This is a genomic window from Streptococcus hongkongensis, from assembly GCF_053206145.1.
In genome coordinates, this window is the sequence record NZ_JBRUGD010000008.1 from 57,417 (window position 1) to 113,664 (window position 56,248).

Here is a 56,248-nt window from a genome sequence, read left to right on the forward strand (position 1 = left end):
ACCTTAGTTTTACTGGGCTATCTTGAAGTGATTGATGAAGCAAATTATAGCTTACAGATGATAATGGACAAAGAGCAATTAATATTTACAGCAAAAAAACCTTAGACAATATAAAAGGTGTCTAAGGTTTTTACTTTGTTTTTGACATAAGGTAAAGAAAATAGGGTGCCCCGAGGATTGAAATGACAATACCAGTTGTGATACCAGTACCAACTAAAAAGACACGAACAATGGTATCAGCAAATAGTAGGAAAAGCATTCCAAGTAAAGCAGCAAGTGGCATTTTTTGACGATGATCAGAACCAATTAATTGACTTGCGATGTGTCCAGCAATCAGTCCGATAAAGGTGATATTACCAAGTAGTAACACACTAAGTGCAGCTAAGCTTGTTGATAAGCCAAGTGTTATGATCCTTTCTTTTTCAATGGATAAACCAAGAGAAAGAGCAGTTTCATCTGTCAGGCTAAGGATATTAAGGGAATGGCTTCTTGCGTAAGCTAGGCCTAATAATATGATCATGCCAGGTATGGCTAGACTCAGACTGGGCCAATTATCCCCAACAATTTGACCACTCAACCAATGGATAATAGAGTCTAATTTAAATGGGTTAACCTGACTGGTGATTGCTATCATCAAACTGGATAGCATCAATGATAAGCCGACACCAGTGATAATAAGTGAATGGCTTTTTAAGTGACCAGACTTGTTGAGCGAGAGTCCATATACTAAAGTAACAGTGATAATTGCTGCTAGAATGACTAATAATGGTAGGTAAGTAATAAGTAGTGGGCAGTCAGTAGCAAAAATAGTAACTAGTGTCACTGCAATACCAGCACCGGCATTTATGCCTAAGATACCTGAGTCAGCCAGTGGATTCTTACTGAGTGTTTGTAAGAGCATACCAGAAATAGCAAGACTTGCACCGCCAAAGAGAGCTGCTAATATTCTAGGTAATCGAATGGTCGTGATAATAAATGTCGTTTGCACGTCAGCTTTTCCAAAAAGGGCATCAAAAACGGCAAGTAGTGACAGTTGTGAATCACCAATAGATAAGCTAAATACCATTAACAAGGCTACGAGAAAAAGCAGACTGGTTACTAAAGGGATAAATCGTTTCTTTGTCATTAGTTTTCTGCCTTTCTAACCAACCATAAGAGTACAGGGAAGCCTAAGATACTAATGACGGCTGTAATTGGTGTTTCGTATGGCGGATGGAGCGTTCTACAAAATAAGTCAACCCAGACGATGAAAGCTGCACCAAGAATGCCAATAATTGGCAGAGCTTGCTGATAGTTGTTTGGAATAAACCTTTTTGTTAGATGAGGAATAATGAGACCAACAAAAGCAATATTTCCAGCCAATGAGACAGAAGCTGAAGAGAGTAGAAGGACAATAGCTAAGAAAATCAGTGTTAATGCCACAGTTGATTGGCCTAGCGATTTTGCTTTTTCCTCTGCTAAACTGAGGATGCTTAATTGATAGGCTAAACAATATAAGATGATGACAGAAAAAATGATAATTGGTGCTATAAATGATAACATTTTCCAGTTTACACCAACTAGACCACCGGCTTGCCATCCAATAATGGCAGTGGCTAAGTGAAAATAATTAATCAAAGCCTGGCCAATTGCTGACAAAAGCATAGCGACCATCGCACCGGATAAGATGAGTCGCATTTGTTGATATCCTTTTCCCTTTTGATAGGACAGTGTAAAAACGAGTAAACAAGCTAGCGTTGACCCAATCATTGAAATGATAATGATTAGTGAATAGTGTAAGTGTGGCCATATTGCATAGGCAAGAGATAGTGCTAAAGCAGCGCCGGCATTAATTCCTAATAGCCCTGGATCCGCAATTGGATTTCGTGTGACTGCTTGCATAATGCTACCTGACAATGCTAATGAAGCCCCAACTAGGATAGCGGCACAAATTCTAGGCAGGCGAACAGTAAATAGGATTGTATAGATGTTACTAGAGGGCCCTGCTTTTAAAGCAGTTAATAGTTCGTGAACGGTTAGTGGCTTTGCTCCATATAAGAGACTTAAATAAATGCCTAGAAAAAGAATTAAGCAACTTATGAAAAGAATAAGCCAAAAGTGATTTGGCCTATTCTTAAATTGACGTCTTTGTTGTCCATATAACATGACTGTATCAGTCCTTTTTAGTTTGTGACAAGATTGCTTTCTTTAAAGTTTTTAATTCATACTCTAAAGATAGTGGGTCGGTGAAGTAGAAGGTATTTGCATTAACTTTGATGACATGTTTATTCTTGACAGCTGGAATGTCCTTCCATAACTGGCTTTCATATAAAGCAGCGCCAGTTTTATCATCCTCTGCAGCAACGACAACATAATCACCTATGTAATCAGGCAAGACCTCTTGGGATACGGATAGATAGCCTTTAGGAAAAACTTCTTTTTCAACTTTAGCTGGAGCTGGGTAGTTAAAGGCCTGATGGATAATTTCACCGCCTCTGCCCCAATCCTTTCCAAATAAGTAAATATCCTTTTGATAGAGTCCCATTATTGTAAAGGTTGCTTTATCTCCCGTTACGGCTTTGACTTCTTTAGCAAACTGGGCTGTATCTTTATGCCATTTCTTTAGCCAAGCTTTTGTTTTGTCTTCTTGATTGAATACTTTTCCAAAATCATCAAAAACCTGTAGGTAGTCATGCTTGCGATATTGGACGGTTAGCGTTGGCGCAATTTTTGACAGTTGATCTAAATTCTCTTCAGTAGATCCAGCAACAATTAAATCAGGTTTTAAGGCCGTGATTGTTTCTAAATCATTTGCTGAGACAATTTTCGCATCCTTCAAAGCATCTTTGAGAAGAGGATTCTTTTGGTCATAAGTTGTCGCACCGACAAGATGTAAATCTAATTTGGCTAAATAACCGGTATAGGTTGAAGTTAAACTGACAACTCGTTTTGGATTTTCTGGAATTGTGCCTTTATAAGTAAAGCCACTTATTTTAGGCATCTTAGATGGCTTAGTGGTTTCTTTTTTTGTAGGATTGCTAGCGCAGGCAACCAAAATAAAAAGAGTTAAGGTCAAAGTAACAAATGATAGTAATTTTTTCATGTATTCTATTCTCCTAGAATAAATTTATAGTAAATCATAGCTCAAAAGTGTTGGGCAACGATGTTTCGAGTCTTCAACGATATCAGCGTTAATGTTAAAAATATCTTTAAGTATGCTTGGTGTCATAACCTCTTTAACAGATCCCTGATAGTGAATATTGCTATGCTTCATGGCAACTAACTGATGGGAAAAACGTGACGATAAATTAAGGTCATGCAAAACCATAATGATTGTTTTTCCTTCATCTTGATTCAATTTTTTCAAGAGTTCCAATATTTCTAGTTGATGATTCATATCTAAATAAGTAGTTGGTTCATCTAAGAATATGGTATCCGTATCTTGTGCTAGGGCCATCGCAATCCAAACGCGTTGTCGTTGACCACCAGATAGGGAATCAACAGGAGTAGCTGCAAGTTCAGCAGTGTTTGTAGCAGAAAGAGCCCATTCAATCACTTCCTTATCTTTGGCTTTTAAACGACCAAGTCTGTCTTGATGAGGATAGCGTCCATAGGAAACGAGGTCATAGACGCTAATCCCTTGGCTAGCTTCTTGGACTTGTGGCAATAAAGCAATCTTTTTGGCAATCTCTTTTGTTGGTAGATGGGCAATCTGTTGGCCATCAATAATGATTTGACCTTTTGAGATAGGTAGAATCCGTGTTAATGCTTTCAACAAAGTTGATTTACCACAGCCATTTGCACCAATTATGGTAGTGATTTTTTTATCTAAAAGTTCCAGAGATAAGTTAGATAGTATGATTGATTGATCATAGGCGACTTGAATAGATTCAGCTGAAATAATCGACATATTCACCTCCTTTTTTCTCATTTTGTTCCTAAAATCTTCCTCATTATAGCATAGAAAAAAGACGGTATAAACCCCTTTATGTCGCATTTTTGTAAAAAAATGACTAGTTTGGAATGGTTAAAAAGAGTAGTAAGAATCGTTCTAAAAAGGGACTGAAAATTGCGAATTGTTGTGAAAAAACGGATCGCTAAAATGGTCCAAATAGACAGTACAAAGTTAGGCTTTCGAGAAACCAAAAGTATTTTTCTAAGGAAAATTTGACTTTTTTCTATTTTGAGAGCAAAAAAGTGGCGTCTAAACTATTAGACGTCACTTGGAATGGTTAGGATATGTCTTTAAAGTGCTAAGTAACTTTGAGCTACTGTTAAGTCACCAGGATAGTCAGTTTTTTGTCCATTGACAATTTGATAGGCATCCGCGCCCTTGCCAGCAATAATTAAAGCATCACCTGCTTTTTGGCAATCATTAATAGCTGTTTCAATTGCTTCTTGGCGATCGGTAATGATGATAAGTGGGCGTGTGACATAACTTGCAATTTCTTGGCAAATTTTCTCAGGATCTTCATAGTTGGGGTCATCGGCTGTCAGGTAGACTTTTAAGTTAGGGTGATTCGTGATAACCTGACCAAAATCTGCTCGTCGACTCTCTCCCTTGTTACCAGTTGCTCCAATAATCAGGCTGATATTTCCTTCTTGGTGCTCTTCAACAACTGAAACCAATTTTTCCAAACTATCTCCATTATGAGCGTAATCAACGAAAATTTTGGCACCATTTGGATGTGAAACAACTTCCATACGACCTGGAACACTGGTTCTAGCAATTCCTGACTTGATATCAGACAGACTAGCTCCTAAACGAAGACAAGCTAGTCCAGCAGCAATAGCATTTTCTTGATTAAATCGACCAATCAGTTGGATATCATAGTCTCCAGCCAATTTGCCATTTGCTGTGAAAGAAAAGGCTTGACTGTCTAAAATGTGATTGTCAGACTGGCTACCATAAAAGTCGTGCTCTTGATTGACAATTTGTTCAGCAAGGATACCAAAATGGTTCATATCACTATTGATGACAACTGCTCGGCTATTCTCCATTAATAGCCTTTTATGATAGAAGTAATCCTCAAAAGTTGGATGCTCAATTGGGCCAATGTGGTCAGGACTGATATTGAGAAATACGCCAACATCAAAGGTTAGGGCGTAAACACGTTCCACTAAATAAGCCTGACTTGAAACTTCCATTATCAAGTGTGTCATTCCATTTTCAACAACGGTAGCCATCATCTGGAAAAGGTCCAAAGACTCAGGAGTCGTTAGCTGAGATTTGAAGAATGTTTTACCGTCTAGGGTCGTATTCATGGTTGATAGCATGGCTGGCTTGTGAGATTCTTTTAAAATATTATAAGCAAAATAAGCAGCGGTTGTTTTTCCTTTAGTTCCAGTAAAAGCCAATAGTTGTAACTTTTCTTGAGGGTTGCCATAAAAATGACGGGCAATAACAGCCATTGCTTTTTTGATATCTGTCACAATAATTGCTGGAATGCCAACTTGGTAGTCAATTTCTGAAACGTAGGCGGTTAATCCGGAATGACTAGCAGCTTCTAAATAGTCAGCCTTAAAAGCTGCCCCTTTAGCAAAAAATAAGGTCTTATTATCTACTGTTCGGCTATCATATGAGAGGTTTGAGAAGGTTAGTCCAGAATAATTATAGTAATAATTTTCTTTGATTAACACTTCTCTAAAGTTATTATCTTCCTTAAGAAGTTCAATAGTTTTTTCAATTGTTATCATATTACATATTTTATCTCTAAAGTTCTAGATTTACAAGTATCATGCAAAAGTTTATAATATAGCTACTACGTCTTAGAAAGTATAGATATGGAAACCAATAACAACGAAATGACCCAAAAGGAACTCATGCTAAGAGGAACGGCATGGTCCACAGCTAGTAATTTTATTAGTCGATTCTTAGGAGCAGTTTATGTCATCCCATGGTTTATCTGGATGGGCAAGTACGCGACACAGGCAAATGCCTTATTTAACATGGGCTATAATGTATATGCCTATTTTTTATTGATTTCAACAACTGGACTCAATGTAGCAATTGCAAAGCAAATAGCCAAATATAATTCACTTGGTCAAACCGAACATAGTTATCAATTAATTCGCTCAACCATGAAATTAATGCTTGGTTTAGGTGTATTTTTCTCAATAATCATGTACGTAACCTCACCTATTTTTGCGTCCATGTCAGGTAGCGACCAAGCCTTGATTCCTGTTATGCATAGTTTGTCATTAGCTGTGCTTGTTTTCCCGATTATGAGTATTATCAGAGGGATTTTCCAGGGGCATAATAATATTAAACCTTATGCTCTTAGTCAAATAGCAGAGCAGATTGTCCGTGTTATCTGGATGTTGATAGCGACATTTACAGTGATGAAGTTGGGATCTGGTAATTATACCGAGGCTGTAACTCACTCGACATTTGCTGCTTTTGTCGGCATGATTGCAAGTATGTTTGTTTTAATTTTCTATCTAAATAAAGACGGGCTACTAAGCAAAATTTTTGCAAAACCTGAAGTCGATATTAAAATTGATGCTAAGGGTCTTTTATGGGAAACGTTGAAAGAATCCATTCCTTTTATTGTGACTGGAAGTGCCATTCAAGCCTTTCAATTGATTGACCAGTGGACTTTTATCAATAGCATGTTGCTATTTACCAAATTTCCCAAAACACAATTATTGGAGTTGTTTGGCTACTTTAATGCTAACCCTGCCAAAATTACCATGATATTAATTGCAGTAGCAGCCTCAATTGGTGGTGTAGGAATTGCCCTATTGACAGAAAATTATGTCAAAAAAGACATGCATGCCGCAGCTAGGTTAATCATCAATAATATTACCATGCTTTTCATGTTCTTGCTACCTGCATTAACAGGGGCCATCATTTTAGCAAAACCTTTATATGTTGTTTTTTATGGGGTAACAGTACCTACTGCTATCACATTATTTAGGATTGTTTTACTACAAGTTGTTTTATTAGCTCTTTATTCATTATTGGCACCAATGCTGCAAGCTTTGTTTGAAAATAGAAGAGCCATGCTCTATTTCGCTTATGGTGTCATTGTTAAGCTTGTCTTACAGATTCCATCTATTTATTTATTCCATGCTTATGGCCCTCTACTTGCAACCACCTTTGGATTGCTCTTGCCAATTGTTTTGATGATTCGTCGTTTGCATCAAGTAACTAGATTTAATCGGAATTTACTTTTCCGCCAAATTTTATTACTCACCATACTAACTGTCGTCATGGGAATTGTTGTTGCACTTGGCAACTGGCTATTAGGATTCTTCTTATCAACTGATGGCCGTATTGTCAGTCTCCTTTATTTATTGATTATTGGCGGCCTTGGATTTGTAGTCTATGGTTACTTAACATTACTTACCCATCAATTGGATAAATTGATTGGCAATAGCAGAGCAAATAACTTGCGACGCAAATTTAATATCACTTAAGTCTGAGAGTGGTACAAAAATCAGTAATTCCGTAGCAATTTGATTTTGTCGTCCTACCTCCGCAAAGTTGAGTAGGGCTGTAACAGTTGATTTTCAAGGTATTAGAGCCCACTCAATAACTGCGTAACATACATAAATCTTTATAAAAAGAGAGTTTGAGAACACTTGTTCCAGACTCTTTTTAGTGGCTTCGTACTCTAATTGAATTGATCGTAAAACATGTAAATTATAGGTGTATGGATTGAAAAATAACTGCAAAAATTGAAGAATTCTGCTATAATGTTACAAGTGAAAAAAATAAGAAGGAAGTAAACAACAATGGGAAAATTTCAAGTTATTTCGCATCCACTAATTCAGCACAAATTATCTATTTTGCGTCGTGAAACGACGTCAACAAAAGATTTTCGTGAGTTAGTCAATGAAATCGCAATGTTAATGGGATATGAAGTATCTAGAGATCTTCCACTTGAAGATGTAGAGATTACTACACCTGTCTCAAAAACAGTTCAAAAGCAATTAGCTGGGAAAAAATTAGCTATTGTTCCAATTTTAAGAGCAGGTATTGGAATGGTTGATGGCTTTCTAAGTCTTGTTCCAGCTGCTAAGGTTGGACATATTGGTATGTATCGTGATGAAGAGACCTTTGAACCTGTTGAATACTTAGTAAAATTACCAGAAGATATTGACCAACGTCAAATCTTTGTTGTTGACCCAATGTTAGCAACAGGTGGTTCTGCAATCTTAGCAGTAGATTCATTGAAAAAACGTGGTGCAGCTAATATCAAATTTGTCTGCTTAGTGGCAGCGCCAGAAGGTGTTAAAAAATTACAAGATGCCCATCCAGATATTGATATCTTTACAGCAGCCTTGGATGAAAAGCTAAATGAGCACGGCTACATTGTTCCAGGTCTTGGTGACGCTGGTGACCGCTTGTTTGGTACTAAGTAAAGATCCGGGGGATCTTTACTTAGATGAGCCCTGAAACAAAGGCGCGAGTCCTCAGACTCCAGTGGCTGTTTACTTAGATAAGATCAGAAATGGAGACAGAAGAACACTGGTGTACTTTTATTTATTAAGCATTAAAGTCAGGTGCCTTGAGTGTCTTTTCTGAAATGAAGCTTGATTCAGAGAACTTTCTAGTTTATTGGCTAGAAAGTTTTTTAAAAGTAAGTTTATTATTTGACCTATATTGACCAATAGACTATAATAAGGTCATCATTATAGATTACCTATTTTAGAGTATCATCTCAAAAATAGTAAATTAGATTGGAGAATTTTATGATTCCTGTTGTTATTGAACAAACAAGCCGTGGTGAACGTTCTTATGATATCTATTCACGTCTTTTAAAAGATCGTATTATTATGCTAACGGGTCCAGTTGAGGATAATATGGCAAATTCTATTATTGCTCAGCTATTATTCTTGGATGCACAAGATAATACCAAAGATATTTACCTTTATGTAAATACTCCAGGTGGCTCTGTTTCTGCAGGGTTAGCAATTGTAGATACAATGAATTTTATTAAATCTGATGTCCAAACGATTGTTATGGGGATGGCAGCTTCGATGGGAACAATTATTGCCTCATCAGGTACAAAAGGTAAACGATTTATGTTGCCAAATGCTGAATACCTTATCCACCAACCGATGGGGGGAGCTGGAAGTGGTACGCAACAATCAGATATGGCTATCGTTGCGGAGCAATTGTTAAAAACTCGTAAACGTCTAGAAAAAATCTTAGCAGATAATTCTGGTAAAACAATTAAGCAAATTCATAAAGATGCTGAAAGAGATTACTGGATGGATGCTAAGGAAACCTTAGCATATGGTTTCATTGATGAAATCATGGAAAATAATAGCCTTAAATAAAACATGCCCTTGAAAAAGGATGGTATCCCGAAAGTTAGACAAAAACTCTAACGATTGGGATGCTTTTTATTTTATAGGAGAATTTGGATAAAAATAATGAGCTTTATCAACTGTTTACAGGACATTATGTTATAATCAAGATATGTTAGTCATAAATGAAGATCTTATTATAATTGAAGATGCCATTGATTCTTTGGTTAATGAGTTGGTAAGTTCTCCTGAATTTATTAATTATAAAGAAAAACTAAAGATAGTTGATAATGATCACGAGCTGCAAGAGTCTATTTCAGAGCTAAAGCAATTAACAGATAACTATACTCAAGAAGAATTTATTAGGTTTCGGCCGGAATTGAGAGAAATGAGGAAATCAATTTTGGCTAAGAAAAAGGAACTTGATACCAGTCCCAATATCATTGCGTTAAGATATGCTGAGATAGCATGCCAAGAAATCTTAGCTAAAATAAGCCAACAACTTGCTAGTGCTGTATCACCTACGATATTTATCGACACAGGTTTGCCATTGGCATCTAGAAAAAAACACCCAAAGCATGGGCGGTACCAAAATATCAAAGAAAAGGATTGAACATGTATTCAAAACAAGATAGAATCGGAATTATTATTTATTTATATTATAATCGTGATGCTAGAAAAGTGACAAAGTATGGTGATTTATATTATCATTCCAAACGCTCTAGATATTTGGTCTTATATATTAATACAGAGGATGTTGATAGTAAAATCAAAGAAATTGGAAAGTTAAAATTTATAAAAGATGTGAAATTATCTGGATTTGACGACATTAATCATGACTTTGTTGGTAATTTACATCGTCAAGACGAGATGGCATCTGGAATTATCTGACAATTAAATAAGCTAAAAAAAGCCTAAAAATACTATTTTATGGCTTTTTTATTTTATTTTAAAAAATGTATTCTAAATTATTGACAATTTTCAGATAATTCTGTATTCTTATTATCATACTAAAAATACTTTTCAACTTAAGGGGATTTTATATGAATAAAAAAATGTTATTATCAGGACTTGCACTTGTTTCAACTGTGTCTCTAGCAGCATGTTCTGCAGCACCTTCGAGTACGAATTCCACTTCAAAAGGAAATGAAATCGGCAAAACAGTAAAAGTTGGACTTAACTTGGAATTAACAGGTGGAGTTGCAGCTTATGGAAGTGCTGAGGAAAAAGGTGCCAAATTAGCTGTTGAAGAGATTAATAAAAAGGGTGGGGTTTCAGGGAAAAAACTTGAACTTGTTTCAAAGGATAACAAGTCTGACAACTCTGAAGCAGCAACTGTAACAACTAGTTTAGCAACTCAAAGCAAGGTTAATGTCATTGTAGGACCAGCAACATCTGGTGCAACAGCAGCAGCGTCACCGAATGCTACTAAAGCTGCAGTACCGTTAATCACACCTTCTGGTACTCAGGATGATTTGACAATTGCAAGTGATGGTAAAACTAATCCATACATTTTCAGAACAACTTTCGTAGATAGCTATCAAGGGGATGTCCTTGCAAAATATGCGACGACGACACTTAAAGCAAAAAAAGTTGTATTATTCTATGATAATTCAAGTGACTATGCAAAAGGTATTGCAAAACGCTTCAAAAAAATCTACAAAGATACAATTGTAACGGAAGCTACATTCCAATCGGGAGATACAGACTTCCAATCAGCCCTTACAAAAATTAAAGGGGAATCATTTGACGCAATCATCATGCCTGGATACTACCAAGAAACTGGTACAGTCATCAAACAAGCCCGTGAAATGGGAATTGATGCGCCGATTGTAGGACCTGATGGCTTTGCGGATAACAAATTAGTTGAACTTGCTGGTAGTGCTAACACAAATAAAGTTTACTATATCTCAGGTTTCTCAGCTTCAAGCTCAGACAAAGCTAAGAAATTCGCGGAAGCATACAAAGCAAAATATAGTACAGAGCCATCAATGTTTGCCGCTTTAAGCTATGATTCTGTATACATGGCAGCTGATGCAGCTAAAGGGGCTAAAACGTCAGTTGATTTAGCTAAAAACTTAGAAAAACTTAAAGATTTTAATGGTGCAACTGGAAGTATGACAATTAATAAAAAACATAATCCTGTTAAATCAGTTTCTGTAGTCGGGCTAACTGATGGTAAAGAATCTTCTTCAACAACAGTCAAAGCAGACTAGTAATAAAAGGTGTGGGGATGCGATGCTTCCCCACACTATTATGTTAGAAAGTTTGGTATTTATATGCTCCAACAACTTGTAAATGGTCTTATTTTAGGAAGTGTTTATGCCTTGTTAGCTTTAGGTTATACAATGGTATATGGAATAATAAAATTGATCAACTTTGCCCATGGTGATATTTATATGATGGGTGCTTTTATCGGTTATTATTTAATTAATACACTCCATCTGAATTTCTTTATGACACTTGTATTAACAATGGTTATTACAGCGACTTTGGGAGTTCTAATTGAATTTTTAGCTTATCGTCCCTTGAGAAATTCAACGAGGATTGCTGCTTTAATCACTGCAATTGGGGTATCCTTCCTTCTAGAATATGGTATGGTTTATTTTGTAGGGGCTGAAGCAAGAGCTTTTCCTCAAGCTTTGACAATTGTTAAATATTCACTAGGTCCCATTACTGTCACAAATGTACAAATGATTATCCTTCTTATATCTATTACCTTAATGTTAGGATTACAATTTATTGTAAAACAAACTAAGATGGGTAAAGCAATGCGTGCCGTATCAGTTGATAGTGACGCCGCCCAATTAATGGGTATTAATGTTAACTCTACCATTAGTTTCACTTTTGCCTTAGGCTCTGCTTTAGCAGGAGCGGGAGGTGTGCTAATTGGACTTTATTATAATTCAATTAATCCGTTGATGGGGATGACGCCAGGGATAAAAGCCTTTGTAGCTGCGGTTCTTGGGGGAATTGGGATTATTCCGGGTGCAGCTCTTGGTGGATTTATGATTGGACTCTTGGAAACTTTTTCGACGTCAATCGGTTTATCCAGTTATCGCGATGCAGTTGTATATGCAGTACTTATTATTATCTTATTAATTAGACCTGCAGGATTATTAGGTAAGAATGTGAAAGAGAAGGTGTAAAAAATGAAACGAAATATCAAATCCATTTTAGCCTGGGGTATCCTAATTGTTCTTCTTTTTCTAGTTCTTAATTTTTTAACAATTAGTGGAATTCTTGGACCATATTACGTTCAAATTTTAATGGGGATTGGCATCTCAATTATTATGGCAATGGGAACAAACCTTGTTCTTGGATTTTCGGGTCAGTTTCCCCTTGGTCAAGCAGGATTTATGGCCATCGGAGCCTATACAACAGCTATTTTAACCAAACAAATGCCAACTTATTTTGGGTTTTATTTATCAATGCTTGTGGGAATGATTATTGCAGGCTTAATAGCTGTAATTGTCGGATTTCCGACTCTTCGTTTAAAAGGTGATTACTTAGCAATTGCTACTTTAGGTGTCGCTGAAATTATTCGTATTGCTATCGTTAATGGTGGTGAAATGACAAATGGCGCTGCTGGTTTATCAGGTGTCTTGCCTTATACTACATTACCAATTGTCTATGTATTTACAGTTCTAATAGCTGTTCTGATGATGAATTTCATTAGAAGTTCATTTGGACGCCAAGTTATTTCAGTCCGTGAGGATGAAATTGCAGCAGAATCAATGGGCGTTGATACCACAAAAATTAAAGTTGCGACCTTTGCATTTGCAGCAATGACTGCCAGTGTTGCAGGATCATTATATGTTAGCTATATTGGAACGGTTGTTCCTAAAGATTTCACCATCATGAGATCTATTGATTATCTTATTATTGCAGTTTTAGGTGGTTTAGGTTCAATGACTGGGACAATTGTAGCAGCAATAGTTTTAGGTGGCCTAAATATGTATCTACAAAGCTTCTCAGAAGTTCGTATGATTATTTACTCTTTAGCCCTCATTTTAGTTATGGTATTCAAGCCAAGTGGACTATTAGGAACAAAAGAGCTCAGCCTATCTAAATTTTTCACAAAAAAGACAGAGGAGGGCAAATAGATGGCACTTCTTGAAGTAAAAAATCTAACAAAAAATTTCGGTGGTTTAACAGCCGTTGGAGATATTTCTTTGGAACTAACTGAAGGAGAGCTGGTTGGACTTATTGGCCCAAATGGAGCTGGAAAAACAACCTTGTTTAATCTTTTAACGGGTGTTTATTCTCCAAGTGAAGGAACGATTGTACTCGATGGGATTGAATTGAATGGCAAAACTCCTTTTAAAATTGCCTCTCTAGGCTTGTCTAGAACCTTTCAAAATATTCGTCTATTTAAAGAAATGACAGTTCTTGAAAATGTACTAATCGGTTTAGCTAATCAAGAAAAATCGCATACCTTTGCAAGTTTATTACGTCTTCCTAAGTTCTATCAAAGCGAGGAAGCATTGAAGGCGAAAGCTTTAGAATTACTAGTAATTTTTGGTTTAGAAACTGAGTTCGACACATTGGCAAAAAATCTTCCTTATGGTAAGCAACGTCGTTTAGAAATTGTCAGAGCTTTAGCAACCAAACCTAAAATCTTATTTTTAGATGAGCCTGCTGCAGGGATGAATCCACAGGAAACAGCAGAGCTGACGGCATTAATTCGTCAGATTAAGAATGATTTTGGGATTACCATAATCCTTATAGAGCACGACATGAGTCTGGTTATGGAAGTTACTGAACGAATCTATGTGTTAGAGTATGGTCGCTTAATCGCCCATGGCAATCCCGAAGAAATAAAAAATAATAAGCGTGTTATCGAGGCTTATCTTGGAGGTGATTTGTAGTGTCAATGTTATCAGTTGAAAACTTATCCATTAATTATGGGGCTATTGAAGCTGTCAAGGATGTTTCTTTTCACGTTGAAGAAGGCGAAGTTGTTACACTAATTGGAGCCAATGGTGCTGGAAAAACATCCATTTTAAGGACTATCTCCGGTCTAAATCGTCCCAAAAGTGGAAAAATTAGTTTCTTAGGTAAAGAAATCCAAAAGATGCCGGCCCGTAAAATTGTTGCGAGTGGTCTATCACAAGTACCAGAAGGACGACATGTTTTTTCTGGTTTAACGGTTATGGAAAATCTAGAGATGGGTGCCTTTTTGAGTAAAGATCGAGAAGAGAATCAAAAAAATCTGAAAATGATTTTTGATCGTTTTCCACGACTTGAAGAACGTAAAGCTCAAGATGCTGCAACGCTTTCAGGTGGCGAACAGCAAATGCTAGCAATGGGAAGAGCCCTCATGAGTAAACCTAAATTGCTTCTGTTGGATGAACCATCGATGGGATTAGCACCAATTTTTATCCAAGAAATTTTTGATATCATTCAGGATATTCAAAAGCAAGGTACTACAGTCTTGTTAATTGAACAAAATGCCAATAAGGCCTTATCAATTGCTAACAGAGCTTATGTTTTAGAAACAGGCAGGGTGGTTTTATCTGGTACTGGTAAGAAGTTATTGGAATCAGACCAAGTCAAAAAAGCTTATCTGGGTGGTTAATACTTTCTAATTTAACTCCGAACACTGTCTCAAGTGTTCAAGCATGCTATAATAAATTATGTAGATAAAATGAGGATAAGATATGTCAGTTAAAGATTATATGACTAAAGAAGTTGTTACCATTACTCCAGAAACTCGAGTAGCGAAGGCAGCTGACTTATTGAGAGAAGAAGATTTACGTCGACTTCCAGTTGTTGAGAATGGTTATTTAGTGGGCTTGGTCACTGCAGGAACAATGGCAGAAGCGATGCCCTCAAAAGCAACTAGTTTATCAATTTATGAAATGAATTATTTGTTAAATAAAACAAAAATAAAAGATATTATGATTAAAAAGGTAATCACTGTTGAACCTGATGCCAGTTTGGAAGATGCAATCTACCTCATGCTAACCCATAAAATTGGTGTTTTACCTGTTTTAGAGGGAGATCTGTTAGTAGGAATTATCACAGATCGAGATGTTTATAGAGCTTTTCTACACATTTCAGGCTATGGTTTAGAAGGCATTCGAGTTGTGATTCATACTGATAATGCAGTAGGAGTTTTGGCTCGCCTTACTTCAACAATTTCAGAAGCGAATTTAAATATTAGACGAACAGTTGTAGATACCCGCTCAAGTGGTAAGACGGTTGTTGAAATTCAAATTGATGGCGATATTCTTCCAGAAATCTTACAGGAAAAATTGGAAAATACAGGTGTAGAAGTTGTATCTGTTTCAAAAACTCACCCAAAGCAAGAAGTATTTTAAAGATTAATGCACTGCTAGTAATTGGCAGTGTTTTTTCTCTTAAATTTTGGTAAAATAGAGGTATGAATAAAAAAGAAAACGACAAATCCAAGGGAATCATTATTACATTTGAAGGTCCAGATGGTGCAGGAAAAACGAGTGTCTTAGAGGCTCTCTTGCCCCTATTAAAATCAGAGTGGCAAGATGAGATTTTGATAACTAGAGAACCTGGGGGCGTAGCAATTGCTGAAGAAATTAGAGAAATTATCCTAGATGTTAAGAATACAGCTATGGATCATAAGACGGAGTTACTTCTATACATTGCTGCTAGACGTCAGCACTTGGTTGAGAAAGTAATTCCTGCTAAAGAAGCTGGGAAGATGATCCTCATGGATCGTTTTATTGATAGTTCTGTGGCTTATCAAGGTAGTGGTAGGGGGTTAAAAAAGGCTGATATTCAGTGGCTAAATGATTTTGCAACCGATGGTATTGATCCTGATTTAACTCTCTATTTCGATGTTCCTTCTGAAGTGGGCCTAAGTCGTATCGCTAAAAATAGTCAACGCGAAATCAATCGATTAGACCTTGAAAAATTAGAAATGCATCAAGCTGTTCGTCAGGGGTATTTAGAATTAGCGATTGAAAATCCTCATCGAATCGTAACAATTGATGCCTCAAAAGCTTTAGAAGAGGTTGTATCGGATGCTTTCGAAACTATTAAAGCAAAATTAAATGCCTGAGAGGGAAAGAGGGATGCAAATAGAGCAAGTAGCACCAAAGGCATACCAAGAATTTAAACAGATATTAAAGAAAAATCGTCTCAATCATGCCTATCTTTTTTCTGGAGATTATGCTAATTTCGATATGGCCATTTTTCTTGCGCAAGCTATTTTTTGTCAGGAAGTTAGAGATCACTTGCCTTGTGGAAAATGTCGAAGTTGTCAGTTGATTGAAAACAATGAATTTTCTGATGTTACAATTTTAGAACCTGTTGGTCAAGTTATAAAAACAGATACTGTTAGAGAAATGATGCGAAATTTTTCTCAGACGGGATATGAGAGTCAAAAACAAGTTTTTATTATTAGGGATTGTGAAAAGATGCATATCAATGCAGCTAATAGTTTGCTTAAATTTATTGAAGAACCACAAAGTGCTTCGTATATTTTTCTGTTGACGAATGACGACAATCAAGTACTGCCAACTATAAAAAGTCGGACACAGATTTTCCATTTTCCTAAAAATACTTCTTTTTTATCACAAAGAGCACAAGAATTAGGGCTATTGAAAAGACAAGCTAATCTCATTGCTCAACTTGCAAAAAGTCCAAGAGATTTAGAAATTTTGGCAAAAGATAATAAGGTCTTAGAATTAGTAAATAAAAGTCAACAGTTTGCAAGTCTGTTGATCAGTGATAAAGAAAAAGCTTATCTTGAAGCTAGTCGATTAAGTCTAGTAGCTAGTGAAAAAGCAGATCAAGATATGATTTTGAAACTACTAACCCTCATCCTTTCAAAGGATTATTCTCAAAAAAATAATTTATATTATCTTGAAGCCTTATATAAAGCTCGCTTAATGTGGCAAAGTAATGTTAGCTTCCTCAATGTTGTAGAATTTATGGTGATTTCATGACTAAGGTAATTGGTGTCAAGTATGCAGTTGGTGACTTGGCAAAATTTGTAAAAACAGACCTAGCCTTTCCAGAAGGAACAGAGATAGTTGTTAAAGACGGAAAAGGTTCTTATTTAGCAAAAATTTCTCATCCCATAAGGGAGATGGCTGAGGATAAATTGCCTCAAGATATCCCTGTGCTTGTTAGAAAAGCAACAGATATGGACACCAAAGCTAACAAACATAATGCTCATTACGCAAAGCAATCTAAAGAAACAGTCAAAGAACTTATTGCTAAAAACAGTTTGGACATGAAGATTGTTGATATTGTTTTTCCATTGGAGAGAAGCTTTGTCTTAATAACTTTCACTGCACAAGAACGTGTAGATTTTAGACAATTATTAAGAGATTTAGCGACGCTATTCAAAACAAGAATTGAATTAAAACAAATTAATAGCCGAGAGGAAGCTAAAATATTTGGAGCAATTGGTCCGTGTGGACGTCCCTTATGTTGCTCAAGTTTTTTAGGTGAATTTCCAGCTGTATCTATTAAAATGCTAAAAAATCAGGGACTATCCTTGAACTCTGGCAAAAGTACAGGCTACTGTGGTCGCTTGTTATGCTGTTTGCAGTATGAGGATGATTTCTATAAAGAAAGTAAACTCAAATTTCCAGATTATGGGGAAATTGTTCATACAAAAGAGGGATTAGCAAGAGTAGAGGCAATTGATATTTTTCAAGAAGTCTTAAAAGTAAAATTAGAAAATAACGGTACCATCGTTGACTACCCATTAGAGGAGGTAAAAATTGGTCAATAAAAGAGAGCTCTTTGACGCATTCGATGGCTTTTCGCAAAACCTTATGGTGACATTAGCAGATATAGAAGCCATGAAAAAACAAGTCCAGGGCTTGGTTGAAGAAAACACAATACTAAGAATAGAAAATACAAAATTACGTGATCGCCTTAGTCAATTAGAACACGAGACAGTCCACAAAACCTTAAAACAAGGGAAAGAGCATTTGGAAAATATTTATGATGAAGGTTTTCATATTTGTAATTTCTTTTATGGACAACGCCGTGAGAATGACGAAGAATGCATGTTTTGTAGAGAATTATTAGACAGAAAGTAGCCAATGCAAATCCAGAAAAGTTTCAAAGATAAAAAGAAATCAGGATGTCTTTATTTAGTTCCAACACCAATTGGAAACTTACAGGATATGACTGTTAGGGCAATTGAAATCCTAAAAACAGTTGATTTGATTTGTGCGGAAGATACCAGAAATACCGGCCTTCTTCTCAAACAATTTGATATCATGACCAAACAATTTTCCTTTCACGAACATAATGCTTATGACAAAATACCGGCCTTAATTGAATTATTATTATCGGGGAAATCGCTAGCGCAGGTATCTGATGCAGGGATGCCCTCTATTTCTGATCCTGGTCATGATTTAGTTAAAGAAGCTATTGCAAAAGATATTAACGTCGTTGCCTTGCCAGGAGCATCCGCAGGGATAACGGCTTTAATTGCAAGCGGCCTAGCTCCGCAACCACATATTTTTTATGGTTTTCTACCAAGAAAAGCAGGTCAACAAAAAGATTTTTTTACTGAAAAAAAAGATTATCCTGAAACACAGATTTTTTATGAGTCACCTTATCGTGTAGCAGATACCTTAGAAAATATGAAATTGATCTATGGAGATAGACAAGTGGTTTTGGTTAGAGAGTTGACTAAAATTTTCGAAGAATATCGACGTGGGACAATTTCTGAATTATTGTCTTCTATTTTAGAAAGTCCTCTAAAAGGAGAATGCTTGATTATTGTCTCAGGTCACAGTGATGTAACCCCGAGAATTGAGCAAGATGACATCATAACCTCTATACCAAATTTAGTTCAAGAAAAAATTAATCAAGGGATGAAACCAAATCAGGCTATTAAAACAGTTGCTAAAGATTATCAACTTAATAGACAAGATGTCTATAATGCTTATCATGGAATATAAAAAGATGATTGTTCGCATTTTCATCTTTTTTTAATACCAAAAATCGACTATACTTGGATAATTGCTACAAATTTGATACCATTTTAATGTCGGGATATCATTATGACAATGTAATTGAATTATTGTCATATTGTTTTAATTAGAAAGAGGAGATTTATGACTGAAGAAGAAGTAACATTGGTTACCATTGCAGGTATTTATGGTTTTATTTTGCTTATTGTCTTTCTGTCAGCATTGCTGATGGTGATTGGAAACTGGCGTCTCTTTAAAAAGGCTGGCTATGAAGGCTGGAAATCAATTATTCCAATTTACGGTGGGTTTGTAAAACATAAAATTGCCTTTGGTGAAGAAAATAAATGGCTCTATTTTATTGGTTGGGTTTTGGCTATTTATTATTCTTACACACATTTTTGCTACTTGAGAGCATTTGGTGCATCTAAAGGATTGGCAGTACTTGGATTATTTTTCCCAGGAATTGTGACCTTAGTTGTAGCTTTTGGTAAACTTTACTCAGAAGGTAACTACCATACTGTAAATCATATTATGGGCTAAAAAAATCAACTCACTGAGTTGATTTTTTTATATTATTTTTGTCCCATGGACAATTTTGCTTCCAGTGAGTTGGCTTAGTTCGTGTGCATTAGCGGCTGTGACACCTCCACCAATCATTAGTTCAATGCGGCCATCAGCATAGGTGATTAAATCTTTGATGTGGTCGACATTGTCATAGATACTTTGACTAGCTGAACCGCCATGCAATAGGATACGAACAAAACCATAATCAATCAAGGCATCAATGCTTGATTTTTGCTCTTTTTCAGGAATAGCATCAAAAGCCATATGGAAGACAAGTGGCAAACCTTGGCTAGCCGGTAGGAGCTGCTCTATGGCACCTGTATCTAAGAGATTATCAGATGTTAAGCAACCGAGGACTAAAGCATCTGACCCAGCTTCAATGGCTTTAATCATATCTTCTTCCATGGCTCGTAGTTCGATATCATTGTAAACGAAATTGCCACCACGTGGACGAATCATGGTAGCTACTGTGATTGATTTTTCATGGAGTAACTGACATGCTTCCTTAATAATGCCAAATGAAGGTGTGGTCCCACCAACAGCTAGGTTATCACATAATTCAACACGGGAGATTGATAATGTGCTTAAATTGTTCAAATTTGTTAAGTTTTCTGCGCAAAATTCTTTGATTAACATAACCTTCTCCTTTATTCTTCTATTATATCATGTTTTATCAAAGGAATTTTCTAAAAATCTTTGTAACATTCTGAAAATTATGATATACTCGGAATAATAATTTTGGAGGTGTACCTATGACAATTTATAATTTCTCTGCAGGGCCAGCGGTCTTGCCAACGTCTGTCCTTGAAACAGCTCAAGTAGACATGCTTGACTACCAATCAAGTGGCATGAGTGTATTAGAAATGTCCCACCGATCCAAAGAATTTGATCACATAATAAAAGATGCAGAATACCTTTTAAGAGAATTGATGGCTATTCCTGATAATTATCGGGTTCTTTTTTTGCAAGGCGGCGCATCAACACAGTTTACCATGTTGCCTTTGAATCTAGCGCGTGGTAAAAAAGCCTATTATTTAGTCGCAGGATCATGGGGTAAAAAAGCCTATACAGAAGCTTTAAAACTTTCTAAAACAATACCGTTTGAACCGATATTATGGGCGTCCTCAGAAGATAGTAACTTCGACCATATTCCTCACAGTGATATAACCCAAATTGCACCAGATGCAGCTTATGTTCATTTAACTACAAATAATACCATTGAAGGAACAGCTATTTATGATTTACCGGACACTAAAGGTGTCCCAATAGTGGCCGATATGTCATCAAACATTCTAGCAGTTCGTTATAATGTGGAAGACTTTGGACTTATCTATGCTGGTGCTCAAAAGAATATTGGTCCAGCTGGAGTGACAATAGTTATTGTCAGAAATGATTTACTAAATACGCAGCCTACACTGTCAAGTATGTTAGACTACAAGATTCAGGCAGATGCGCAATCCTTGTATAACACACCACCAGCCTATAGTATTTATATTGCTAAAATGGTTTTTGAGTGGGTTAAGGAATTAGGAGGCTTGGATCAGATGGAAGTCTTGAATCGAGATAAATCGGGCTTACTTTATTCTTATATCGACCATTCGGACTTCTATCAGAGTCCAGTAAAAAATGCTAAGGATCGGTCAGTCGCAAATATTCCATTTACCACTCCGAGTAAGGAGTTAGACGATGCTTTTGTAAAAGAAGCAGATGCTCTTGGCTTTAAAAATATTAAAGGTCACCGCAGTGTTGGTGGCATGCGTGCTAGCTTATATAATGCCTTTCCAGCTGAAGGTGTAGTTGCATTAATTGATTTTATGAAAGAATTTGAACGTTTAAATAAAAATTAGGAATGTGAGTTTTGTAAGTATGGAAATTAGATTAGCTTTTCCAAATGAAGTAAATCAAATTATGGCACTTATTGACGGTGCTAAAGAAGTCATTGCTGCCTATGGCAGTGATCAATGGCAAGATGGTTATCCAGATGCCTCAATCATTATTGATGATATCTTGGCCGGGCAAGGTTATGTTGCCTTGGAAGATGGTGAGATTGTAGCTTATACAGCTGCCATTTTTGGTAATGAAGAGGCTTATAATGCTATTTATGATGGTAAATGGTTAACAGATAATAAAGTCTATATTACTTTTCATCGCATTGCTGTTGCTAAAGACAAACAAGGACAAGCTATCGGACAAACTTTCTTACAAGGACTGATTGAAGGATTTGATCAAGTTGATTTCCGTGGCGATACACATGAAATGAACTTGGGCATGCAACATATTTTTGAAAAATTAGGCTACATCTACTGCGGTAAAGTACCCTTAGCAGGTGTCAGACTTGCCTATCAAAAAATCAAAGGTGACCATGAGAAGGCTGATTATCAAGAAATTGATGAAGACAGTCGCTATGGTTTATAAAAATAATAAGGAGTGCTGAGATAATTATCTCAGCTTTTAAAAAATTATGGTATTTAGTGTAAAAACATTTAATAATATTAATCAAATTGGACTAAAAGAACTAGGAAACGCATTTCAAATTGACGGGGATTTGGCAGAAAATCCCGATGCCTATATCTTAAGAAGTGAAAATCTTCATGACATAGTATTTCCTGATAATCTAAAAGCTATTGCGCGTGCAGGTGCAGGAACTAATAATATCCCAATTCAAGTAGCAACTGAAAAGGGGATAGTTGTCTTTAATACACCAGGTGCAAATGCCAATGCAGTTAAAGAAGCAGTATTAACTTCGATTCTACTTTCAGCAAGAGACTATATTTCAGCAAACTTGTGGACAAATAACTTAGTTGGAAACGATGTTCCAAAACAGGTTGAAGCCGGTAAGAAACAATTTGCGGGTAGTGAAATAAGTGGCAAGACATTGGGTGTTATTGGACTGGGGGCCATCGGAGCAAGAATTGCTAATGATGCTTATCGACTAGGCATGCATGTATTTGGTTATGACCCATATGTTTCCATTGAGACAGCTTGGAATATCTCAAGTCATGTCAAACGGGTCAATGACCTTAAAGATATCTTTGCACAGTGTGACTACATTACAATTCATGTTCCCTTGACTGAAGATACCAAAAACACCTTCAATAAAGATGCTTTTGGTATTATGAAAAAAGGAACAACTGTTATCAACTTTGCACGCGCCGAATTGGTCGATAATCAAGCCCTCTTTGAAGCTATTGAAACAGGAGTCGTTAAACGTTACATTACTGATTTTGGTACAGAAGAACTTCTAAATAAAGAAAAAGTAACAGTCTTCCCTCACGTTGGAGGATCAACGGCAGAAGCGGAATTAAATTGTGCCATTATGGCAAGTCAAACTATTCGACGTTTCATGGAAACTGGTGAGATTACCAATTCTGTGAATTTCCCGAATGTTCACCAAGCCTTAGTAGCGCCATACCGAATTACACTAATCAATAAGAATGTCCCAAATATTGTGGCGAAGATCTCGACAGCTGTTTCTGATTTAAATATCAATATTGCTAATATTATTAATCGATCAAAAGGTGACTATGCCTATACCTTACTAGATTTGGATGAATGCGATGCCACTAAAATTGACCAACTGGTACAAGGTTTCAAAGACAGTGACAACATTATAAAAGTTAGATTAATTACCAAATAGAAATAGAGTCCCGAACTTGCTTTCGGGATTTCTTTTCATTATACTAAATAGTAAGAGGTGATACGGATGACACTTTACCATACTAGCTACCAATCCCCATTAGGAGTCATGTCCCTAGTGGCCGATGATTCTAACTTACTTGGCGCCTGGTTTTTTGACCAAAAGTACTATCAAGCAGGGCTAAATGATGCCATTTTTTTGGAAAAAAAGACACCGATTCTTGAGCAAGCAATCAACTGGTTGGATACCTATTTTTCCGGACAAATCCCACAAACAGCAAGCTTTTTGAAAGCCAATGCCAGTCCGTTCCAAGCTAAAGTATGGAACCAATTGCAAGAGATTCCCCTAGGTCAGACCAGTAGCTACGGTGCCATTGCTAAAGCAATTGACTGCGCCTCAGCCCAAGCTGTCGGTGGAGCAGTTAGTCGCAATCCCTTAAGTATTTTCGTACCATGCCACCGCGTCCTAGCAAGTGACGGTAGCCTAACCGGCTACGCAGGGGGGCTTGATAAGAAAAAGTGGCTCCTTAATCATGAAAAAACAATTTTAGAAAAGGTGACCAAATGATTACATTATATGAATATCCTAAGTGTTCAACATGTCAGCGAGCAAAAAAAGAACTATCAGCTTTAACCACTGACTTTGAGTCAGTTGATATCAAAGCAAATCCTCCGAAAGCATCAGTCATAAAAGAGTGGATGGAAAATTCAACTTATACCATGAAAAACTTTTTCAATACCAGTGGAAATAGTTATAAGGCTCTTGGATTAAAAGATAAAATTGATGGGTTAACCATCGATGAGGCTGCTGAACTTTTATCAAAAGATGGTATGTTAATAAAACGACCAGTTCTTGTACAAGATGGTAAGGTACTGCAAATTGGAGCCAGAAAAGCATACACAAAGGAATTATTTGAATAAAAAATGAAGACAACAAAATTTGTCTTCATTTTTTATTTTTATATGGTCCCAATATATTTGTTCTTCTTCTGCTTGCGACACAAGGAATCAACGAAGATACTTCACTTATTTAAAATGTTTTATAATGGATATTCCAAACAGTTTCTATAGACAACTTAAAATAAATTATCAGATTTGATGCTAATAAATAAACTAAATCTAGCAAGGTTATTCAGAGTATGGTGAAATGGATTGGTAACTAAAAAAATACTTTTCATAATGGTGTAAGTACTTGAAAACAGTTTGTTTTCAAGTACAGGGAAGTTTTTAAACTTAGGTTAAAAAATTAGGCATGGAATTCCTTTGGAAGTCGCTGCCGTCCCTCACCACATATGAAAGGTATACTAATAATTATATTTAGTCTATTTTGCTAATTCTGTATTAATTTGCCACATGATTCCATATTGGTCAATAAAGTTAGCATAGGCTGGGCTCCAGAAGATTTCTTGAAGTTCCATTAAAATGTTTTGGGCATTGACAGTCAATTTGTTATAGAGGTCTTGAGCTTCTTCAACAGTATTAACGATCAGTGCGGCCGACATGTTGCCACCAGCTTTGTAGTCAAAATCTGGGTTTTCATCAGATAATTGCAGACGTATGCCGTCAAATTCAAGTTGGGCATTCATAACTAAGTCTTCACGTTCTTTAGGACAATCAGGAACACCATCTTTCCAGAACATTAAATTTGTGATTTCAGCATTGAAAACATCTTTGTAAAATTGAACAGCTTCTTTACCATTACCATTAGTAATTAAATAAACATTAATTGATGCAACCATGAGTTTCTCCTTTATTATTAGTTAGTTTGACGAATAGCAATGTAATTGCCTTCGCTATCAGTGAAAGTAAAATGAACAATACCTTGGTATTCCATAATTGGATTTGTAGTCACACCAGCAGCTGTCATACGGTCATATTCAGTTTCTAAATTATCAGTTTCAAACATTAATGAAGGAAAACCAACATTCATTTCAGGATTTGCTGCAGCAACCAAGCCTTTATTAAATAAACCAAATTTAACAGTTGATTCTTGAGAAGGGGCAATTTCATAAGACATATGCCCCTCACCCTCAGCTTGATCAATAATGACAAAGCCCATTTTTTCAGTCCAAAATTCCATTGCAGCTTTAGTATCATCAACATAAAGCATAGTTGTAGATTTAATAATCATTGTTCTCTCCATTTAGTAATAAATTATTTTAAGTTATTATAGCCCGACTAATAAAAATAGACAAGCTTTTTGACTTAAATTTTCCAACTTTTTAAGGTGCCAAATTAGGAGCCATTAAGGCTTAACTTATTTTCTATTTTTGATAAAGTTTGACTTAATCTGAAGATGCTCAATATCATTTGAAACAGCTAATTGGAAAGCTTTTTTTCCCAAGTGATAGCGTTGATTATCAATTGAGGGAATATTTAATAGCTTGCCTGATAATTGACTATCTTGACTAAAAAGAAGGGGCAGTGTTTTGTCATGTTCATTGTAAAAAGAAGCAAGACCAGAGGCAACATCATCACTATTTGCAAGTACTAACTCTACTGAATGCTTCAGTAGTTCAGAGCCAATCTGGTAGCCATCCTCAAAGTTAGCAATATTACCAAAAGTCTGAAATTCAATGTCTTTGGGGATTATCTTTTTTAAAGATTTTATTGTTTCCTGATAGGTTGAACTTTTTTCACTATTTCGAGTGAATAGCAAAGCCATTTTTTTAATTTTTGTCTGAGCTATAACTCTGAAAAGATCATCTAATCCCTTTTTACGTTGCACGGAAATACTAGAAACTTGAGAAGATTGGCAAGGCTCTAGTAAAACAATTTTGCCATAGGAAGAATAAGCTTCAATATCTTGTAATGGCAAACTGTGTGAAGAAATAATTAAGCTATCAAAAGCCTTACTTTTTAGTTGTTTTAAATAGGACATTTCAATGTCTGCATTATAGGCAGAAGGAAGCAGAAGCAATTGATCCTGACTGGATAAAGCAGCATCCATCAGTCCCCTGATAATGTCAAGAAAATAAGGGTGTTTTGTATGTGGAACAATGACGCCAATCCGATGCGTTTTGCCATGACTTAATTCACGCGCAGTTTGGTTAGGACTGTAATCAACTTGATCAATGATTGTTTGGATCTTTTTGCCAGTCTCTTTGGCAACATAACCCGATTGATTAAGATAACGTGAAACTGTAGATGGCGCCACACCTGATAGGCGTGCGATATCCTTAATACTTGTCATTTATTTTCCTTTCAAATACTGCCAGATACCATGGGCAACACCATCTTCCTCATTTGATTTAGTTACTAACTCAACTTGATTAAGAATATCAATGTGTGCATTGGCCATGGCAATAGGGGTTCCAACTTTATCAAACATTGGTATATCATTATATCCATCGCCAAAGGCAGCTGTTTCTTCTTTTGTTATAGCTAAGGTTTCAAAAAGGTAATCAATGCCTCTCGATTTTTTGGCATCTTTATGAGTTATTTCAAGGTAATAGGCACCAGATTGCTGAATTGAAACCATCTCTAAGTTTAATTGTAACAAATTATCTTTAACTTGTTCCATTTCTAAGGGGTCAAAGGTAATTAACATGATTTTATAAATTGCTTGTTCAGGTTTTAAATAATCTGAAATATCTATAATTTGAGGTTGTAATAGGGTTAATTGACTTTCATAATCTAAACCTTCATCTTCTTTAAAACTTAGCCATTGATCTTTGTAATAGTAAGATTGTGAAAGGGAAGGGAAGTTTTGGAAAATGTGTTTAATTAACTGATGACTGTCCCTATTAGAAATAGGTCGTTCAGAAATGGTTTCTAATTGATTGTTGACATATCTGTAGACTAGGCCCCCATTAAATCCAATTTGAATATCCTCTAATTCCAAGGCATTAATAGCCAGCCTCTTTCATTTCCATCGGAGCTCGGGCAGAAACTAAGGTAATTGGGATATTTGCCTCTTTAATTTTACTAGCATTAGTTGGTGAAACACGTCCTCTAGTATTTAATAGTGTGCCATCCATATCTAAAAAAATGCGTTTGATTGTCATTTGGTTACTCCTTTTTAACTTGTTGATAAGAGTATAAATGATGGAACGCATTCCATGTCAAGAGAAAAACACCAAAAAATTTTGGTGTTTTTAAATATATTTACTAGCTTCTCTAAAAGATAACGGTGCCAAGTCTTTTTGATACTTAATAACAAAGTTTCTAACCCACTCTGGATTTACTTTTGAATAATCACGTAAGCTCCAACCAATAGCCTTATTAATAAAAAATTCTTTAGAACCAAAATTATTGGTAATGATTTCTTCCAAAAGCTTGATATCTGTTTTTTCTTTACGTCCTAGTTGGTGGTCAATGGCAATGCGACGCAACCAAAAATCTTCAGATTGAGAAAGGTCCAGCATCAGCGCAGCAATTCTCTCATCTGGGATGTTTCCTAAAATCCGGTCGAAGTGATCAATGGTGTCCCACCATTGGTTGCTTTTAGCAAATGTTAGAATTAGCGGTACATCATCAAAACTTAAAAACTTATGCAGTCCTTTTAAGTAATCACAAACAAAGTAGTGGAGTTCCCGTTTTTCTTGGGACCAAGCCATTTGCAACAAATCCCAATCGATCTTTCCATTCTTTTTATCACTTGTCATTATATCCTTATAAAGCCTTCTTCGGATTGGTGTTTGCACGCCATAGAAAGGAAAGTGATTCTTCATATAAGCAGCCATTTTACTAGCTTGCTCAGCGTTAACTTGCTCTTCAAAACGCACAAGCAATTCCTGATATTTTTCTCTTGCGTCAGTCATTTTATAAATCAATTTCTAATAAAATTGGGGTATGGTCTTGGCGGTCACCAGAGTTAATCATTTCTGATTTTGTGACTTTATCAGCAACACGATTTGACGTCAACCAGTAATCAATTCTCCATCCTGTATTATTAATTTTACTTGTTTTACTGCGTTGTGCCCACCAGGTATAAACGTTTGGTACATCTCCGTGCAAATGACGGAAGGTATCAGTGAATCCTTTAGCTAATAAATTAGTAAATCCTAAACGTTCTTCATCAGTGAAACCAGCGGAACGACGATTGCTAGCTGGGTTAGCAAGGTCGATTTCATGGTGAGCTACATTATAGTCGCCTGTGGCCAGAACTGGTTTAGTCCTATCTAACTCAGCTAGATAATCAGCGTACTGAATGTCCCAAGCTTGGCGATCCTCAAGACGCTTCAGACCATCTCCAGCATTAGGGGTATAAACTTGTGTTACATAAAAGTCTTCGAATTCTAAAGTGATAATCCGGCCTTCCGCATCCATGGTTGTTGGTGCACCAATTTCTGGGAAAGTTACTGTTGGGTTAAGCTCTTTTTTGTATAAGAACATTGTTCCAGCATAACCTTTGCGGGCAGGCTCAACAGATGAACGCCAAACATGAAGGTATTCGGGGAAATAGCTAAGGATAGCTTCTAAATGTTTTTTGGTTGGTCCAGCTGATGATAATTTTGTTTCTTGGATGGCAATAATGTCGGCATCTTGGTTAACAATTGTGTCAATAACGGCACGAGATAAGAGTGCGCGTGGCGATTCGCCAGTTAGCGCGGCATTAAGGGAATCAATATTCCATGAGATTAATTTCATTTGATTGTCTCTTTCTTTATTTCTATCGTCTTTATTCTATCAAAAAAAAAAGAAGCTAGCGATATTTTAAGCTCTGATTAACTATTTAGAAAAATTTCTAAATAGGTCTTGTTTTCTAGAAATTTGGTGCTATAATCTATTTAAAAATATTTCTAAATAGAAGGGCGTGATGTAATGAGTTTTGCGACAACGTTTAAAGCATTGTCTGATCCTGTCCGAAGAGAGATTTTGACACTTCTGAAAAATGGACAGCTATCAGCGGGCGAGATTGCGAGTCATTTTGATTTGGCACAAGCTAGTGTGTCCTATCACCTGACTATTTTAAAGAAGGCTGATTTAATCACAGAAGAAAAGGTCAAAAATTATATCTACTATGATATTAATACATCAGTTTTAGAAGATCTTATGGTCTGGATTTCAGAATTAAAAGGAGATAATGACAATGAAAATTGATAAAAAATTATTACTAATAACATCATTACTGACCTTATTACCACTCTTATTGGGATTTATCTTGTGGAATCAGTTACCTGAACAAGTTGCTACCCATTTTGGAATAAATGGGAAAGCGGATGGCTATTCAGGAAAAGCTTTTGCTGTTTGCTTTATGCCACTGTTTATGTTGGTCATGCATTTATTTGTCATTTTTACCACAAGTCTAGATCCGAAGGCTAGGAAAATTGGCAAAATGTACAAATTGACTTACTGGATAATTCCTGCCATTTCCATTTGGGTTCAGTCAGCTGTCTTATTAAATGCGGCAAAAATAATAAGTTTCTCTGGTAGTTCAGTTCTCTGTCTTCTAGGAGTTCTCTTTCTAATTATTGGGAATTATCTTCCAAAAATTGGACAAAATTACACAGTCGGAATCAAACTCCCATGGACACTCAACGACGAAGATAACTGGAAACAAACCCATCGTTTTGCCAGCAAAATTTGGGTGCTTGGAGGCCTTCTGCTAATTATTAGTGGATTATTCAATATTTATCCAGTAGTATTCTTGGTCTTGGATTTTACAATAATGATATTAGTACCTACGATTTACTCATATATGATTTATAAAAAGAAGTTAGATAGGGATAAAAAATAGGTCAGGATGCATTCTTGATCTATTTTGCTATCTGACCCCTTGTTTAAATATGGTATAATAAGGTTATGTATAAAAGAAAAAGAGGTAGATGATGAAAAAATTACTCAATAAAGGTCTTTTGGTCATATCCCTTATTATTATTGGTGGTTATTACTGGAACAATTTACCACCGGTTAATATTTTTAGTGTTGAGTTTTGGCTGTTTTTAATTTTTATTCTATTCATCATTGCGGTAAATATTGTTTTAAACTCTTATAGCCAAGAGGTTTCAATGCTTTTTTCAGGCAAGAAATCTGGCAATGCAAAGCCTTTAAATGGGAAGAAAGATGTCACAGCATACTTTAATCCATTTTTAGGGAAGGTCAAGTGGCTTGTCCTAGCGATGATGACGATAGTAATGGGCTTGGGACTTCTTTCGATTCTCAACTCGCACATTTTTAGAGCTAAAAGCTATGCTAAGGTAATTACTGTCAAAAATGCAGATTTCAAAAAAGATTTTCCGGAAACGAATGTTTCAACCTTAGCCTTACTTGATCGGGAGTCAGCCGAAAAAATTGGTGATACTTATTTGGGGACAATAGACAAAGTCTCGCAGTTTGGAATCTCTGATGACTACCGACAAATTACGATTGGCAAACAGCCATACCGTGTGTCTCCTTTAGAATATAAAAGTTTCTGGAAATGGCTTACAAATCGAACTGAAGGCATTAATTATTATGTTAAGGTAAATCAAACAACTGGGAAAGCTGAATTAGTAAAATTACAAAAAGCAATGAAATATTCAGATTCTGAATTTATGTTTAGAGATACCATGAGACATTTGCGTTTCCTTCATCCATTTACGATTTTTGATGATCCATCTTTTGAAGTGGATGATCAAGGGAATCCATTTTATGTCGCAACAACCTATAAACCTAAATTTGGCTTGTCCTCACCAGACCCAACAGGTGCTATTTTGTTAGATGCTGTTACTGGGAAAACGAAACATTATACATTAAATCAGATTCCTAAGTGGGTTGACCGAGTTTTCTCAGCAAAAAATGTGATTCAACGTGTAGATGATTACTATACCTACCAGAACGGGTATTGGAATACGGTCTTTAGCCAAACAGGTGTAAAAAAGACAACTGATTCTTATAATTATATTACTATTGGCTCTGATATCTATTTATATACAGGGATTACGTCAGCAACTGCTGATTCTTCTAATCTAGGCTTTATTTTAGTGAATATGAGAACTAGAGAAATAACAAACTATAAATTAGCATCAGCGACTGAAACATCAGCGATGAAGTCAGCAGAAGGTGAAGTGCAAGAAAAAAATTATAAGGCAACCGCACCTACTTTAGTTAAGCTAAATAATAAAGCATTTTATCTGGTTTCTCTAAAAGATGGAGCTAGTTTAGTGAAATCATATGCCTTGGTAGATGCTGAAGATTATCAACAAGTGACAGTCAATAATGATATTGAAACCCTAATATCACAATTTACAGATCGTGATACGAGTGGGTTAACCTCGATCAGTTCAGCAGATAAGAAAGTTAAGAAGTTATCTGGCACAGTTGAGCAAGTTGCAAGTCAAACGCTTTCTGGAACAACTGTATACTATATCATGTCAAAAGGTAAGGTTTACAAAATAAAAGCAAGTCGTGATACGAGCGACTATTTACCATTTGTTACTGTGGGTAACCAGTTTACCGCAGAACTTGGTGAGGCAAATTATCTTCAAAACTTCAAGTTAGGTCAAGATAAAGAAAGTAGTACTATTCCAAGCAACTAGAGAGTGGGACAGACTCTTTATCGGAAAAGCTATTGTTTATTGCTGTTGGCTATGCTATAATTTAAAATAGCTTTGGAGGATTACCCAAGTCCGGCTGAAGGGAACGGTCTTGAAAACCGTCAGGCGTGTAAAAGCGTGCGTGGGTTCGAATCCCACATCCTCCTTATAAAAGATTAAAATACTGATTATCAGTATTTTTTTCGTGTAAAGATAAAGAATTGGAAGGTAACTATGTCAAAAAGACGTCGTAAAAATTATTATGTCCATGAAGGTCTACGTTGTGCTATGACACTTACTTTTATCAGTGGTTTTGTTAATGCCTTCACCTTTATGACCCAAGGACGACGATTCGCAGGCGTACAATCTGGAAATGTTGTTTCATTTGCCATGAGTTTAGCTTCTGGGAATATTTCTCGAGCCCTAGACTTCTTACTGCCAATAGTTGTTTTTATGTTAGGTCAATCTTTTACCTACTTTATGCATTGTTGGGCTAATAAACATAATATTCATTGGTACCTTTTCTCAAGTTTTATTTTGACTGTGATTGCAGCCGTTACAGCAATTTTGACACCGTTTTTACCAGCATTCTTTACTGTATCTGGTTTAGCTTTCTTTGCTTCTATTCAGGTAGATACCTTTAAATCCTTAAGAGGTGCAGGTTATGCTAATGTTATGATGACAGGTAATGTTAAAAATGCTGCCTATCAATTAACCAAAGGTCTATTTGAAGGCAATAAAGAATTGATATTAATTGGTAGAAATACTTTATTTGTCATCATTAGTTTTATTATTGGAGCATCTACCTCAACTATTCTCTCACTAAAAATCAATGAACTAGCTCTTATCCCAGTCTTACTACCTCTGTTTTACGTTAATTATTTACTGAGAAAAGAATTTAATTGTATTCAATCAAAAGTTAAACCCTTTCAGACTGGCTATTCTGCAGAATAAACAGTTTTTTTGTTTTTTTACTTATGCTATAATAATCTGTAGACTGTTCATTTTTAGATGAACATAAAAATTCACAAAGGTTTCATTAGCCTTGAAAGGAATCAAAATGACTGAGAAAAAACCATTTTACATTACGACACCGATTTATTATCCATCAGGGAAATTACATATTGGATCAGCTTACACAACTATAGCTTGTGATGTATTAGCACGCTATAAACGTTTAATGAATCATGACGTCTTCTATTTAACTGGATTAGACGAACATGGTCAAAAAATTCAGACTAAAGCAGAAGAGGCAGGTATTAGTCCTCAAGCTTATGTTGATGGAATGGCTCAGGATGTTAAAGAATTATGGTCATTACTTGATATTTCTTATGACAAGTTTATTCGAACAACGGATGCTTATCATGAAAAAGTAGTAGCAGATGTTTTTGAACGCTTGCTTGCACAAGACGACATTTATCTTGGTGAGTATTCAGGTTGGTACTCCCTTTCAGATGAAGAATTTTTCACAGAAAGTCAGTTAGAAGAAGTCTTCCGTGACGAAGCAGGTAATGTAACTGGTGGTATTGCACCATCAGGTCATGAAGTAGAATGGGTTTCAGAAGAATCTTATTTCTTACGCCTTGGTAAATATGCTGACAGATTAGTAGCTTTCTTTAAAGAACATCCAGAGTTTATTCAACCAGATGGGCGAATGAATGAAATGTTGAAGAACTTTATTGAACCAGGTTTAGAAGATTTAGCTGTTTCTCGTACTACCTTTACGTGGGGAGTTCAGGTTCCTTCAAATCCTAAACACGTTGTTTATGTCTGGATTGATGCTCTTCTTAACTATGCTACAGCACTAGGTTATGGACAAGCTGACCATGAAAACTTTGATAAATTCTGGAATGGTACAGTCTTTCATATGGTTGGTAAGGACATCTTGCGTTTCCACTCAATATACTGGCCAATTTTGTTGATGATGTTAGATTTGCCATTACCAGAAAGATTGATTGCCCATGGCTGGTTTGTCATGAAAGATGGTAAAATGTCTAAATCAAAAGGCAATGTTGTTTATCCAGAAATGCTAGTTGAACGCTTTGGTTTGGATCCATTACGTTATTACCTAATGAGAAGTTTACCAGTTGGTTCAGATGGCACATTTACACCAGAAGACTATGTTGGTCGAATCAACTACGAACTTGCAAATGATTTGGGTAATCTGTTAAATCGTACAGTTGCCATGATTAACAAATACTTTGGTGGACAAGTTCCTTCATATGTTGAAAATGTTACAGAATTTGATCTTGGTTTAGCTGTATTGGTAGAAGAAAAAATTGCTGATTATCATCTACAAATGGATGCTGTCGATTATCCTCGGGCTCTTGATGCCGTTTGGTCAATCATTTCACGTGCTAACAAGTATATTGATGAGACAGCCCCATGGGTACTTGCTAAAGAAGATGGTGACAAAGAGCAATTAGCTTCAGTAATGGCTCACTTAGCAGCCAGTCTGCGCGTGGTTGCCCACTTAATTCAACCATTTATGATGGAAACATCAAATGCTATTATGACTCAGCTTGGTTTGTCGACAGACTTTGACTTAGAAAATTTAACCTTAGCAAATATGCCTGAAAATCTTCAAGTTATTGCAAAGGGGCAACCTATCTTCCCACGTTTAGATATGGAAGAAGAAATCGCCTTTATCAAGGAACAAATGGAAACAGGCTCTGCCAATTCTCCTCAAGAAAAAGAATGGATTCCTGAAGAAGTAGAACTCAAATCTGAAAAAGATGAGATTAAATTTGAGACCTTTGATGCCGTTGAAATTCGTGTTGCTGAAGTTAAGGAAGTTTCTAAAGTCGAAGGTTCTGATAAATTGCTACGCTTCAGACTTGACGCAGGAGATGGGGAAGATCGTCAAATCCTGTCAGGAATTGCTAAGTTCTATCCCAAGGAACAAGACTTAGTTGGTAAGAAATTACAGATCGTCGCGAATTTAAAACCACGTAAAATGATGAAAAAATATGTCAGTCAAGGCATGATTCTATCAGCAGAGTTTGATGGTCGATTATCAGTATTGACAGTTGATCCATCCGTGCCAAATGGTTCAATTATTGGTTAAGTAAAAAAGTAAGAGTTTTTTGGCTCTTGCTTTTTTGTTTAAGGTAAATTTAATAAAAAAAGACTTTACTAGATCATAAGAGAAAAGAAATGAGTGAACAATGACAATTAAACAATTCTTGAAAAAAAAGCATAATCTACTTTTAAAGGAAATTGTAAGAAATAGCCTATTTTATCTGCTAATAGCCTTGTTTTATCTTTCTGGAATTACCTTAGTTTTAATGATTACAAGCCATGACAGTATTATTAATTTTCCAATTATTAAAGACAAGCTCTATGGTTTAACGAGTATGGTACTCATTAGACAAGTTCCAAGTATTATCTTTGGCTTTGCTTTGTTGGTTGGAGGGAGAGCTATTGCTAATCGTGCTCGAAATGCTTTTTATCCTACTTTAGGATTCTTAGTTTTAACAATTGTCTACACTTTTATTTACTACAGGTTAACAGGGCCAACGATTCTTTTAGGATTTCTTGTAATCTTGCTTTACCTTTGTCGCTCTAACTTGTATCGAAAACAATTGGTTATCAGCCATGAAAACATTTTTGTTGATGGCATTATCTGGTTATTTCTTATTATTTCTTATTTAATACTTGGTTTTTTAAACTTAGTTGATACGAATCATCCTGTTAAAGTATCACTTGAAAAACATTTCTCAGTTCCTTCTTTTCACTGGTGGTTGATGGGATTATCAGGCATTTTAGTCATTTGTATTGTAATTGGGATATTTTTATATTTTTTAAAGAAAAACCGTCAGTATCTTGGTAAAGATTTCCATTCAACTGAGTTTGAAGAGCTGCTTTTAAAAGGGGACCATCACTATGCGGGATTAGCTTATTTGTTAGATAAAAAAATCTGGTATTACCAAGTTAATAATGAAAATGTCATGGCATTGTTAATTAAAACAGTTGGTGATAAAGTGTTAGTGATGGGTGACTTCTTAGGAGATAAAACTTACCTTGATAGTGCATTGACTAGTTTTATAAAAGAAGCAGATCTTTATAATTTTCACCCTGTTTTTTATGAGATTTCTGAAAAACAAGTCTTACCAATCCATGATTTTGGATTTGAGTTTATGAAACTAGGCGAAGAGGGATTAGTAAAAACGGACACTTTTAATTTAAGTGGAAAGAAAAAGCAAAATCTCAGATCTATCGTCAATCAAACACAAAAAGCTGGTTATCACTTTAGTGTCATTCAAGCACCATTCTCAGATGATGTTATGCAAACATTAGAAACCATTTCAAAAGAATGGTTAAATGGACGAAAAGAAATGACATTTTCATTAGGTTTCTTTGACCCCTTTTACTTATCACATGCTAAAATAGCTATTCTAACCAGTCCGACAGAAGAAATTATAGCTTTTGCTAGTTTAGAAGAGTCATTTACTGAGAATTCGCTCTCAGTTGATTTGATGCGTTATTCTAATCAAGCCCCCAAAGCTATTATGGATGTTCTATTTATTCATATTATTGCCTATGCTAAAGAACAAGAGATTGCCTATTTCAACTTAGGTATGAGTCCCTTATCAAATGTTGGGCAATATAAATTTAGCTTTTTCACAGAGAAATTAGGCAATTTGTTGTACCAATATGGATCACAAATTTATTCATTTGAAGGCTTAAGAAAGTATAAAGAGAAATTTGCACAGGAATGGGAACCTTATTATATAGCCTATTCAAAACAATCCAATTTTTTATTTGTTGTCTTAGCATTGCTGAAAGCTTCAAATACCAAGTAATCTAATCAAAAAAGTCATTTTAAGCAAGATAGAACAGTTTGCTTAAAATGACTTTTTTAAATTATTAGAAAATTTCGGAAGAAGACTAGAATAATCACAATATTCTGTTATAATAGATAACAATCTAGTCATTTTTTGATTAAAAGTATAATAGAAAAGTGAAGAGTAACTAATGAAAGGTGTAAGCATAGGTTTACATAAAAGGTGTTTTATGGTAAAAAAAGGATTTCTAACAGGGTTGCTTTTATTTGGTATATTTTTTGGAGCAGGTAACCTGATTTTCCCTCCTGCATTAGGCGGTGCGTCAGGGAATCATTTTTGGCCTGCCATTTTAGGATTTTGTCTTTCAGGAGTTGGACTAGCTATTATTACCTTGCTTGTTGGCACACTGACAAATGGTGGTTACAAGCACGAAATGGATATTAAATTTAGTCCTTGGTTTTCGCTAGGATTCCTAGTTTTACTGTATCTAACAATTGGACCACTTTTTGCGATTCCTAGAACGGCTACTGTGTCATTTGAAGTAGGTTTGACGCCACTTGTTGGGCATAGTTCTTTAGCACTTTTTATCTTTACACTGGTCTATTTTTTAGCTGCCTTTGCCTTGGCCTTTAGACCAAATAATATACTAAATAGTGTTGGAAAAATCTTAACCCCTTTGTTTGCTATTCTTATTCTTTTATTAGTGACAATAGGTGCCCTTAAATATGGTCATAGCACAAGCTCTGTAGCTGACGCAGCTTATACTTCTAGTGCTTTTGGATCAGGAATTTTAGCTGGCTATAATACACTAGATGCCCTAGCAGCTGTAGCATTTTGTTTGGTTGCTATTGAAACCCTCAAACAGTTCGGATTTAATAGTAAAAAAGAATATTTATCAACCATCTGGGTCGTTGGGATTGTTACAAGTTTAGCATTTAGTATTCTGTATATCGGCTTAGGTTTCTTAGGAAACAAATTTCATATTCCATCAACTGTCTTAGCTGATCCAAATATTAATAAAGGTGCCTATATTTTGGCACAAGCTTCATATAGCATGTTTGGTCCATTTGGTCGTCTCTTTTTAAGCTTGATGGTTGTTTTAACTTGTTTTACAACAACAGTTGGTTTAATTGTTTCAGTATCTGAATTTTTTGATAAAAACTTTACATTTGGTCACTATAAAGGCTATGCTAGTGTATTCACCTTGATTGGATTTTTGATTGCTAATCTAGGTTTAAATACGGTTATCAAGTTTTCAGTGCCGGTTTTAACTTTGCTTTATCCGATTGTAATTGTTATGGTTATCATTATCCTTTTAAATAAATGGTTACCATTATCCAAAAGAGGCATGTCATTTACCATCGGTTTAGTTAGTTTTGTTTCTTTACTTGAAGTGTTATCAGGCTTATTTCCAGTTTCTGGTTTAACTACCTTGGTTAATCTGCTACCCCTTCATACCATGTCAATGGGCTGGTTTCTACCAACTATTATTGGTTTAGCAGTGGCATTAATTTTACCAGACAAACAATTAGGTCAATCTTTTGATCTCTCTCGTTTCCAAGCAGAAGCCATAGAGAAAAGTTAATAATTCACGAAAAGGGCTAGATGGCTCTTTTTTTGATATACTGGTTTTACCAATTCAAAGGAGAAAAAGCATTTGAAAGAAGTTACAAAAGAGTTATTTACAGTTGTTATGGCAAATGCTGATAACCCTGAGGATATCTTTTTCTTAAAAAACAAGTTGCAGGTTGATGATGAGATTTTGACTTATGCCTCAGATAAAAATGAGTTATCCCATTTAGAGTACAATAAGGATGAGCATAGTCTTCTCTTAATTTATAATGTTTTAGATGTATCTAAGCAGGGGCATTATTATCAAACGGTGCCCATTACCTTTTACGTGCACCAAAATCGTTTGCTTACTATTTATAAGGATCGAAGTGCCTATATTGTCAACCAAATGGCTAATTATTTAAAAGCTAATGAGGGACAAAGTCTTTATAAATTCTTATTTACTATTTTATATGTGACATCAAAAAATTATTTTCCAACGGTTGAAAAGATGAATCATGAACGCAATCGTCTTAATCTACTGCTCAGGGAACGGACAAGTAAACGTGAGTTATTGGAACTCTCTGATTTAGAAACTGGCTTAGTTTACATGGTGTCATCTAGTAAACAAAATGTATTACTCTTACAGCAAGTTAAAAGTTTAGGGGCACATTTGAAGTTAACAGATATTGAGACTGAAGAGCTTGATGATGCTATCATTGAAGCTAAACAGTTGTTAGAAATGACACAATTATCTGCTCAAGTTTTAAACCAGCTTGAAGGAACTTATAATAATGTGTTGAATAATGAATTGAATGACACGATGAAGATTTTAACCTTGTTGTCAATCTTATTAACCATTCCTAGCATCGTAACTGGTTTCTTTGGGATTAACGTGCCCTTACCTAAGAGCTTAACTCATAACCCGATAGGTTGGGTGATGGTTATCTTAATTTCTGTTGTGCTCTGGTTCGTGATGGCTCTGATCCTAAGAGTGATGATAAAACTCAGAAAAAAATAAGCAGCAACATTATAGCAAATCAAAAGGTCGGGATTGTGTTCCCGACCTTGTTTTCTAATAAAAACCAAATAGTTTTTCAGCTAATCGACAGGCTTCATCTAAGGTCAATGAATAATAAGTTTGATTGGAACAGGCATTTGCTTTCAACCAATTGACTAAATTGTCCTGATTACTGAAAAAATGCATTTGTGTACAACAATCTGTGGCCCAATTAGTTGACTGTGATAAGTCAACATGCAAAATACGAATATCTGGAAGATTAGTTTGAATAGTATTTGTTTTTATATCCATTGTAATGCTGATTGTTTCTTGCGACATTGGACAGTCTGATACTATTCTAATGGAATCATTTAAAAGGTAATAGATCCCCAATGCATCAATAGCACACATGGCATGATAAGTATTACCAGGAAGTGAAGCAATTTGAATGGTTTTATTAGTAGGCTTCAGCGAAAAAGGATAAGCCGCATCTAGTTGTCCTTCAGATGAATAGTGTAAGATATTTTTTACAGCCAGATCCTTTTCATATTGGAAGGAGCGGTTGTCTCGATGATATAGAATCTGTTCAATAATAGCATAGCGTTTAATTTTTTCGATACCAGATAAGGGTAAACTGATATTTTGTGTTTGATTAATGGCATCTTGGCTTTTGTTGAGCATTGATAACCTCCTTAGTTTAATTAACTAGTTAAGTATATAACAGTTGATGAGATTTGTATAGTAGTTTCATCTATTTTTTATGACACTCAATAATTTCTAATATGTTAGACAAAGAAAATGGCTAAAATAAGCTTTTTAGTAGTCTTTTTGTGTTGGAAAACGAGATAGCATTCTTAAATATCTATCTATTTCTTTAAAACTATCCATCTTTATGAGAAATTAATATGAAAGCGCTTTACATAACAGGGCTTGGGTTGTAAAATATAGGTGGAGGATTTTATATGAAAAAACATTTATTAGCTGGTTTTGTAACTCTTTCTTTATTTGGAATGGCTACTATGACAGTAGAAGCAACAGGACCCAAGGTTCCTTATCAACAAAAAGGGATTACTGAGTTATCAAAGGATGCTCCAGTAACCTATGTTACGATTGCTGAAATTGAGAAGAGCTTAGAAGGTAAAGGTAAAGTAACCGTTAGTTTTGACATTGATGATACACTACTGTTTAGTAGTCAGTATTTTCAATATGGGAAAACTTACTTAACGCCAGGAAGTTTTGATTATTTACACAAACAAGAGTTCTGGGATTTTGTTGCAAAACGTGGTGATCAGGATTCAATTCCTAAAAATTATGCAAAAGAATTAATAGCAATGCACCAGAAACGGGGAGATAAAATTGTTTTTATTACAGGTCGTACCCGAGGAAGTATGTACAAAGAAGGGGAAATTGATAAAACAGCTAAATCACTTGCTAAAGACTTTGACTTGAAAAAAGTTATCCCAATTAATTATACAGGTGATAAGGTTGTTAAACCATTTAAATATGACAAGAGCTATTTCATTGATAAATACCATTCGCAAATCCACTACGGAGATAGTGATGATGATATTCACGCTGCCAGAGAAGCTGGTGCACGACCTATCAGAATTTTAAGAGCTCCAAACTCAACTAATTTACCACTGCCACAAGCTGGTGGATACAAAGAAGAAGTTCTCAAAAATTCAGCCTACTAAGTCGAAACCTTGTTATCAAGGTTTCCTTTTTTTATGTTTTGCCTCTTAGATGGTATAATAGACAGAGAATTAAGAAAAGGAGTCGTTGAGATGACATTTGAAGAGATATTACCTGGCTTAAAAGCTAAGAAAAAATATGTGAGAACTGGTTGGGGGGGGGCTGAGAATTACGTTCAATTGTTTGATTCAATTGAACAAAATGGGCAAGCTTTGGAAGTTACTCCTTATTTTCTAATCAATGTTTCTGGGGATGGTGAAGGTTTCTCAATGTGGGCTCCGACACCTTGTGACGTCTTGGCTGAAGATTGGGTTGAAGTGAATGACTAAAACGGTTTTAGTGACTGGTGTATCATCTGGAATTGGATTTGCCCAAGCTCAGGCTTTTTTGAAACTTGGTTATACTGTATATGGTCTTGATCTAGCTGACCAACCTAAATTGACTGGTAATTTTCATTTTTATCAGGCTGATATCAGTCAAGATTGTCAGGCGATTTTTGAAGAAATTGGGACAATTGATATTCTGTGCAACACGGCTGGCATTTTGGATGCTTACTTGCCTTTGCTTGCTGTCAGTCAAGACCAGTTTGCAAGGATTATGGACGTCAACTTTTTTGGGGCTGTTCGAGCGACTTCCTTTTTTCTGGGCAAAATGCTAGCGCAGCAATCCGGCATCATTATTAACATGTGTTCCATTGCCAGTTTCATGGCTGGTGGAGGCGGTGTGGCTTATACAGCTAGTAAACACGCCCTGGCTGGGTTCACGCGACAATTAGCATTGGACTATGCCAAGGCTGGTATTTCGGTTTTCGGGATTGCGCCTGGTGCTGTTAAAACTCAGATGACGGCCAGTGATTTTGAGCCCGGTGGCATGGCGGATTGGGTAGCTCAAGAAACACCAATTGGGCGTTGGTTAGAAGCTGATGAAGTGGCAGAATTAACTTTGTACTTGGCTAGTGGGAAAGCTTCTGGCTTACAAGGTGAGATTGTTAAAATCGATGGTGGATGGAGTTTGAAATAAATGAAAATTAGACCAGAAAATAGAGTAGACTATCAAAAGATTCATTCCTTAATCAATGAATCTTTTGCGACGGCTGAACATGCTGATGGTAATGAGGCAGAGTTGGTTGAGGCTTTAAGAGCTGGAACAGCCTACCTGCCAGAATTAACATTGGTCATGGAAGATAAGGAAACAATTATTGGTTTTGTTATGTTTACAAAAGCAAAATTTTCTGATCAGAAATCATTAGTCTTGTCGCCAATTGCAATTGCACCAGAGTGGCAAAAGCAAGGGATTGGCAGTCAATTAATTGAAGCAGGGCATGCTAAGGCAAAAGAAATGGGATTTGACTTAATTTTTGTGCTTGGTAGTGATGTTTACTATCCTAAATTTGGTTATCAAAATGCCCAAAAGTTGGGCGTGACCATTCCTAACGACTTTCCAAGTCAATATTTTATGGTACTGCCCCTTGCTGGACAGAATGACTTATCAGGACAAGTAAGATTCGCTGATGAATTTGGAATTACAGATTAAGAGAAGGAGATAGAATGCAATTAGCTATTTTAGGAACAGGAAAAATTGTCGAGGAGGCTCTACCAGTATTACAGGAAACTGATGGTATAATCCTAAAAGCAATTCTTTCAACAGCACGTAGCATTGAAAAGGCGGAACAATTAGCTGAGGATTTTGGAATTGAGGAAGCCTCAAGTGATTATGATTATCTTTTAAATAATCCAGAAATTGATACAGTTTATGTTGCTACACCAAACCATTTGCATTATGACATGGCTAAGAAGGCTTTGCTTGCAGACAAACATGTTATTTGTGAAAAGCCTTTTACCTTAACGATGACTGAGTTTGAAGATTTACGTCAGATTGCCCAGGATAAGAATTTGATTTTATTGGAAGCAATCACCAATCAGTACTTAGAAAATGTTACTTTTATAAAAAATCATTTAGAGCAACTTGGGGAAATCAAGATTGTTGAGTGCAATTATTCTCAATATTCCTCTCGTTATGATGCTTTTAAAGCTGGAGAGATTGCGCCAGCCTTTGACCCTGAAAAAGGGGGAGGGGCTCTACGCGATTTGAATGTTTATAATATTCATATTGTTGTCGGATTATTTGGTCAGCCCCAAAATGTCAATTACATGCCAAATATTGAACGACATATTGATACTTCAGGAATTTTGATTTTGGATTATGGGCAATTCAAGGTGGTTTGTATTGGTGCTAAGGATTGTAGTGCTGAAATCAAGTCAACAATCCAAGGAAATAAAGGGTCAATCAGTATTTTAGGAGCAACCAATACCGTTCCTAAGGTTGCCTTGACTTTGAATGATCAGGAAGAAGAAATTATTGACCTGAATAAAGGCAATCATCGTATGGTGGCTGAGTTTAAAGCCTTCCAAGAAATCATCAATAATAAGGACTATGCTAAAGCAAAGCAGGCTTTAGAGCATAGTCAAATGGTTATGGCAGTCTTGGATCAAGCAGCCAAACAAATCTAAAAAAAGAGGGAGATAGCTTAGCTAACTCCCTCTTTATGCAGTCTTTCACATTTTATGCTATAATGAGGTCATATTTGAATAGAAATAATAAGGAAATAATATGACAAACTACGCAATAATCTTAGCTGCGGGTAAAGGTACTCGCATGAAATCTGACCTTCCAAAAGTGCTTCATAACGTTTCAGGATTAAGCATGTTAGAACATGTTTTTCGCAGTGTTTCTGCTATTGAACCTGAAAAATTTGTCACTGTTATTGGACATAAAGCAGAGCTTGTTCAAGAAGTTTTAGCAGAACAATCAGAATTTGTTCTTCAAGAAGAACAACTAGGAACTGGTCATGCTGTTATGATGGCTGAGGGACAGTTAGCTGACTTGGAAGGCAATACCTTAGTTATTGCAGGTGATACCCCCCTAATTACTGGTGAAAGCTTAAAAAATCTCATTGATTTCCATGTGAATCATAAAAATGTAGCAACTATTTTAACAGCGCGTGCTGAGGATCCATTTGGCTATGGTCGTATTATCAGAAACTCTGACGATGAAGTGATTAAAATTGTTGAACAAAAAGACGCTAACTCATATGAGCAAGCTGTTAAAGAAATCAATACAGGTACATACTTATTTGACAACAAACGTCTGTTTGAAGCTTTGAAAAATATTAATACCAATAATGCGCAAGGTGAATACTATCTGACTGATGTTATCTCAATTTTTAGAGAAAACCACGAAAAAGTCGGAGCATATATTCTCCGTGACTTCAATGAAAGTTTGGGAGTAAATGATCGCGTTGCCCTAGCGACAGCTGAAAATGTTATGCATCGTCGCATTAACAAGACCCATATGGTAAACGGCGTTACCTTCCAAAATCCAGATGCAACTTACATTGAACGTGATGTTATCATTGAACCAGATGTTGTGATTGAAGCTAATGTAACCTTAAAAGGGAAAACAAAAATTGGGTCTGGGACAGTCTTGACGAATGGGACATACATTGTTGATTCTGAAATTGGACAATCTTCTGTTATCACTAACTCTATGATTGAAGAATCAATACTTGCTGACGCTGTTACTGTTGGCCCTTATGCCCACATCCGTCCAGGTTCAAAACTTGAAAAAAATGTTCATGTTGGGAATTTTGTGGAGGTCAAAGGCTCAACTCTTGGGCAGGGGACTAAAGCAGGGCACTTAACCTACATTGGTAATGCGCAAGTAGGATCTGACGTTAACTTTGGTGCTGGTACAATTACTGTTAACTACGATGGTCAAAACAAGTTCAAAACAATTATTGGCAGCAATGTTTTCATTGGCAGTAATTCAACCCTTATTGCACCTTTGGAAATAGGAGATAACTCGCTAACAGCAGCCGGCTCTACCATTACCAAAAATGTAAGTTCTGACAGCGTTGCAATTGGGCGAAGTCGCCAAGAAACAAAAGAAGGCTATGCCAAACGCTTGCCTCATCATCCATCAAACAAAAAATAAGCTAACCACTTGTGAAAAGGAGGAGAAGGATGGAATTTGAAGAAAAGACTATTCGTCGCCAAACTATTTATGACGGTGCCATTTTTAAGGTTGCTGTTGATGACGTGGAGCTTCCTAATGGTCTTGGACAAGCCAAAAGAGAACTAGTCTTTCACCGTGGTGCCGTATCGGTCCTTGCCATTACTGATGCTCAAAAAATTCTTTTGGTTAAGCAATATCGCAAAGCGATTGAGCAGATTTCCTATGAAATACCAGCTGGTAAATTAGAGGTTGGTGAAACTGGCTCTGAGCTTGACGCGGCAGCAAGAGAGTTAGAGGAAGAGACAGGCTATCAAGGTCAGTTAGAATTCATTTATGAGTTTTACACAGCAATTGGATTTTGTAATGAAAAAATCAAGCTCTATTTGGCAAGTCAATTAGAAAAAGTTCCCAATCCTCACCCACAAGATGACGATGAAGTGATTGAGCTATTAGAAGTTTCCTATAAAGAGGCATGTGACATGATTGCGGTTGGAAAAATAGTTGATGCTAAGACAATTCTTGCTATTCAATACTACGGTTTAACTTTTGGAGGTAGAGACTAATGGGAAAATCTTTATTAACAGATGATGTCATTGAACGTGCACAACGTGGCGAGACTTTTGATCAAGACCCTTATTTAGACTCAGATACAAAGATTATCACATTTGAAGATTCAGAAGAAAATGATTATTATGATGATAATCGCATTTATAAAAGCAGACGCATTGAGAATGCTAGAAGAAGTCAATTTCAAGCTAAGTTAAACTTGATGTTGTTTGCCTTATTAGTCTTAATTGCGATCCTAATTTTTGCAGTATTTAGACTTTAAAGGAGATAAACACGATTATGAAAATTGGGATTATTGCAGCCATGGAGGAGGAGTTAAAGACCCTCTTGGAGGCTTTGTCAGATAAAAATGAGCAAGTTATTTTAGGAACAAGCTATTATAGTGGACGTATTGGACAGCATGATTTAGTACTGGTTCAATCAGGAATTGGAAAAGTCATGTCAGCGATGACGGTTGCTATGTTAGCTGAAAATTTTAAGGTTGAAGCTATTATCAATACCGGATCAGCAGGTGCTGTAGCAAGTGAACTTGCTATTGGAGATATTGTTGTTGCACAGAAGCTTGCTTATCATGATGTTGATTTGACTGCTTTTGGTTATGATTATGGACAAATGGCTCAACAGCCTCTATTTTTTGACTGTGATCAAAACTTTATTTTAACATTTCAAGCTGTTCTTAATGAGGCTGATAACCATAGTAAAATTGGCCTAATTGTTACGGGTGATTCCTTTATTGCTGGTCAAGATAAGATTGATCAGATTAAAGAGCATTTCCCTCATGTACTTGCAGTGGAAATGGAAGGGGCGGCAATTGCACAGGCAGCCCACGCATGTAAGCTTCCATTTATTGTGATAAGAGCGATGAGTGATACAGCTGCACATGATGCTAATATCACTTTTGATCAGTTCATTATTGAAGCAGGTAAACAATCAGCAAAAATCTTAGTAGCATTTCTTGAAAAATTAAACTAAAAAAGATTGGAAAAATTTTCCAATCTTTTTTATTGTGCGGTGACATAGAGTTCTTTAGCGATGTTTTCAGGAATCATTAAGGTCTTGTCTTGGTAAGAAATGGTATAAGTTTTGGCAAAATTATCAATTTGCTCTAACTTGAAATTAGTATTAATGTTTAATTGATGAGTTTCTAGATAGTGAATCAAATGGTATTGATCATGAATTCGACTTAATTGATATTGCCCAGTTTGAGTCACTTGATTAAGGGTTTTAGTATGCATTTCAGACAAGGCTTGTCCCTTGCGAGGAATGGTTCCTCCGTGTGGACAGAATGTCGGAAAGCCTAAACGTTCATCTAAGCGATCGATAAAAGTATCTGAAACAGTGTGTTCCAAGACCTCTGCTTCTTGGTGTACTTCTTGCGAAGTATAAGAAAGGTGATTAATTAAAAAAACTTCAATTAATCGATGTTTACGATAGAGACTAGCAATTAATGTCAAGCCCTTTTCTGTTAAAAAATAACCTCGATCCTTATCTTTAACAATCCAATCTTGGTTAATCATTTTTTTAATCATTTCTGAAACAGCGGGTGCAGAAACTTGCATTCTCTCGGCAATCATTTTATTAGAAATTTTTTTGGATTCTTGTCCAAGTTCATAGATACATTTAAGATAATCTTCTTTATTAGGCGTCATTTATTTTGCCTTTCTCTTATTTATAATCATTATTATAACAAAATTTTTCAGAAAAATCTTGACAAAAGCAATTAAATAATATAGATTAATATTATAATTAACTATACTTAATTAATTTAATAACATGTATTAAGGAGAAAAAATGAAGAAGAAATTTACATTTGTTTTGACTGCTGCCTTATCATTGCTGATGCTATCAGCTTGTTCAAGCCAAAGTCAACAAACAAAAAAAGATGATAAGTTGAATGTCGTAGCGACTAATTCAATTATTGCCGATATGACAAAAAATATTGCCGGTGATAAAATTAATTTACACAGTATCGTTCCGGTTGGTCAAGATCCGCATGAGTATGAACCGTTACCTGAGGATGTTGAGAAAACAAGCTCGGCCGATTTGGTTTTTTATAACGGTATTAATTTAGAAGATGGTGGCAATGCTTGGTTTACAAAATTAATTAAGAATGCCAAAAAAGAAAAAAACAAAGATTACTTTGCAGTTTCTGATGGCGTTGATGTGATTTACTTAGAAGGTCAGAATGAAAAAGGAAAAGAAGACCCTCATGCCTGGTTGAATCTTGAAAATGGGATGATCTATTCTCGAAATATTGCAAAGCAACTGATTAAGAAAGATCCAAAAAATAAACAGTATTACCAATCTCACTTGGATTCTTACCTTTCTAAATTAGAAAAATTAGATCAAGAAGCTAAATCTAAGTTTAATAAGATTCCTGCTGAGAAAAAGATGATTGTAACAAGTGAAGGTTGTTTTAAATATTTCTCAAAAGCCTATCAAGTACCATCTGCTTACATTTGGGAAATTAATACTGAAGAAGAAGGCACACCTGACCAAATTTCAAGTTTAATTGACCAGTTGAAGAAGAAGAAATTATCATCGTTATTTGTTGAGTCAAGTGTAGATAGCCGTCCAATGAAATCAGTTTCTAAGGATAGTGGTATTCCTATTTATTCTGAAATATTTACAGATTCAGTCGCTAAAAAAGGACAAGCAGGAGATAGTTACTATGCAATGATGAAGTGGAATTTAGATAAGATTTCAGAAGGTTTAGCAAAATAATAGCCATAAAGCACAGGAGCTCTAGGAGCATGTGCTTTATTTATTTCTAGGAGGAGTTTTTTATGATTTCAATAAAAAATCTAAATGTTATCTATTCCGGTAATATAGAAGCGTTGACAGATATCACTATTGACATTAATGAAGGAGGAATTATTGGTATCCTGGGACCGAACGGTGCTGGTAAATCGACCTTTATGAAAGCAATCTTGGGATTAATACCTTACTCGGGTCAAATTACTTTAACGCCTATGTGTAGCAATCTTGGAAAAACAGCTATTTCCTATGTTGAACAGCGTAGTCACATTGATGTCAATTTTCCAATGACGGTTTCAGAGTGTGTCTTATTAGGTACTTATGGAAGATTAGGGGTGTTTAAAAAGGTCGGACAAACAGAAAAAAGAAAAGTCAATCATTACTTAGAAAAAGTAGGTTTATTAGATTTTGTTAATCGCCCAATCAAAAGTTTATCGGGTGGACAATTTCAACGCATGTTATTAGCTAGGTGCCTTATTCAAGAAAAACAATTTTTATTTTTGGATGAACCATTCGTGGGAATTGATTCTTTAAGTGAATCAATTATATTGGGACTTCTTAGAGAATTAGCTAATGAGGGGAAGACGATTTTAATTGTTCATCATGATTTAAGTAAGGTTGAGGAGTATTTTGACCGTATCTTGTTGTTAAATAAACAGTTATTAGCTTATGGATCAATAGAAGAAGCCTTTACCATTCCAGCATTAGAAAAAGCCTATGGCGATCATTTAATAAGGAGATAAGAAATGGTTTTTGATAAATTTATAAATGGCATATTACAGTATCATTTTTTACAAAATGCTCTGATTACTGCCTTGGTTATTGGTATTGTCTCAGGAATTGTAGGGTGCTTTATTATTTTACGATCAATGTCATTGATGGGTGATGCTATCTCTCATGCTGTACTACCTGGTGTTGCGGTTTCATATATTTTAGGGATTAATTTTTTTATCGGAGCAATTTGCTTTGGTCTTATTGCTTCCGTTTTAATTACTTATATCAAAGAAAATAGTGTGATAAAAGGAGACACAGCTATTGGAATTACATTTAGTTCATTTCTAGCCTTGGGGATTATCTTGATCGGGGTTGCCAATAGTTCAACTGATTTGTTTCATATTCTTTTCGGAAATATTTTAGCTGTTCAAGATAGTGATAAATGGGTAACTATTGGAGTTTCTATTCTTGTTATCGGAGTCATTATTCTCTTTTTTAAAGAACTGCAATTAACATCTTTTGATCCCGTGTTGGCTCAGACAATGGGGATAAATGTTACTTTCTATCATTACTTATTGATGATTATTTTAACATTAGTTTCTGTCACGGCTATGCAAAGTGTCGGGACTATTTTAATAGTGGCCATGTTAATTACTCCAGCTGCGACAGCTTATTTATATGTCAATAGTTTAAAGGCAATGTTACTATTATCCTCTTCAATTGGTGCCATTTCTTCCGTACTGGGTTTATATATCGGTTATACTTTTAATATTGCAGCAGGATCTATGATAGTTTTGACTTCGGCAATTATTTTTACGATTAGTTTTTTTCTTTCTCCCAAACAACGATATCGTAAAGCCTAAAAAAACAGATAAGTTAAATCGTCTTAACTTGTCCGTTTTTGCTTTATTATGTGACTTTCAGTCCGTTTCGCTCCGCAGGTGCGAAACAAAAAAACCACCCGCTATGCGGGTGCGCGTCGAAAGTTATACTACCAAAAAACTCCAAACGCGCTACAATATAGGTGTTCAAGCCAATTGTAAAGCGAGAGGAGTAAAAAAATATGGCGTAAAAGGCACATAGTTTGTCACACACAAAGTGGATGTGTTCTATCACATTGTGTTCACCCCTAAGTATAGACGAAAAATAATCTATAATCAATATAGAGGTAGTTTAGGAGAAATTTTTCAAAGATTATGTCGCTATAAAGGTGTAGAAATAATAGAAGGACATCTGATGCCAGATCATGTACACATGTTAGTAAGCATTCCACCAAGGTTAAGCGTTTCAAGTTTTATGGGCTATTTAAAAGGTAAGAGTGCACTTATGATGTTCGACAAGCACTCCAATCTGAAATATAAATTTGGGAATCGACACTTTTGGGCAGAAGGTTATTATGTTAGTACGGTTGGATTAAATGAAGCTACAATAAAAAAATATATTTAAGAACAAGAAAAACATGATATAGCACTAGATAAATTGAGTGTGAAAGAATATGAGGATCCCTTTAGGGATAACAGTAAGTAATACAAATGCCTCTTTAAGAGGCCGGTGACGAGTCAAAAGCAATGAGGCTTGAACAAAGTGAAAGCCAGCGTCTTTAGGCGCTGGCTAGTTATTTGGGCTTATAGCCCTGGACCAAACCACCCGTTTGACGGGTGGTTATGATTTTTTAAAGGTGTAATCTTTAGTGATTTTTATTTCTTTGATAGTAATTGTATCACGAGGTTTATCATTCTTATCGACCTGTGTCTTAGCAATTTTATCAACGATCTCCATTCCTGATACAACTTGTCCAAAGACAGTATAACCTCCGTCTAGGCTAGGATTTCCTCCTTTAGTGTAGGCATCAATAATCGGTTGTGGATAATTATCAGATGATAATGACTTACTTTGGTTAGCAGAATTTTGATTAATAAAAAATTGACTGCCATTTGTATCAGGTCCGGCATTTGCCATTGCTAAAGCTCCTCTGATATTGTATAGGTAAGGTGAAATTTCATTAGCAAACCCTTTTCCGTTATCTTTATCAGAATCTTTATCTAGCCAAATAGATTGTCCGCCTGATCCATCTCCTTTAGGATCACCAGCTTGGATCATAAAATCTTTAATAACTCTGTGAAATGTTAAACCATTGTAGTAGCCTTCTTTAGCATGTGTTAAAAAGTTTTCAACAGCAAGAGGTGCTAACTTTGGAAATAATTTAATGGTGATATCCCCTTGGCTTGTTAGTAGTACAACTTCTGCTTGATTTTTATCAAGTTGATCAGTCAATTGAGGGAATTGATCTTTATTAGCTTTCAATGCTTCTTTTAACTGTTTTTGATAGGCTTTTTCTGCCTTGCTACTATTTTCTTGAGCAATTTTATCGTCAACATATTTATCCCCTTTAATAGCTCGATCAATTGTCTGACAGCCAACTAAGGTAGAAAGAAATAAAATGATTAAGCTAAGTGATAGCAGTTTTTTCATAGAGACTCCTTGGCTTTCTTTTCTTTATATTCTACCATATAAAACATAAAGAAAACTAAAAAAATTTAGAAGATCTTTTGAATAAACTTATCTTTATTGAGAGTGGGACGACAAAATCAGTAATTTCTTAGAAATTTGATTTTGTCGTCCCAGCTCCGCAAAGTTGAGTAGGGCTATAAAAGTTGATTTTCAACGTGTTAGAGCCCACTCAACCACTGCGTCATACATATACATCAGCTTACAAAAGAAAAGAAGCTGAGAACTTTTGTCTAAGCTTCATCAGGAAATGGAATGTCACCATTTGTATTTCCATAGTAATTCTCCTACCTATATATTGATAAACTAATAGCAGGAAAATTCCTTAGCTTCCAGTCGAGGAGAATATTAGATAGAAGTGCTTCGTTTATAGCTTTGTGGTATAATGTTTTTATGACTAAAAGAAATCAAAAACGAAAAGGGGCTAAAAGTAAACGCCCTACAAAAGCAGAAATTGAAAAGCAAGCTGCCATTAAGAGAATGCTTTTTTCTGTTCTGACTGCACTTATTCTCATTTTTGCTACAATCCGATTAGGTATATTTGGAATTATGGCCTATAATGTTATCCGTTTCATGGTTGGAAGTTTGGCCTATCTCTTTATTTTTGCATTTCTCGTTTATTTATTTTTCTTTAAATGGCTTCAAAGAAAAGAAGGTGTTATTGCTGGATTTGTCATCCTTTTTTTGGGTCTTTTGATTGAATGGCATGCTTATCTTTTTACATTTGTGGATATGAGAAACAAAGAAATTTTCACAGGGACTGCTCGGTTAATTCTGGGGGACCTCTTACAGTTTAAAGTTCATTCTTTCCTTGGTGGCGGTATGCTTGGAGCCTTACTTTATAAACCAGTCTCATTTCTCTTTTCAAATATTGGCTCATTTTTTATAGGCGCATTAATTATCCTTTTGGGTCTCTTTTTGATGACACCTTGGGACGTCTATGACATTAGTCATTTTGTGAAAGCACAAGTCCAAAAAGCGCTTGATCGCTATCAAACTGCTAAAGAGCTCCGCTATATCAAAAAAGAAGAAAAAGCAAGAGCATTAGAGTTACGTTTGCAAGAAGAGGCTATGCTTGAGAATAATGCATTTACTAAAGCTGTTGACCTTGAGACTGGTGAAATTCTTGAGGGTCTAGATGGTGGTGAGCCTATTTTATCTTCTGAGGAAGTAGCAGCTCCCTTCGTCGAACCTGAAATTATTTCATATGAATCTCATCCTGAGGATTTGGGAATCATTGAAATGGATCAATTTGATGACACGCAAGCTATGTTAGAAAGTTATCCTATTCCGGAGTCAACAAGTCAGCTTGATCAGATTGAGGTTGAGGAAGAGATTTTTGATGATGAGCCGGTTGAGGTAGACTTTGCTCCTAAGGCTAATCTCCTTTATAAGTTGCCAACGATTGATTTATTTGCACCAGATAAACCAAAAAATCAATCGAAAGAGAAGAGTTTGGTACGTAAAAATATAACGGTTTTAGAAGAAACATTTAAAAGTTTTGGGATTGATGTTAAAGTTGAACGTGCAGAAATTGGACCTTCAGTTACAAAATATGAAATTAAGCCAGCAGTAGGTGTTAGAGTAAATCGCATTTCAAATTTAGCTGATGACCTAGCTCTGGCCTTAGCGGCTAAGGATGTTCGGATTGAAGCACCTATTCCAGGAAAATCCTTAGTTGGTATTGAAGTACCAAATTCAGAAATTGCAACAGTTTCATTTCGTGAACTTTGGGAACAATCTCATACGAGTGAAGATAAACTACTTGAAGTTCCTCTTGGTAAAGCTGTTAATGGCATGGCGCGCTCTTTTGATTTAACACGGATGCCTCACCTGCTTGTTGCAGGTTCAACAGGGTCAGGTAAGTCAGTTGCTGTTAATGGGATAATTTCTAGTATTTTGATGAAAGCTAGACCGGATCAAGTCAAATTTTTAATGGTTGATCCCAAAATGGTTGAATTGTCAGTCTATAATGATATTCCCCATCTTTTAATCCCGGTTGTGACTAATCCACGTAAGGCAAGTAAGGCGCTACAGAAAGTAGTAGATGAAATGGAAAATCGCTATGAACTCTTTAGTAAAGTAGGCGTCCGAAATATTGCTGGTTATAATGCCAAAGTAGAAGATTATAATAGCCAATCAGAGCAAAAGCAAATTCCGTTGCCGCTGATTGTTGTTATTGTTGATGAGTTGGCAGACTTGATGATGGTTGCAAGTAAAGAAGTTGAAGATGCCATTATTAGGTTAGGTCAAAAGGCGCGTGCTGCAGGTATTCATATGATTTTGGCGACTCAAAGGCCATCAGTTGATGTCATATCTGGTTTAATTAAAGCTAATGTCCCATCACGTATTGCTTTTGCTGTTTCGTCTGGGACAGACAGTCGGACAATCCTTGATGAAAATGGCGCTGATAAATTACTTGGACGCGGTGATATGTTATTTAAGCCAATTGATGAAAATCACCCAATAAGACTCCAAGGGTCATTTATTTCTGATGATGATGTGGAGAGAATAGTAGGCTTTATCAAAGATCAAGCAGAAGCCGATTATGACGATGCTTTTGATCCAGGTGAAGTAACTGAAAATGATCTGGCTAATGGATCTTCTAGTGATTCAAATGAGGGAGATCCCTTATTTGAAGAAGCAAAAGCACTAGTGTTAGAAACCCAAAAAGCATCTGCATCAATGATTCAAAGACGTTTATCAGTTGGTTTTAACCGAGCGACGCGTCTAATGGATGAATTAGAAGAAGCGGGAGTTATTGGACCAGCAGAAGGAACAAAACCTAGAAAAGTTTTACAGACAAATTAAAACCTTGAGCATAGCTCAAGGTTATTTTTATATGATAAAGATTGCAATAACAAGTAAAAAGTAAGTAAATAAAGTGACTAAAAATCCAATCCGCCAAAATAGTTTAATAAATCTAGGGTAGGTAAATTTTTGAAATTTAATGACTAGTACTAAACAAATGACGATTGATAAAATAGCCATCAAAATTAGATAATAGGGAAGAAAGTTATGAGTGAAAAATTTTCCTGAGACTAAGGCAATATTCAGAATGAATAATAGTAATGCTAAATCAGGGAATTTAATGCCATAACGTCCAAGTTTAAAGCTTGAGACAACGATATATGAAACTATTGGTGTTAAAAGGATAAAGGCGAGTGCCACTAATTTATAGGTTATCATAAAATAATTTTATACTCTTTCATAGATATTGTAAACCATTTCTTTAATCTAGTAATAAGCATGATTGCAACAATAAGACCACTTTCAATAAAAAATGTGAGGTCACTTATGGTTTTTGTTAGAAAAAAGAAGACGCTTATGTTACGATTATTATATAACAAAAATAAGTAAAGGAGAAATATATGGAACAGTTAAATCAATTTCCGCATCCTGACTTACTCGTTGAGGATCGCCAATTTATTACAATTACTATCGATTTAAATCCCTTATCTGCTTATTCTGAAAAAGATGGTATTATTTTAGATAATTATTTAAAAGAAGCCAGTCAATTAACTGACAAATTGGAAAAAGAGTGGCAAAACCAAGTTGCAGAGGTGAAAAATAATGCTCGAACTATCCTAACCGGTAGTGGAAGTCTTGTTTTATACATTACTAAAGATAATTCTTTTTACTATCAAGTTGAAGGTCCAGTTGTGAACGGGATAGTTTTAGGTCCAGCACCATATCTCAAACCATTAATTGAGCAATTCCAATTTACAAGTGAATACCATTTACTTGTTTTAAATCAAGATCAAGCGCGTTTATTTGAACTTGAGATGTCTTCACTGAATGAAATTAAGGATGAAACTTGGCCAATAAGTTTAACACAAGCTTTAGGAGACGAGATTGTTGGTGGTGAATTAAACCACAGTAGCTTTGGTGGTCAGGAAGGGAATGGACAACATAGTTTCCATGGTCATAATGATACTAGTAATGAGAAAGAAATTGACCGTAATAATTTCTTCCGATTTGTGAATGCTTCATTAATCGAGTATTTTGGTCAAGAAGAAAATAATGAAACTATTTTATATGCACTTCCAGAAAATCAGGCTGCTTATCGTGCTATAAATAAATATAAGGGATTAATGGATTCTGGCATTGAACAATCAGCTGCCAAGATTTCAGATGAAGAAATTGCAAAACAAGCTCAAGCATTTATTAGTGGCATAAAAACAAATAATTTATCCGATTTGGTCAATCGTTTTAATGAAACAAGCCTTGAATTTAAAGTAGAAAATAATTTAGAAGAAATCAAAACCTTAGCTTTTGAAAATCGTATTGCTGAGTTATTGATTGTAAAAGATGGTCAAGGTAACTATTTAGTTACAGGCAATGACAATGATAAAGCCATTGACCTTCGTTTAATTGTTGTAGAAGTTTTAAAATCTTCAGGAAAAATTTATGTTATTACTGAAGATGAAGCAGCAGAAGGCTTGACAATTAGTGCTCGCACTCGTTATTAGGTTACCTTATTTCAAAGTCTAAAAAACATGCCAAGAATTATTATCTTGGTGTGTTTTTTTAGATGTTACTAAAGTAATTTTTCCCACATTGTAAAATGAAGTGCGACAGAAAAGACATGTTCATCTGATATACTAAAGTCGCCAAACAAAGTATAAAGGAAAAGAAGAACATGTCCACTCACTATTCTACCACAAAACAGTCATATCACCACCTCTCAGAAGCAGAACGTGGAAAAATCGAAGCTTATCTTTCATATGCTAAATTTCAAGTTCAAGTTAGCCAGCCAAGAAAAACTCTTTCGGAGATTTGTAACCTAGTATTTTTTTAGGATAGTTATTTATCCAATTTTCAATGAAT

60 protein-coding genes, 1 tRNA gene and 5 pseudogenes (2 of these 66 only partly in view) are annotated in these 56,248 nt (G+C 35.7%); 49 read left to right on the forward strand and 17 right to left on the reverse strand.

Features of this window, described 5'->3' with window-relative positions; translation table 11 throughout:
* Positions 1-105 carry the 3' portion of a DUF1803 domain-containing protein gene (locus ACVRZD_RS06325; RefSeq protein ID WP_037625438.1) on the forward strand. 555 nt of this gene lie to the left of the window's left edge, so the window shows 105 of its 660 coding nt (coding positions 556-660); its start codon lies off the left edge, out of view; it ends in the stop codon at positions 103-105.
* A gap of 25 nt (positions 106-130) precedes the next feature.
* Here ACVRZD_RS06325 and ACVRZD_RS06330 read toward each other — a convergent pair whose 3' ends face one another.
* From ACVRZD_RS06330 to ACVRZD_RS06350, 5 genes are all read right to left on the reverse strand, one after another.
* Positions 131-1,126 carry a FecCD family ABC transporter permease gene (locus tag ACVRZD_RS06330; protein WP_037625436.1) on the reverse strand — a complete coding sequence of 332 codons (996 nt, stop codon included), beginning with the start codon at positions 1,124-1,126 and terminating at the stop codon, positions 131-133.
* Complete coding sequence (locus ACVRZD_RS06335; RefSeq protein ID WP_037625434.1) at positions 1,126-2,145, reverse strand: FecCD family ABC transporter permease; 1,020 nt, start codon at positions 2,143-2,145, stop codon at positions 1,126-1,128. Before ACVRZD_RS06335 ends, ACVRZD_RS06330 begins: the two co-directional genes overlap by 1 nt.
* Positions 2,146-2,152: 7 nt before the next feature.
* A complete protein-coding gene (locus ACVRZD_RS06340) occupies positions 2,153-3,082 on the reverse strand; it encodes an iron-hydroxamate ABC transporter substrate-binding protein (RefSeq protein ID WP_037625432.1) in 930 nt (309 codons plus the stop codon).
* A 24-nt stretch (positions 3,083-3,106) separates the two neighbouring features.
* Entirely contained in the window at positions 3,107-3,889 is a 783-nt protein-coding gene (locus ACVRZD_RS06345; RefSeq protein ID WP_037625430.1) for an ABC transporter ATP-binding protein, read from the reverse strand.
* 335 nt (positions 3,890-4,224) lie between these two features.
* The gene (locus ACVRZD_RS06350) at positions 4,225-5,676 is read right to left on the reverse strand and encodes a UDP-N-acetylmuramoyl-L-alanyl-D-glutamate--L-lysine ligase (protein ID WP_037625428.1); all 1,452 of its coding nucleotides are present in this window, start codon (positions 5,674-5,676) and stop codon (positions 4,225-4,227) included.
* 87 nt (positions 5,677-5,763) lie between these two features.
* Here ACVRZD_RS06350 and ACVRZD_RS06355 point away from each other — a divergent pair, with 87 nt between their 5' ends.
* From ACVRZD_RS06355 to ACVRZD_RS06435, 17 genes are all read left to right on the forward strand, one after another.
* On the forward strand, positions 5,764-7,401 hold the full coding sequence (locus ACVRZD_RS06355) for a putative polysaccharide biosynthesis protein (RefSeq protein ID WP_037625426.1): 1,638 nt from the start codon (positions 5,764-5,766) through the stop codon (positions 7,399-7,401).
* Between the two features lie 318 nt (positions 7,402-7,719).
* Complete coding sequence (gene upp / locus ACVRZD_RS06360; protein WP_037625425.1) at positions 7,720-8,349, forward strand: uracil phosphoribosyltransferase; 630 nt, start codon at positions 7,720-7,722, stop codon at positions 8,347-8,349.
* Between the two features lie 330 nt (positions 8,350-8,679).
* Positions 8,680-9,270 (forward strand): ATP-dependent Clp protease proteolytic subunit ClpP, encoded by a 591-nt coding sequence (gene clpP, locus ACVRZD_RS06365; protein ID WP_037625423.1) that lies wholly within the window; start codon positions 8,680-8,682, stop codon positions 9,268-9,270.
* A 142-nt stretch (positions 9,271-9,412) separates the two neighbouring features.
* The gene (locus ACVRZD_RS06370) at positions 9,413-9,853 is read left to right on the forward strand and encodes a YlbF/YmcA family competence regulator (protein ID WP_037625421.1); all 441 of its coding nucleotides are present in this window, start codon (positions 9,413-9,415) and stop codon (positions 9,851-9,853) included.
* A 2-nt stretch (positions 9,854-9,855) separates the two neighbouring features.
* On the forward strand, positions 9,856-10,131 hold the full coding sequence (locus ACVRZD_RS06375) for a YlbG family protein (RefSeq protein ID WP_037625418.1): 276 nt from the start codon (positions 9,856-9,858) through the stop codon (positions 10,129-10,131).
* 152 nt (positions 10,132-10,283) lie between these two features.
* Positions 10,284-11,456 carry an ABC transporter substrate-binding protein gene (locus ACVRZD_RS06380; RefSeq protein ID WP_037625416.1) on the forward strand — a complete coding sequence of 391 codons (1,173 nt, stop codon included), beginning with the start codon at positions 10,284-10,286 and terminating at the stop codon, positions 11,454-11,456.
* Positions 11,457-11,519: 63 nt separating this feature from the next.
* Positions 11,520-12,389: a branched-chain amino acid ABC transporter permease gene (locus tag ACVRZD_RS06385; RefSeq protein ID WP_037625413.1), complete on the forward strand. Its 870-nt coding sequence runs from the start codon at positions 11,520-11,522 to the stop codon at positions 12,387-12,389.
* A 3-nt stretch (positions 12,390-12,392) separates the two neighbouring features.
* Positions 12,393-13,346 (forward strand): branched-chain amino acid ABC transporter permease, encoded by a 954-nt coding sequence (locus tag ACVRZD_RS06390; protein WP_037625411.1) that lies wholly within the window; start codon positions 12,393-12,395, stop codon positions 13,344-13,346.
* A complete protein-coding gene (locus ACVRZD_RS06395) occupies positions 13,347-14,111 on the forward strand; it encodes an ABC transporter ATP-binding protein (RefSeq protein WP_037625409.1) in 765 nt (254 codons plus the stop codon).
* Positions 14,112-14,116: 5 nt separating this feature from the next.
* Positions 14,117-14,821 carry an ABC transporter ATP-binding protein gene (locus ACVRZD_RS06400; protein ID WP_198777467.1) on the forward strand — a complete coding sequence of 235 codons (705 nt, stop codon included), beginning with the start codon at positions 14,117-14,119 and terminating at the stop codon, positions 14,819-14,821.
* A gap of 82 nt (positions 14,822-14,903) precedes the next feature.
* The gene (locus ACVRZD_RS06405) at positions 14,904-15,566 is read left to right on the forward strand and encodes a CBS domain-containing protein (protein ID WP_037625405.1); all 663 of its coding nucleotides are present in this window, start codon (positions 14,904-14,906) and stop codon (positions 15,564-15,566) included.
* 62 nt (positions 15,567-15,628) lie between these two features.
* The gene (gene tmk / locus ACVRZD_RS06410; protein WP_037625402.1) at positions 15,629-16,285 is read left to right on the forward strand and encodes a dTMP kinase; all 657 of its coding nucleotides are present in this window, start codon (positions 15,629-15,631) and stop codon (positions 16,283-16,285) included.
* Between the two features lie 13 nt (positions 16,286-16,298).
* On the forward strand, positions 16,299-17,174 hold the full coding sequence (locus ACVRZD_RS06415) for a DNA polymerase III subunit delta' (protein ID WP_037625400.1): 876 nt from the start codon (positions 16,299-16,301) through the stop codon (positions 17,172-17,174).
* Positions 17,171-17,971 carry a regulatory iron-sulfur-containing complex subunit RicT gene (ricT, locus tag ACVRZD_RS06420; RefSeq protein WP_037625399.1) on the forward strand — a complete coding sequence of 267 codons (801 nt, stop codon included), beginning with the start codon at positions 17,171-17,173 and terminating at the stop codon, positions 17,969-17,971. The genes ACVRZD_RS06415 and ricT overlap by 4 nt, the downstream gene beginning before the upstream one ends.
* A gap of 43 nt (positions 17,972-18,014) precedes the next feature.
* The gene (gene yabA, locus ACVRZD_RS06425; RefSeq protein WP_052128124.1) at positions 18,015-18,284 is read left to right on the forward strand and encodes a DNA replication initiation control protein YabA; all 270 of its coding nucleotides are present in this window, start codon (positions 18,015-18,017) and stop codon (positions 18,282-18,284) included.
* Between the two features lie 3 nt (positions 18,285-18,287).
* Positions 18,288-19,157 (forward strand): 16S rRNA (cytidine(1402)-2'-O)-methyltransferase, encoded by an 870-nt coding sequence (gene rsmI, locus ACVRZD_RS06430; RefSeq protein WP_037625396.1) that lies wholly within the window; start codon positions 18,288-18,290, stop codon positions 19,155-19,157.
* Between the two features lie 156 nt (positions 19,158-19,313).
* Complete coding sequence (locus tag ACVRZD_RS06435; RefSeq protein ID WP_037625395.1) at positions 19,314-19,709, forward strand: DUF5684 domain-containing protein; 396 nt, start codon at positions 19,314-19,316, stop codon at positions 19,707-19,709.
* Between the two features lie 27 nt (positions 19,710-19,736).
* Here the strand turns inward: ACVRZD_RS06435 and ACVRZD_RS06440 are convergent, their stop codons facing one another.
* Positions 19,737-20,369 carry a copper homeostasis protein CutC gene (locus tag ACVRZD_RS06440; RefSeq protein WP_037625394.1) on the reverse strand — a complete coding sequence of 211 codons (633 nt, stop codon included), beginning with the start codon at positions 20,367-20,369 and terminating at the stop codon, positions 19,737-19,739.
* A gap of 116 nt (positions 20,370-20,485) precedes the next feature.
* Between ACVRZD_RS06440 and serC the strand changes: the two genes are divergently transcribed.
* The 5 genes from serC (at position 20,486) to ACVRZD_RS06465 (ending at position 24,290) form a co-directional block, all read left to right on the forward strand.
* On the forward strand, positions 20,486-21,580 hold the full coding sequence (serC, locus tag ACVRZD_RS06445; RefSeq protein WP_037625393.1) for a 3-phosphoserine/phosphohydroxythreonine transaminase: 1,095 nt from the start codon (positions 20,486-20,488) through the stop codon (positions 21,578-21,580).
* Between the two features lie 19 nt (positions 21,581-21,599).
* Positions 21,600-22,148, forward strand: coding sequence for a GNAT family N-acetyltransferase (locus tag ACVRZD_RS06450; RefSeq protein ID WP_447450366.1), 549 nt, complete (start codon positions 21,600-21,602; stop codon positions 22,146-22,148).
* A gap of 46 nt (positions 22,149-22,194) precedes the next feature.
* Positions 22,195-23,370 (forward strand): 3-phosphoglycerate dehydrogenase family protein, encoded by a 1,176-nt coding sequence (locus tag ACVRZD_RS06455; protein ID WP_037625391.1) that lies wholly within the window; start codon positions 22,195-22,197, stop codon positions 23,368-23,370.
* 66 nt (positions 23,371-23,436) lie between these two features.
* Positions 23,437-23,937, forward strand: a complete 501-nt coding sequence (locus ACVRZD_RS06460; RefSeq protein ID WP_037625389.1) for a methylated-DNA--[protein]-cysteine S-methyltransferase — start codon at positions 23,437-23,439, stop codon at positions 23,935-23,937.
* The gene (locus ACVRZD_RS06465; protein WP_037625387.1) at positions 23,934-24,290 is read left to right on the forward strand and encodes a Spx/MgsR family RNA polymerase-binding regulatory protein; all 357 of its coding nucleotides are present in this window, start codon (positions 23,934-23,936) and stop codon (positions 24,288-24,290) included. Before ACVRZD_RS06460 ends, ACVRZD_RS06465 begins: the two co-directional genes overlap by 4 nt.
* Before the next feature lie 401 nt (positions 24,291-24,691).
* On the opposite strand, the gene ACVRZD_RS06470 is transcribed toward ACVRZD_RS06465, so the two are convergent.
* The 6 genes and pseudogenes from ACVRZD_RS06470 to ACVRZD_RS06495 all read right to left on the reverse strand — a co-directional run bounded on the left by ACVRZD_RS06470 (position 24,692) and on the right by ACVRZD_RS06495 (position 28,961).
* On the reverse strand, positions 24,692-25,108 hold the full coding sequence (locus ACVRZD_RS06470; RefSeq protein ID WP_037625385.1) for a VOC family protein: 417 nt from the start codon (positions 25,106-25,108) through the stop codon (positions 24,692-24,694).
* Between the two features lie 17 nt (positions 25,109-25,125).
* The gene (locus ACVRZD_RS06475) at positions 25,126-25,500 is read right to left on the reverse strand and encodes a VOC family protein (RefSeq protein WP_037625383.1); all 375 of its coding nucleotides are present in this window, start codon (positions 25,498-25,500) and stop codon (positions 25,126-25,128) included.
* A gap of 126 nt (positions 25,501-25,626) precedes the next feature.
* Positions 25,627-26,562, reverse strand: coding sequence for a LacI family DNA-binding transcriptional regulator (locus ACVRZD_RS06480; RefSeq protein ID WP_037625382.1), 936 nt, complete (start codon positions 26,560-26,562; stop codon positions 25,627-25,629).
* A pseudogene (locus tag ACVRZD_RS06485) lies at positions 26,563-27,376 on the reverse strand (HAD family hydrolase).
* Between the two features lie 90 nt (positions 27,377-27,466).
* The gene (locus tag ACVRZD_RS06490) at positions 27,467-28,132 is read right to left on the reverse strand and encodes a DNA alkylation repair protein (protein WP_037625542.1); all 666 of its coding nucleotides are present in this window, start codon (positions 28,130-28,132) and stop codon (positions 27,467-27,469) included.
* A gap of 1 nt (position 28,133) precedes the next feature.
* Entirely contained in the window at positions 28,134-28,961 is an 828-nt protein-coding gene (locus tag ACVRZD_RS06495) for an exodeoxyribonuclease III (protein WP_037625379.1), read from the reverse strand.
* Positions 28,962-29,135: 174 nt separating this feature from the next.
* On the opposite strand from ACVRZD_RS06495, the gene ACVRZD_RS06500 reads away from it, so the two are divergent.
* From ACVRZD_RS06500 to ACVRZD_RS06540, 9 genes are all read left to right on the forward strand, one after another.
* Positions 29,136-29,414 (forward strand): autorepressor SdpR family transcription factor, encoded by a 279-nt coding sequence (locus ACVRZD_RS06500; protein WP_037625377.1) that lies wholly within the window; start codon positions 29,136-29,138, stop codon positions 29,412-29,414.
* Positions 29,404-30,051 (forward strand): SdpI family protein, encoded by a 648-nt coding sequence (locus tag ACVRZD_RS06505; protein ID WP_037625375.1) that lies wholly within the window; start codon positions 29,404-29,406, stop codon positions 30,049-30,051. Before ACVRZD_RS06500 ends, ACVRZD_RS06505 begins: the two co-directional genes overlap by 11 nt.
* Before the next feature lie 91 nt (positions 30,052-30,142).
* Positions 30,143-31,831: a hypothetical protein gene (locus ACVRZD_RS06510; protein WP_037625373.1), complete on the forward strand. Its 1,689-nt coding sequence runs from the start codon at positions 30,143-30,145 to the stop codon at positions 31,829-31,831.
* Between the two features lie 74 nt (positions 31,832-31,905).
* A tRNA-Ser gene (locus ACVRZD_RS06515) sits at positions 31,906-31,995 on the forward strand.
* Positions 31,996-32,062: 67 nt separating this feature from the next.
* The gene (locus tag ACVRZD_RS06520) at positions 32,063-32,782 is read left to right on the forward strand and encodes a YoaK family protein (protein WP_037625371.1); all 720 of its coding nucleotides are present in this window, start codon (positions 32,063-32,065) and stop codon (positions 32,780-32,782) included.
* A 106-nt stretch (positions 32,783-32,888) separates the two neighbouring features.
* Positions 32,889-34,895: a methionine--tRNA ligase gene (gene metG / locus ACVRZD_RS06525; RefSeq protein ID WP_447450367.1), complete on the forward strand. Its 2,007-nt coding sequence runs from the start codon at positions 32,889-32,891 to the stop codon at positions 34,893-34,895.
* A 100-nt stretch (positions 34,896-34,995) separates the two neighbouring features.
* The gene (locus tag ACVRZD_RS06530; protein ID WP_037625369.1) at positions 34,996-36,633 is read left to right on the forward strand and encodes a phosphatidylglycerol lysyltransferase domain-containing protein; all 1,638 of its coding nucleotides are present in this window, start codon (positions 34,996-34,998) and stop codon (positions 36,631-36,633) included.
* Between the two features lie 211 nt (positions 36,634-36,844).
* On the forward strand, positions 36,845-38,200 hold the full coding sequence (brnQ, locus tag ACVRZD_RS06535) for a branched-chain amino acid transport system II carrier protein (RefSeq protein ID WP_037625367.1): 1,356 nt from the start codon (positions 36,845-36,847) through the stop codon (positions 38,198-38,200).
* 72 nt (positions 38,201-38,272) lie between these two features.
* Positions 38,273-39,187, forward strand: coding sequence for a magnesium transporter CorA family protein (locus ACVRZD_RS06540; RefSeq protein ID WP_037625365.1), 915 nt, complete (start codon positions 38,273-38,275; stop codon positions 39,185-39,187).
* A gap of 54 nt (positions 39,188-39,241) precedes the next feature.
* Here ACVRZD_RS06540 and merB read toward each other — a convergent pair whose 3' ends face one another.
* Positions 39,242-39,847 carry an organomercurial lyase gene (gene merB, locus ACVRZD_RS06545; protein WP_052128122.1) on the reverse strand — a complete coding sequence of 202 codons (606 nt, stop codon included), beginning with the start codon at positions 39,845-39,847 and terminating at the stop codon, positions 39,242-39,244.
* Between the two features lie 281 nt (positions 39,848-40,128).
* On the opposite strand from merB, the gene aphA reads away from it, so the two are divergent.
* The 9 genes from aphA (at position 40,129) to ACVRZD_RS06590 (ending at position 46,411) form a co-directional block, all read left to right on the forward strand.
* Entirely contained in the window at positions 40,129-40,860 is a 732-nt protein-coding gene (gene aphA, locus ACVRZD_RS06550; protein ID WP_037625363.1) for an acid phosphatase AphA, read from the forward strand.
* 90 nt (positions 40,861-40,950) lie between these two features.
* Positions 40,951-41,187 carry a DUF2829 domain-containing protein gene (locus ACVRZD_RS06555; RefSeq protein ID WP_447450368.1) on the forward strand — a complete coding sequence of 79 codons (237 nt, stop codon included), beginning with the start codon at positions 40,951-40,953 and terminating at the stop codon, positions 41,185-41,187.
* On the forward strand, positions 41,180-41,878 hold the full coding sequence (locus tag ACVRZD_RS06560; RefSeq protein WP_037625361.1) for a 3-oxoacyl-ACP reductase: 699 nt from the start codon (positions 41,180-41,182) through the stop codon (positions 41,876-41,878). Before ACVRZD_RS06555 ends, ACVRZD_RS06560 begins: the two co-directional genes overlap by 8 nt.
* Complete coding sequence (locus ACVRZD_RS06565) at positions 41,879-42,391, forward strand: GNAT family N-acetyltransferase (RefSeq protein WP_037625360.1); 513 nt, start codon at positions 41,879-41,881, stop codon at positions 42,389-42,391.
* 14 nt (positions 42,392-42,405) lie between these two features.
* Positions 42,406-43,368, forward strand: a complete 963-nt coding sequence (locus ACVRZD_RS06570; protein ID WP_037625358.1) for a Gfo/Idh/MocA family protein — start codon at positions 42,406-42,408, stop codon at positions 43,366-43,368.
* 100 nt (positions 43,369-43,468) lie between these two features.
* Complete coding sequence (glmU, locus tag ACVRZD_RS06575) at positions 43,469-44,851, forward strand: bifunctional UDP-N-acetylglucosamine diphosphorylase/glucosamine-1-phosphate N-acetyltransferase GlmU (protein WP_037625356.1); 1,383 nt, start codon at positions 43,469-43,471, stop codon at positions 44,849-44,851.
* 29 nt (positions 44,852-44,880) lie between these two features.
* Positions 44,881-45,435, forward strand: coding sequence for an NUDIX hydrolase (locus ACVRZD_RS06580; RefSeq protein WP_037625354.1), 555 nt, complete (start codon positions 44,881-44,883; stop codon positions 45,433-45,435).
* The gene (gene macP / locus ACVRZD_RS06585; RefSeq protein WP_037625352.1) at positions 45,435-45,701 is read left to right on the forward strand and encodes a cell wall synthase accessory phosphoprotein MacP; all 267 of its coding nucleotides are present in this window, start codon (positions 45,435-45,437) and stop codon (positions 45,699-45,701) included. Before ACVRZD_RS06580 ends, macP begins: the two co-directional genes overlap by 1 nt.
* A 17-nt stretch (positions 45,702-45,718) precedes the next feature.
* Positions 45,719-46,411: a 5'-methylthioadenosine/adenosylhomocysteine nucleosidase gene (locus tag ACVRZD_RS06590; protein WP_037625350.1), complete on the forward strand. Its 693-nt coding sequence runs from the start codon at positions 45,719-45,721 to the stop codon at positions 46,409-46,411.
* 29 nt (positions 46,412-46,440) lie between these two features.
* On the opposite strand, the gene ACVRZD_RS06595 is transcribed toward ACVRZD_RS06590, so the two are convergent.
* Positions 46,441-47,088 (reverse strand): metal-dependent transcriptional regulator, encoded by a 648-nt coding sequence (locus tag ACVRZD_RS06595; RefSeq protein WP_037625348.1) that lies wholly within the window; start codon positions 47,086-47,088, stop codon positions 46,441-46,443.
* A 142-nt stretch (positions 47,089-47,230) separates the two neighbouring features.
* On the opposite strand from ACVRZD_RS06595, the gene ACVRZD_RS06600 reads away from it, so the two are divergent.
* From ACVRZD_RS06600 to tnpA, 4 genes and pseudogenes are all read left to right on the forward strand, one after another.
* A complete protein-coding gene (locus ACVRZD_RS06600) occupies positions 47,231-48,163 on the forward strand; it encodes a metal ABC transporter substrate-binding protein (protein WP_037625347.1) in 933 nt (310 codons plus the stop codon).
* A gap of 62 nt (positions 48,164-48,225) precedes the next feature.
* On the forward strand, positions 48,226-48,939 hold the full coding sequence (locus ACVRZD_RS06605; RefSeq protein ID WP_037625345.1) for a metal ABC transporter ATP-binding protein: 714 nt from the start codon (positions 48,226-48,228) through the stop codon (positions 48,937-48,939).
* A 3-nt stretch (positions 48,940-48,942) separates the two neighbouring features.
* A complete protein-coding gene (locus tag ACVRZD_RS06610) occupies positions 48,943-49,773 on the forward strand; it encodes a metal ABC transporter permease subunit (protein ID WP_447450369.1) in 831 nt (276 codons plus the stop codon).
* A 239-nt stretch (positions 49,774-50,012) separates the two neighbouring features.
* Positions 50,013-50,437 (forward strand): annotated as a pseudogene (tnpA, locus tag ACVRZD_RS06615) (IS200/IS605 family transposase).
* A 135-nt stretch (positions 50,438-50,572) separates the two neighbouring features.
* Here the strand turns inward: tnpA and ACVRZD_RS06620 are convergent.
* A complete protein-coding gene (locus ACVRZD_RS06620) occupies positions 50,573-51,382 on the reverse strand; it encodes a peptidylprolyl isomerase (protein WP_037627634.1) in 810 nt (269 codons plus the stop codon).
* Positions 51,383-51,811: 429 nt separating this feature from the next.
* Here ACVRZD_RS06620 and ACVRZD_RS06625 point away from each other — a divergent pair.
* Positions 51,812-52,646 (forward strand): annotated as a pseudogene (locus ACVRZD_RS06625) (cell division protein FtsK); the annotation flags it as partial.
* 104 nt (positions 52,647-52,750) lie between these two features.
* Positions 52,751-54,229, forward strand: a pseudogene (locus ACVRZD_RS06630) (DNA translocase FtsK); the annotation flags it as partial.
* Between the two features lie 27 nt (positions 54,230-54,256).
* Here the strand turns inward: ACVRZD_RS06630 and ACVRZD_RS06635 are convergent.
* Complete coding sequence (locus ACVRZD_RS06635) at positions 54,257-54,607, reverse strand: DUF3397 domain-containing protein (RefSeq protein WP_037627632.1); 351 nt, start codon at positions 54,605-54,607, stop codon at positions 54,257-54,259.
* Between the two features lie 182 nt (positions 54,608-54,789).
* On the opposite strand from ACVRZD_RS06635, the gene ACVRZD_RS06640 reads away from it, so the two are divergent.
* Positions 54,790-55,890, forward strand: a complete 1,101-nt coding sequence (locus ACVRZD_RS06640) for a baeRF6 domain-containing protein (protein ID WP_037627630.1) — start codon at positions 54,790-54,792, stop codon at positions 55,888-55,890.
* Between the two features lie 170 nt (positions 55,891-56,060).
* Positions 56,061-56,144: pseudogene (locus ACVRZD_RS06645) on the forward strand (helix-turn-helix domain containing protein); the annotation flags it as partial.
* Positions 56,145-56,166: 22 nt separating this feature from the next.
* Here the strand turns inward: ACVRZD_RS06645 and ACVRZD_RS06650 are convergent.
* On the reverse strand, positions 56,167-56,248 hold the final stretch of the coding sequence (locus ACVRZD_RS06650) for an IS30 family transposase (RefSeq protein WP_447450370.1). Its footprint extends 872 nt past the window's final position; 82 of the gene's 954 nt are visible here — the last part of the coding sequence; its start codon lies beyond the right edge, outside the window; its stop codon occupies positions 56,167-56,169.

What these genes read in the sequence shown, in the direction of transcription:
- ACVRZD_RS06330 (WP_037625436.1), bottom strand. Translation starts at nt 1,126, where the DNA reads ATGACAAAGAAACGATTTATCCCTTTAGTAACCAGTCTGCTTTTTCTC.
- ACVRZD_RS06335 (WP_037625434.1), bottom strand. Translation starts at nt 2,145, where the DNA reads ATGTTATATGGACAACAAAGACGTCAATTTAAGAATAGGCCAAATCAC.
- ACVRZD_RS06340 (WP_037625432.1), bottom strand. Translation starts at nt 3,082, where the DNA reads ATGAAAAAATTACTATCATTTGTTACTTTGACCTTAACTCTTTTTATT.
- ACVRZD_RS06345 (WP_037625430.1), bottom strand. Translation starts at nt 3,889, where the DNA reads ATGTCGATTATTTCAGCTGAATCTATTCAAGTCGCCTATGATCAATCA.
- ACVRZD_RS06350 (WP_037625428.1), bottom strand. Translation starts at nt 5,676, where the DNA reads ATGATAACAATTGAAAAAACTATTGAACTTCTTAAGGAAGATAATAAC.
- ACVRZD_RS06355 (WP_037625426.1), top strand. Translation starts at nt 5,764, where the DNA reads ATGGAAACCAATAACAACGAAATGACCCAAAAGGAACTCATGCTAAGA.
- upp (WP_037625425.1), top strand. Translation starts at nt 7,720, where the DNA reads ATGGGAAAATTTCAAGTTATTTCGCATCCACTAATTCAGCACAAATTA.
- clpP (WP_037625423.1), top strand. Translation starts at nt 8,680, where the DNA reads ATGATTCCTGTTGTTATTGAACAAACAAGCCGTGGTGAACGTTCTTAT.
- ACVRZD_RS06370 (WP_037625421.1), top strand. Translation starts at nt 9,413, where the DNA reads ATGTTAGTCATAAATGAAGATCTTATTATAATTGAAGATGCCATTGAT.
- ACVRZD_RS06375 (WP_037625418.1), top strand. Translation starts at nt 9,856, where the DNA reads ATGTATTCAAAACAAGATAGAATCGGAATTATTATTTATTTATATTAT.
- ACVRZD_RS06380 (WP_037625416.1), top strand. Translation starts at nt 10,284, where the DNA reads ATGAATAAAAAAATGTTATTATCAGGACTTGCACTTGTTTCAACTGTG.
- ACVRZD_RS06385 (WP_037625413.1), top strand. Translation starts at nt 11,520, where the DNA reads ATGCTCCAACAACTTGTAAATGGTCTTATTTTAGGAAGTGTTTATGCC.
- ACVRZD_RS06390 (WP_037625411.1), top strand. Translation starts at nt 12,393, where the DNA reads ATGAAACGAAATATCAAATCCATTTTAGCCTGGGGTATCCTAATTGTT.
- ACVRZD_RS06395 (WP_037625409.1), top strand. Translation starts at nt 13,347, where the DNA reads ATGGCACTTCTTGAAGTAAAAAATCTAACAAAAAATTTCGGTGGTTTA.
- ACVRZD_RS06400 (WP_198777467.1), top strand. Translation starts at nt 14,117, where the DNA reads ATGTTATCAGTTGAAAACTTATCCATTAATTATGGGGCTATTGAAGCT.
- ACVRZD_RS06405 (WP_037625405.1), top strand. Translation starts at nt 14,904, where the DNA reads ATGTCAGTTAAAGATTATATGACTAAAGAAGTTGTTACCATTACTCCA.
- tmk (WP_037625402.1), top strand. Translation starts at nt 15,629, where the DNA reads ATGAATAAAAAAGAAAACGACAAATCCAAGGGAATCATTATTACATTT.
- ACVRZD_RS06415 (WP_037625400.1), top strand. Translation starts at nt 16,299, where the DNA reads ATGCAAATAGAGCAAGTAGCACCAAAGGCATACCAAGAATTTAAACAG.
- ricT (WP_037625399.1), top strand. Translation starts at nt 17,171, where the DNA reads ATGACTAAGGTAATTGGTGTCAAGTATGCAGTTGGTGACTTGGCAAAA.
- yabA (WP_052128124.1), top strand. Translation starts at nt 18,015, where the DNA reads ATGGTGACATTAGCAGATATAGAAGCCATGAAAAAACAAGTCCAGGGC.
- rsmI (WP_037625396.1), top strand. Translation starts at nt 18,288, where the DNA reads ATGCAAATCCAGAAAAGTTTCAAAGATAAAAAGAAATCAGGATGTCTT.
- ACVRZD_RS06435 (WP_037625395.1), top strand. Translation starts at nt 19,314, where the DNA reads ATGACTGAAGAAGAAGTAACATTGGTTACCATTGCAGGTATTTATGGT.
- ACVRZD_RS06440 (WP_037625394.1), bottom strand. Translation starts at nt 20,369, where the DNA reads ATGTTAATCAAAGAATTTTGCGCAGAAAACTTAACAAATTTGAACAAT.
- serC (WP_037625393.1), top strand. Translation starts at nt 20,486, where the DNA reads ATGACAATTTATAATTTCTCTGCAGGGCCAGCGGTCTTGCCAACGTCT.
- ACVRZD_RS06450 (WP_447450366.1), top strand. Translation starts at nt 21,600, where the DNA reads ATGGAAATTAGATTAGCTTTTCCAAATGAAGTAAATCAAATTATGGCA.
- ACVRZD_RS06455 (WP_037625391.1), top strand. Translation starts at nt 22,195, where the DNA reads ATGGTATTTAGTGTAAAAACATTTAATAATATTAATCAAATTGGACTA.
- ACVRZD_RS06460 (WP_037625389.1), top strand. Translation starts at nt 23,437, where the DNA reads ATGACACTTTACCATACTAGCTACCAATCCCCATTAGGAGTCATGTCC.
- ACVRZD_RS06465 (WP_037625387.1), top strand. Translation starts at nt 23,934, where the DNA reads ATGATTACATTATATGAATATCCTAAGTGTTCAACATGTCAGCGAGCA.
- ACVRZD_RS06470 (WP_037625385.1), bottom strand. Translation starts at nt 25,108, where the DNA reads ATGGTTGCATCAATTAATGTTTATTTAATTACTAATGGTAATGGTAAA.
- ACVRZD_RS06475 (WP_037625383.1), bottom strand. Translation starts at nt 25,500, where the DNA reads ATGATTATTAAATCTACAACTATGCTTTATGTTGATGATACTAAAGCT.
- ACVRZD_RS06480 (WP_037625382.1), bottom strand. Translation starts at nt 26,562, where the DNA reads ATGACAAGTATTAAGGATATCGCACGCCTATCAGGTGTGGCGCCATCT.
- ACVRZD_RS06490 (WP_037625542.1), bottom strand. Translation starts at nt 28,132, where the DNA reads ATGACTGACGCAAGAGAAAAATATCAGGAATTGCTTGTGCGTTTTGAA.
- ACVRZD_RS06495 (WP_037625379.1), bottom strand. Translation starts at nt 28,961, where the DNA reads ATGAAATTAATCTCATGGAATATTGATTCCCTTAATGCCGCGCTAACT.
- ACVRZD_RS06500 (WP_037625377.1), top strand. Translation starts at nt 29,136, where the DNA reads ATGAGTTTTGCGACAACGTTTAAAGCATTGTCTGATCCTGTCCGAAGA.
- ACVRZD_RS06505 (WP_037625375.1), top strand. Translation starts at nt 29,404, where the DNA reads ATGAAAATTGATAAAAAATTATTACTAATAACATCATTACTGACCTTA.
- ACVRZD_RS06510 (WP_037625373.1), top strand. Translation starts at nt 30,143, where the DNA reads ATGAAAAAATTACTCAATAAAGGTCTTTTGGTCATATCCCTTATTATT.
- ACVRZD_RS06520 (WP_037625371.1), top strand. Translation starts at nt 32,063, where the DNA reads ATGTCAAAAAGACGTCGTAAAAATTATTATGTCCATGAAGGTCTACGT.
- metG (WP_447450367.1), top strand. Translation starts at nt 32,889, where the DNA reads ATGACTGAGAAAAAACCATTTTACATTACGACACCGATTTATTATCCA.
- ACVRZD_RS06530 (WP_037625369.1), top strand. Translation starts at nt 34,996, where the DNA reads ATGACAATTAAACAATTCTTGAAAAAAAAGCATAATCTACTTTTAAAG.
- brnQ (WP_037625367.1), top strand. Translation starts at nt 36,845, where the DNA reads ATGGTAAAAAAAGGATTTCTAACAGGGTTGCTTTTATTTGGTATATTT.
- merB (WP_052128122.1), bottom strand. Translation starts at nt 39,847, where the DNA reads ATGCTCAACAAAAGCCAAGATGCCATTAATCAAACACAAAATATCAGT.
- aphA (WP_037625363.1), top strand. Translation starts at nt 40,129, where the DNA reads ATGAAAAAACATTTATTAGCTGGTTTTGTAACTCTTTCTTTATTTGGA.
- ACVRZD_RS06555 (WP_447450368.1), top strand. Translation starts at nt 40,951, where the DNA reads ATGACATTTGAAGAGATATTACCTGGCTTAAAAGCTAAGAAAAAATAT.
- ACVRZD_RS06560 (WP_037625361.1), top strand. Translation starts at nt 41,180, where the DNA reads ATGACTAAAACGGTTTTAGTGACTGGTGTATCATCTGGAATTGGATTT.
- ACVRZD_RS06565 (WP_037625360.1), top strand. Translation starts at nt 41,879, where the DNA reads ATGAAAATTAGACCAGAAAATAGAGTAGACTATCAAAAGATTCATTCC.
- ACVRZD_RS06570 (WP_037625358.1), top strand. Translation starts at nt 42,406, where the DNA reads ATGCAATTAGCTATTTTAGGAACAGGAAAAATTGTCGAGGAGGCTCTA.
- glmU (WP_037625356.1), top strand. Translation starts at nt 43,469, where the DNA reads ATGACAAACTACGCAATAATCTTAGCTGCGGGTAAAGGTACTCGCATG.
- ACVRZD_RS06580 (WP_037625354.1), top strand. Translation starts at nt 44,881, where the DNA reads ATGGAATTTGAAGAAAAGACTATTCGTCGCCAAACTATTTATGACGGT.
- macP (WP_037625352.1), top strand. Translation starts at nt 45,435, where the DNA reads ATGGGAAAATCTTTATTAACAGATGATGTCATTGAACGTGCACAACGT.
- ACVRZD_RS06590 (WP_037625350.1), top strand. Translation starts at nt 45,719, where the DNA reads ATGAAAATTGGGATTATTGCAGCCATGGAGGAGGAGTTAAAGACCCTC.
- ACVRZD_RS06595 (WP_037625348.1), bottom strand. Translation starts at nt 47,088, where the DNA reads ATGACGCCTAATAAAGAAGATTATCTTAAATGTATCTATGAACTTGGA.
- ACVRZD_RS06600 (WP_037625347.1), top strand. Translation starts at nt 47,231, where the DNA reads ATGAAGAAGAAATTTACATTTGTTTTGACTGCTGCCTTATCATTGCTG.
- ACVRZD_RS06605 (WP_037625345.1), top strand. Translation starts at nt 48,226, where the DNA reads ATGATTTCAATAAAAAATCTAAATGTTATCTATTCCGGTAATATAGAA.
- ACVRZD_RS06610 (WP_447450369.1), top strand. Translation starts at nt 48,943, where the DNA reads ATGGTTTTTGATAAATTTATAAATGGCATATTACAGTATCATTTTTTA.
- ACVRZD_RS06620 (WP_037627634.1), bottom strand. Translation starts at nt 51,382, where the DNA reads ATGAAAAAACTGCTATCACTTAGCTTAATCATTTTATTTCTTTCTACC.
- ACVRZD_RS06635 (WP_037627632.1), bottom strand. Translation starts at nt 54,607, where the DNA reads ATGATAACCTATAAATTAGTGGCACTCGCCTTTATCCTTTTAACACCA.
- ACVRZD_RS06640 (WP_037627630.1), top strand. Translation starts at nt 54,790, where the DNA reads ATGGAACAGTTAAATCAATTTCCGCATCCTGACTTACTCGTTGAGGAT.